Source organism: Thiocapsa rosea (assembly GCF_003634315.1).
GTDB classification, from domain to species: domain Bacteria; phylum Pseudomonadota; class Gammaproteobacteria; order Chromatiales; family Chromatiaceae; genus Thiocapsa; species Thiocapsa rosea.
The window spans coordinates 657,844-714,957 of record NZ_RBXL01000001.1 but is presented as its reverse complement, the minus strand read 5'-3'; the positions used below and the strand labels follow the sequence as shown (position 1 = coordinate 714,957).

53 protein-coding genes (2 of these 53 cut by a window edge) are annotated in these 57,114 nt (G+C 64.5%); 32 read left to right on the top strand and 21 right to left on the bottom strand.

Features of this window, described 5'->3' with window-relative positions:
* Positions 1-334: the 5' portion of a CBS domain-containing protein gene (locus tag BDD21_RS03135; RefSeq protein ID WP_120795907.1), read on the bottom strand. 98 nt of this gene lie to the left of the window's left edge; only the first 334 of its 432 coding nucleotides appear in the window; the start codon lies at positions 332-334; the stop codon falls past the left edge of the window.
* 249 nt (positions 335-583) lie between these two features.
* Here BDD21_RS03135 and BDD21_RS03130 point away from each other — a divergent pair, with 249 nt between their 5' ends.
* Positions 584-2,425, top strand: coding sequence for an ABC transporter transmembrane domain-containing protein (locus tag BDD21_RS03130; protein WP_120795906.1), 1,842 nt, complete (start codon positions 584-586; stop codon positions 2,423-2,425).
* Between the two features lie 176 nt (positions 2,426-2,601).
* Here the strand turns inward: BDD21_RS03130 and BDD21_RS03125 are convergent, their stop codons facing one another.
* Complete coding sequence (locus tag BDD21_RS03125) at positions 2,602-3,312, bottom strand: PhoU domain-containing protein (RefSeq protein WP_245969382.1); 711 nt, start codon at positions 3,310-3,312, stop codon at positions 2,602-2,604.
* On the opposite strand from BDD21_RS03125, the gene BDD21_RS03120 reads away from it, so the two are divergent.
* The gene (locus BDD21_RS03120) at positions 3,210-4,457 is read left to right on the top strand and encodes an ISAzo13 family transposase (protein WP_120795905.1); all 1,248 of its coding nucleotides are present in this window, start codon (positions 3,210-3,212) and stop codon (positions 4,455-4,457) included. The two genes, BDD21_RS03125 and BDD21_RS03120, sit on opposite strands and share 103 nt — an antisense overlap.
* On the opposite strand, the gene BDD21_RS03115 is transcribed toward BDD21_RS03120, so the two are convergent.
* Together BDD21_RS03115 and BDD21_RS03110 are read right to left on the bottom strand one after the other, a co-directional pair.
* Positions 4,428-5,630 carry a Na/Pi cotransporter family protein gene (locus BDD21_RS03115; RefSeq protein ID WP_245969381.1) on the bottom strand — a complete coding sequence of 401 codons (1,203 nt, stop codon included), beginning with the start codon at positions 5,628-5,630 and terminating at the stop codon, positions 4,428-4,430. The genes BDD21_RS03120 and BDD21_RS03115 overlap by 30 nt on opposite strands.
* Positions 5,627-7,183, bottom strand: coding sequence for a metallophosphoesterase family protein (locus BDD21_RS03110; protein WP_120795904.1), 1,557 nt, complete (start codon positions 7,181-7,183; stop codon positions 5,627-5,629). The genes BDD21_RS03115 and BDD21_RS03110 overlap by 4 nt, the downstream gene beginning before the upstream one ends.
* A 323-nt stretch (positions 7,184-7,506) precedes the next feature.
* Here BDD21_RS03110 and BDD21_RS03105 point away from each other — a divergent pair, with 323 nt between their 5' ends.
* On the top strand, positions 7,507-8,946 hold the full coding sequence (locus BDD21_RS03105; protein ID WP_170164675.1) for a hypothetical protein: 1,440 nt from the start codon (positions 7,507-7,509) through the stop codon (positions 8,944-8,946).
* 114 nt (positions 8,947-9,060) lie between these two features.
* Here BDD21_RS03105 and BDD21_RS03100 read toward each other — a convergent pair whose 3' ends face one another.
* Entirely contained in the window at positions 9,061-9,444 is a 384-nt protein-coding gene (locus BDD21_RS03100) for a hypothetical protein (RefSeq protein ID WP_245969380.1), read from the bottom strand.
* A gap of 119 nt (positions 9,445-9,563) precedes the next feature.
* Positions 9,564-10,277, bottom strand: a complete 714-nt coding sequence (locus BDD21_RS03095) for an SDR family oxidoreductase (protein WP_120795902.1) — start codon at positions 10,275-10,277, stop codon at positions 9,564-9,566.
* A gap of 266 nt (positions 10,278-10,543) precedes the next feature.
* Here BDD21_RS03095 and lapB point away from each other — a divergent pair, with 266 nt between their 5' ends.
* The 3 genes from lapB to galU all read left to right on the top strand — a co-directional run bounded on the left by lapB (position 10,544) and on the right by galU (position 13,642).
* The gene (gene lapB, locus BDD21_RS03090; RefSeq protein WP_120799712.1) at positions 10,544-11,746 is read left to right on the top strand and encodes a lipopolysaccharide assembly protein LapB; all 1,203 of its coding nucleotides are present in this window, start codon (positions 10,544-10,546) and stop codon (positions 11,744-11,746) included.
* A 145-nt stretch (positions 11,747-11,891) separates the two neighbouring features.
* A complete protein-coding gene (gene pyrF, locus BDD21_RS03085) occupies positions 11,892-12,590 on the top strand; it encodes an orotidine-5'-phosphate decarboxylase (protein WP_120795901.1) in 699 nt (232 codons plus the stop codon).
* A 176-nt stretch (positions 12,591-12,766) separates the two neighbouring features.
* The gene (gene galU, locus BDD21_RS03080; protein ID WP_120795900.1) at positions 12,767-13,642 is read left to right on the top strand and encodes a UTP--glucose-1-phosphate uridylyltransferase GalU; all 876 of its coding nucleotides are present in this window, start codon (positions 12,767-12,769) and stop codon (positions 13,640-13,642) included.
* A gap of 324 nt (positions 13,643-13,966) precedes the next feature.
* Here the strand turns inward: galU and BDD21_RS03075 are convergent, their stop codons facing one another.
* The 4 genes from BDD21_RS03075 to BDD21_RS03060 form a co-directional block, all read right to left on the bottom strand.
* A complete protein-coding gene (locus BDD21_RS03075) occupies positions 13,967-14,506 on the bottom strand; it encodes a YaeQ family protein (protein ID WP_120795899.1) in 540 nt (179 codons plus the stop codon).
* A 52-nt stretch (positions 14,507-14,558) separates the two neighbouring features.
* The gene (gene gluQRS / locus BDD21_RS03070; protein WP_120795898.1) at positions 14,559-15,494 is read right to left on the bottom strand and encodes a tRNA glutamyl-Q(34) synthetase GluQRS; all 936 of its coding nucleotides are present in this window, start codon (positions 15,492-15,494) and stop codon (positions 14,559-14,561) included.
* 36 nt (positions 15,495-15,530) lie between these two features.
* Positions 15,531-15,965 (bottom strand): RNA polymerase-binding protein DksA, encoded by a 435-nt coding sequence (dksA, locus tag BDD21_RS03065; protein ID WP_120795897.1) that lies wholly within the window; start codon positions 15,963-15,965, stop codon positions 15,531-15,533.
* A 151-nt stretch (positions 15,966-16,116) separates the two neighbouring features.
* A complete protein-coding gene (locus BDD21_RS03060; protein ID WP_120795896.1) occupies positions 16,117-16,815 on the bottom strand; it encodes a cytochrome b/b6 domain-containing protein in 699 nt (232 codons plus the stop codon).
* Between the two features lie 234 nt (positions 16,816-17,049).
* Here BDD21_RS03060 and BDD21_RS03055 point away from each other — a divergent pair, with 234 nt between their 5' ends.
* On the top strand, positions 17,050-17,229 hold the full coding sequence (locus tag BDD21_RS03055) for a PA3496 family putative envelope integrity protein (RefSeq protein WP_007192069.1): 180 nt from the start codon (positions 17,050-17,052) through the stop codon (positions 17,227-17,229).
* 100 nt (positions 17,230-17,329) lie between these two features.
* Here the strand turns inward: BDD21_RS03055 and BDD21_RS03050 are convergent, their stop codons facing one another.
* Positions 17,330-20,770 carry a mechanosensitive ion channel domain-containing protein gene (locus BDD21_RS03050; RefSeq protein WP_245969378.1) on the bottom strand — a complete coding sequence of 1,147 codons (3,441 nt, stop codon included), beginning with the start codon at positions 20,768-20,770 and terminating at the stop codon, positions 17,330-17,332.
* Position 20,771: 1 nt separating this feature from the next.
* Between BDD21_RS03050 and BDD21_RS28485 the strand changes: the two genes are divergently transcribed.
* Positions 20,772-20,930, top strand: coding sequence for a hypothetical protein (locus tag BDD21_RS28485; RefSeq protein ID WP_245969376.1), 159 nt, complete (start codon positions 20,772-20,774; stop codon positions 20,928-20,930).
* A gap of 94 nt (positions 20,931-21,024) precedes the next feature.
* Here the strand turns inward: BDD21_RS28485 and argA are convergent, their stop codons facing one another.
* From argA to BDD21_RS03035, 3 genes are all read right to left on the bottom strand, one after another.
* Positions 21,025-22,428 carry an amino-acid N-acetyltransferase gene (gene argA / locus BDD21_RS03045; protein WP_120795894.1) on the bottom strand — a complete coding sequence of 468 codons (1,404 nt, stop codon included), beginning with the start codon at positions 22,426-22,428 and terminating at the stop codon, positions 21,025-21,027.
* Between the two features lie 28 nt (positions 22,429-22,456).
* Positions 22,457-23,809, bottom strand: a complete 1,353-nt coding sequence (locus BDD21_RS03040) for a sigma-54-dependent transcriptional regulator (RefSeq protein ID WP_120795893.1) — start codon at positions 23,807-23,809, stop codon at positions 22,457-22,459.
* 385 nt (positions 23,810-24,194) lie between these two features.
* Positions 24,195-25,841, bottom strand: a complete 1,647-nt coding sequence (locus tag BDD21_RS03035) for a sensor histidine kinase (protein WP_120795892.1) — start codon at positions 25,839-25,841, stop codon at positions 24,195-24,197.
* Positions 25,842-25,999: 158 nt separating this feature from the next.
* On the opposite strand from BDD21_RS03035, the gene sucC reads away from it, so the two are divergent.
* From sucC to BDD21_RS03010, 4 genes are all read left to right on the top strand, one after another.
* Positions 26,000-27,187 carry an ADP-forming succinate--CoA ligase subunit beta gene (gene sucC / locus BDD21_RS03030; RefSeq protein ID WP_120795891.1) on the top strand — a complete coding sequence of 396 codons (1,188 nt, stop codon included), beginning with the start codon at positions 26,000-26,002 and terminating at the stop codon, positions 27,185-27,187.
* Between the two features lies 1 nt (position 27,188).
* A complete protein-coding gene (gene sucD, locus BDD21_RS03025; RefSeq protein WP_120795890.1) occupies positions 27,189-28,061 on the top strand; it encodes a succinate--CoA ligase subunit alpha in 873 nt (290 codons plus the stop codon).
* Between the two features lie 308 nt (positions 28,062-28,369).
* Entirely contained in the window at positions 28,370-29,995 is a 1,626-nt protein-coding gene (locus tag BDD21_RS03015; RefSeq protein ID WP_120795889.1) for an NAD+ synthase, read from the top strand.
* A 156-nt stretch (positions 29,996-30,151) separates the two neighbouring features.
* Entirely contained in the window at positions 30,152-30,490 is a 339-nt protein-coding gene (locus tag BDD21_RS03010; protein WP_093032757.1) for a P-II family nitrogen regulator, read from the top strand.
* Between the two features lie 195 nt (positions 30,491-30,685).
* Here BDD21_RS03010 and BDD21_RS03005 read toward each other — a convergent pair whose 3' ends face one another.
* Positions 30,686-31,513 carry an outer membrane protein assembly factor BamD gene (locus BDD21_RS03005; protein WP_120795888.1) on the bottom strand — a complete coding sequence of 276 codons (828 nt, stop codon included), beginning with the start codon at positions 31,511-31,513 and terminating at the stop codon, positions 30,686-30,688.
* A 144-nt stretch (positions 31,514-31,657) separates the two neighbouring features.
* Here BDD21_RS03005 and rluD point away from each other — a divergent pair, with 144 nt between their 5' ends.
* The 6 genes from rluD (at position 31,658) to gshA (ending at position 38,664) form a co-directional block, all read left to right on the top strand.
* Positions 31,658-32,605 (top strand): 23S rRNA pseudouridine(1911/1915/1917) synthase RluD, encoded by a 948-nt coding sequence (gene rluD / locus BDD21_RS03000; protein WP_211335178.1) that lies wholly within the window; start codon positions 31,658-31,660, stop codon positions 32,603-32,605.
* A 47-nt stretch (positions 32,606-32,652) separates the two neighbouring features.
* Positions 32,653-33,435 (top strand): peptidoglycan editing factor PgeF, encoded by a 783-nt coding sequence (gene pgeF / locus BDD21_RS02995; RefSeq protein WP_120795886.1) that lies wholly within the window; start codon positions 32,653-32,655, stop codon positions 33,433-33,435.
* Positions 33,428-33,949 (top strand): glycine cleavage system transcriptional repressor, encoded by a 522-nt coding sequence (locus tag BDD21_RS02990; RefSeq protein ID WP_120795885.1) that lies wholly within the window; start codon positions 33,428-33,430, stop codon positions 33,947-33,949. The genes pgeF and BDD21_RS02990 overlap by 8 nt, the downstream gene beginning before the upstream one ends.
* Before the next feature lie 3 nt (positions 33,950-33,952).
* Positions 33,953-34,456, top strand: coding sequence for a peptide deformylase (gene def / locus BDD21_RS02985; protein ID WP_120795884.1), 504 nt, complete (start codon positions 33,953-33,955; stop codon positions 34,454-34,456).
* A 266-nt stretch (positions 34,457-34,722) separates the two neighbouring features.
* Positions 34,723-36,825: a carboxy terminal-processing peptidase gene (locus BDD21_RS02980; RefSeq protein WP_120795883.1), complete on the top strand. Its 2,103-nt coding sequence runs from the start codon at positions 34,723-34,725 to the stop codon at positions 36,823-36,825.
* 216 nt (positions 36,826-37,041) lie between these two features.
* Positions 37,042-38,664: a glutamate--cysteine ligase gene (gshA, locus tag BDD21_RS02975; RefSeq protein ID WP_120795882.1), complete on the top strand. Its 1,623-nt coding sequence runs from the start codon at positions 37,042-37,044 to the stop codon at positions 38,662-38,664.
* An 82-nt stretch (positions 38,665-38,746) separates the two neighbouring features.
* On the opposite strand, the gene BDD21_RS02970 is transcribed toward gshA, so the two are convergent.
* From BDD21_RS02970 to BDD21_RS02950, 5 genes are all read right to left on the bottom strand, one after another.
* Positions 38,747-39,403 (bottom strand): hypothetical protein, encoded by a 657-nt coding sequence (locus BDD21_RS02970; protein WP_147430984.1) that lies wholly within the window; start codon positions 39,401-39,403, stop codon positions 38,747-38,749.
* Between the two features lie 452 nt (positions 39,404-39,855).
* On the bottom strand, positions 39,856-41,253 hold the full coding sequence (sthA, locus tag BDD21_RS02965) for a Si-specific NAD(P)(+) transhydrogenase (RefSeq protein ID WP_120795880.1): 1,398 nt from the start codon (positions 41,251-41,253) through the stop codon (positions 39,856-39,858).
* A 143-nt stretch (positions 41,254-41,396) separates the two neighbouring features.
* Positions 41,397-42,722: a paraquat-inducible protein A gene (locus BDD21_RS02960; protein WP_120795879.1), complete on the bottom strand. Its 1,326-nt coding sequence runs from the start codon at positions 42,720-42,722 to the stop codon at positions 41,397-41,399.
* Positions 42,722-46,297, bottom strand: a complete 3,576-nt coding sequence (dnaE, locus tag BDD21_RS02955) for a DNA polymerase III subunit alpha (RefSeq protein ID WP_120795878.1) — start codon at positions 46,295-46,297, stop codon at positions 42,722-42,724. The genes BDD21_RS02960 and dnaE overlap by 1 nt, the downstream gene beginning before the upstream one ends.
* Positions 46,298-46,970: 673 nt before the next feature.
* Complete coding sequence (locus BDD21_RS02950) at positions 46,971-47,360, bottom strand: hypothetical protein (RefSeq protein WP_120795877.1); 390 nt, start codon at positions 47,358-47,360, stop codon at positions 46,971-46,973.
* A 24-nt stretch (positions 47,361-47,384) separates the two neighbouring features.
* Between BDD21_RS02950 and BDD21_RS02945 the strand changes: the two genes are divergently transcribed.
* From BDD21_RS02945 to BDD21_RS02895, 12 genes are all read left to right on the top strand, one after another.
* Positions 47,385-47,702: a hypothetical protein gene (locus BDD21_RS02945; protein WP_120795876.1), complete on the top strand. Its 318-nt coding sequence runs from the start codon at positions 47,385-47,387 to the stop codon at positions 47,700-47,702.
* Positions 47,703-48,291: 589 nt separating this feature from the next.
* Positions 48,292-48,543 carry a type II toxin-antitoxin system Phd/YefM family antitoxin gene (locus BDD21_RS02935; RefSeq protein WP_120795874.1) on the top strand — a complete coding sequence of 84 codons (252 nt, stop codon included), beginning with the start codon at positions 48,292-48,294 and terminating at the stop codon, positions 48,541-48,543.
* A complete protein-coding gene (locus BDD21_RS02930; protein WP_120795873.1) occupies positions 48,527-48,904 on the top strand; it encodes a type II toxin-antitoxin system VapC family toxin in 378 nt (125 codons plus the stop codon). The genes BDD21_RS02935 and BDD21_RS02930 overlap by 17 nt, the downstream gene beginning before the upstream one ends.
* Before the next feature lie 68 nt (positions 48,905-48,972).
* Positions 48,973-49,239: a UPF0175 family protein gene (locus tag BDD21_RS02925; RefSeq protein WP_120795872.1), complete on the top strand. Its 267-nt coding sequence runs from the start codon at positions 48,973-48,975 to the stop codon at positions 49,237-49,239.
* Positions 49,236-49,565: a PIN domain-containing protein gene (locus tag BDD21_RS28195; protein WP_211334964.1), complete on the top strand. Its 330-nt coding sequence runs from the start codon at positions 49,236-49,238 to the stop codon at positions 49,563-49,565. The genes BDD21_RS02925 and BDD21_RS28195 overlap by 4 nt, the downstream gene beginning before the upstream one ends.
* A complete protein-coding gene (locus tag BDD21_RS29150; RefSeq protein ID WP_211334963.1) occupies positions 49,538-49,711 on the top strand; it encodes a PIN domain-containing protein in 174 nt (57 codons plus the stop codon). The genes BDD21_RS28195 and BDD21_RS29150 overlap by 28 nt, the downstream gene beginning before the upstream one ends.
* A 102-nt stretch (positions 49,712-49,813) precedes the next feature.
* Positions 49,814-50,335, top strand: a complete 522-nt coding sequence (locus BDD21_RS02915; protein WP_120795871.1) for a hypothetical protein — start codon at positions 49,814-49,816, stop codon at positions 50,333-50,335.
* Between the two features lie 212 nt (positions 50,336-50,547).
* The gene (locus BDD21_RS02910; RefSeq protein ID WP_120795870.1) at positions 50,548-50,793 is read left to right on the top strand and encodes a type II toxin-antitoxin system Phd/YefM family antitoxin; all 246 of its coding nucleotides are present in this window, start codon (positions 50,548-50,550) and stop codon (positions 50,791-50,793) included.
* Positions 50,783-51,073, top strand: a complete 291-nt coding sequence (locus BDD21_RS02905) for a type II toxin-antitoxin system RelE family toxin (protein WP_120795869.1) — start codon at positions 50,783-50,785, stop codon at positions 51,071-51,073. The genes BDD21_RS02910 and BDD21_RS02905 overlap by 11 nt, the downstream gene beginning before the upstream one ends.
* A 22-nt stretch (positions 51,074-51,095) precedes the next feature.
* Positions 51,096-52,073: a DEAD/DEAH box helicase gene (locus BDD21_RS02900; RefSeq protein WP_211334962.1), complete on the top strand. Its 978-nt coding sequence runs from the start codon at positions 51,096-51,098 to the stop codon at positions 52,071-52,073.
* Complete coding sequence (locus BDD21_RS28990; protein ID WP_281269122.1) at positions 52,073-52,201, top strand: hypothetical protein; 129 nt, start codon at positions 52,073-52,075, stop codon at positions 52,199-52,201. The genes BDD21_RS02900 and BDD21_RS28990 overlap by 1 nt, the downstream gene beginning before the upstream one ends.
* On the top strand, positions 52,198-52,953 hold the full coding sequence (locus BDD21_RS02895; RefSeq protein ID WP_120795868.1) for a hypothetical protein: 756 nt from the start codon (positions 52,198-52,200) through the stop codon (positions 52,951-52,953). The genes BDD21_RS28990 and BDD21_RS02895 overlap by 4 nt, the downstream gene beginning before the upstream one ends.
* Positions 52,954-53,183: 230 nt before the next feature.
* Here the strand turns inward: BDD21_RS02895 and BDD21_RS02890 are convergent, their stop codons facing one another.
* Complete coding sequence (locus BDD21_RS02890) at positions 53,184-53,705, bottom strand: TlpA family protein disulfide reductase (protein WP_120795867.1); 522 nt, start codon at positions 53,703-53,705, stop codon at positions 53,184-53,186.
* 237 nt (positions 53,706-53,942) lie between these two features.
* On the opposite strand from BDD21_RS02890, the gene BDD21_RS02885 reads away from it, so the two are divergent.
* Positions 53,943-55,310 carry a YhjD/YihY/BrkB family envelope integrity protein gene (locus BDD21_RS02885; protein ID WP_120795866.1) on the top strand — a complete coding sequence of 456 codons (1,368 nt, stop codon included), beginning with the start codon at positions 53,943-53,945 and terminating at the stop codon, positions 55,308-55,310.
* 6 nt (positions 55,311-55,316) lie between these two features.
* Positions 55,317-57,114, top strand: partial view of an ATP-binding protein gene (locus tag BDD21_RS02880; RefSeq protein ID WP_120795865.1) — the 5' portion only. 77 nt of this gene lie beyond the right edge of the window; 1,798 of the gene's 1,875 nt are visible here — the first part of the coding sequence; the start codon lies at positions 55,317-55,319; its stop codon lies off the right edge, out of view.

Sequence of the window (57,114 nt, the reverse complement as noted above, 5' to 3'; positions counted from 1 at the left end):
CCTTGCCGTCGTCGATGACCGGGAGATGGCGAACGCGCTTGTCCGTCATCAGGGCCATGGCCTCTTCCAGTGTCTGATCCGGCTTTGTGCAGACCACGCGCTCGGTCATGACATCGCGCACCAGCGTCTCCTTGGATGTGCGCCCCCTCAAAATGACGCTGCGGGCATAGTCGCGCTCCGAGATCAGACCGATCATTCCGGTGTCGTCCATGACCAAGAGTGCGCCGATCTGTTTCTCGGCCATCAGCACGAGTGCGTCAAAAACGCTTGCATCGGGGCCGATCGACCAAACCTGCACCCCTTTGTCGCCGAGCAGTTGTTGAATCGTCTTCATCGTCTCTTCGAGCTCCCTCGGTGGTGGAGAATCGACTCCTGCTGTTTTGTCGCCGTTCCTTGCACTGACCCGGACACGCTTGCCGACCGCGCCTCGGGTCTTCCGAGGTTAGCAGAGGGCCGGCCGACGGGCCTAGTCGGAATCGGTCACGCCACGGCGAAAAGAAACTCCGGTCCGGCCATCTTCGGGTGCCGATCCTTTTGAAAGCGAGCGGGACCTCTTCGCTTCCGTCCCTACGAGATCACGCCTATGCGCGAACAATCTGCAGTCCCCGGCGACCGACCGGGGACCCGTAACCTTGGAGCGCTGCGGCGCCTGCTTGGTTTCACCCGGCCCTACGGCTGGCAGCTCGCGGGGGCGCTGGTGGCACTCTTCGTCGGGGCCGGCTCGGTGCTCGCCTTCGGTCAGGTGATTCGCACCCTGGTGGATTCGGGTCTGACCAGCGGCTCGACGCAGGCGTTGGATCAGGCATTGATCCTGTTTTTGACCGTCGTCCTGGCAACCGGCATTGCCGTGGGGGTCCGCAGCTACTTACTCAACTGGATCGGCGAGCGGGTGGTGGCGGATATCCGCAAGAGCGTCTTCGACCGGGTGTTGTCGCTCGATGTCGGCTTCTTCGAGACGACTCGCGTCGGTGAGGTCATTTCGCGCCTGACCAGCGACACGGCGTTGCTGCAGGTCGTGGTCGGCTCGACCCTGGCGATGGTGCTGCGCACCGGTCTACTGATGATCGGCGGCATCGTCATGCTTGCGATCACCAGCCCCGCCCTGACCGGCCTGGTGCTGCTCGGGGTACCTTTCGTGATCCTCCCGGCCTGGCTCTTGGGGCATCGGGTGAGACGTCTCTCGCGCGACAGCCAGGACCGGATCGCCGATGTCGGCGCCTATGTCGACGAGGTGATCCACGGGATCCGCACGGTGCAGGCCTGCTGTCACGAGCCGATCGACCGCGAGCGCTACGGCACGCAGGTGGAGTCCGCCTTCGAGGTCGCGGCGCGGCGTTCGCAAACCAGCGCCCTGCTGGCGGCCGTTTCGACCCTCCTGACCTTCGGCGCGATCGGGGTCGTGCTCTGGGTCGGCGGCCGGCAGGTGCTGGCCGGCACGATCAGCGGGGGCGAGCTCTCGGCCTTTCTCTTCTACGCCGTCGTGGTTGCCGGATCGGTCGGCTCTCTGAGCGAGCTGATGGGTCAGTTGTTGCGTGGTGCGGGTGCGAGCGAGCGCCTCATGGAGCTGTTGGAGTCCGAGTCGAGTATTCGCACACCGCCCGAGCCGAAGGCGTTGCCGGATCCGGCGCGCGGGCGCGTCGAATTCGATGCGGTGCGCTTCCTCTATCCGGCGCGCCCGGATACCGCCGCACTGGATCGCCTCGACCTGGTCATCGAGCCCGGCGAGCGGGTGGCGCTGGTCGGACCCTCCGGCGCCGGCAAATCGACCCTTTTTCAACTGCTGTTGCGCTTCTACGATCCGGTCGCCGGCGCGGTGCGCTTCGACGGCGTGGATCTGCGCGATCTGGCGCCCGCCGAGCTGCGCCGGCATATGTCGCTGGTCCCGCAGGATCCGGTCATCTTCGGCGCGAACGCCTGGGAGAACATCCGTTACGGTCTGGCCGACGCGAGCGATGCGGATGTCCGCCGCGCAGCCGAGGCCGCCCACGCGGCCGAGTTTCTCGACCGCCTACCGCAGGGCTTCGATACTTTCCTGGGCGAGCGCGGGGTGAGGCTCTCGGGCGGCGAGCGTCAGCGCATCGCCATCGCACGCACGGTGCTGCGCAATCCGGTCCTGCTGTTGCTCGACGAGGCGACCAGCGCCCTTGATGCCGAGAGCGAGCGCCTGGTGCAGGAGGCGTTGGAGCATCTGATGCAGGGTCGCACCAGCATCGTCATCGCCCATCGTCTGGCGACCGTGCGTACGGCAGACCGCATCCTGGTCCTTGATCAGGGTCGGATCGTCGCGAGCGGGCGCCATGAAGCGCTGATGGCCGAGGACGGGCTCTATGCGCGGCTGGCGTCTCTGCAGTTCCAGGATGCTGCGGCGGCTCCGGTTTTAGCTCCGGCTCAGACCCCGCCAGCCTTGCGCCTTGCGCTGCCTTGAGGTTGATGTCGCGTCTCGGTCGATTCCGGCGGGGCGGGTGCGCACCAACGGCAACGTGCCCGGGCGATGGTCAACCGCCGGGCACGGGAGGACGGGATCGATGCGCCCGGCATCTGCAATCACACCTTCCGGCAGCGCGTTTCGGATCCGGAATCAGGCGCCAAGATCCTGTTCCATCACGACGCGCCATCCTCCTCCTCGTCCGTCTCGACCGTCTTGGCCATCCGTTTGGCAAAATAATAGATCCGCTTGAGCTTCTCGATGATGTCGATCTCGATCGTGTAGGCGGGGATCCGATTCGGTTCTTCCGCGACGAGGCGTTGTGCTTGGTGAATGGCCGCGGAGTCGGCGATATGTTGGATCTCCTGCTTCATGGAGGTCACGGATCGCGCGGCCAACTCGTTGTTCTGCGCAACGGCCTGGACTGCGGCGGCGACCGAGCGTGTCACGACCTGGTGGAAACCCATGAGGACCTGGCGGGTCGGCCCGCTGATGGAGACGCCCGCGTCGATGCGCTCGCGGCCGAGCACGATCAGGTTGGTTTCGACGACGTCGCCGATGTTCTCCAAATCGTTCACCGCCGCCATCAGGCGCATCAGCGTCGCGGTCTGCTTCTCGGTGAGCGATAGACGGCTGATCTTGCCCAGATAGGTGATGATCTGGGCGTGCAGCGTGTCCACATCGTTGTCCATCAGCTCGATCTCGCGCAGCGTGCGGCGATTGCCGCTGAGACGTCGTAAATAAATAACTGGCCGATTTGGTGATGTTGTGCCATGTTTTCTGCATGGTCGAACCGGCACTGATTGAGCGCGTAAGGCGGAAGTTCCAGCGCTTGCAAAGCGTGCTGGACGAGCGGGGGCGTCGGCACTGGGCGGCGTGTGAAGCACTGGAGCTCGGTCACGGCGGCATCCGCGCCGTCGCTCAAGCCACCGGTTTAGGCGAGCGCACGATTCAGCGTGGTTGCGAGGAAATGCGCGGTGAAGAGGCATCGGATCCATCGCCTGCGGGTCGGATACGGCGCTCCGGAGGAGGCCGGCATGCGGTGACGGCACAGGATCCGAAACTACTCGAGGCACTGGAAGCCTTGGTGGAGCCGAGTGCGCGGGGCGATCCCATGTCCCCCTTGCGCTGGACCTGCAAGAGCACACGCAAGCTCGCTGAAGCGTTGGCGCGACAAGGTCATGGGGTCAGTCACAGCAAAGTAGCGCAGTTGCTCAAGCAACTGGACTATCGCCTGCAAGGGACGCGCAAATGTCTCGAGGGGAACTCGCATCCTGATCGGGACGCGCAGTTTCGCTATATCAATCGGTGTGTGAGAGTGTTTCAACGGGCCGGTCAGCCGGTGATCTCCGTGGACGCCAAGAAAAAGGAACTGGTTGGTCCCTTTGCCAATCGGGGCCGGGAATATCGCCCGAAGGGACAGCCGGAACCCGTCCGGACGCACGATTTCGCCGACAAAGCGCTGGGCAAGGTGTGCCCCTATGGAATCTATGATCTCACCGACAATCGCGGCTGGGTCAGCGTCGGCGTGGATCATGATACCGCCCAATTCGCCGTGGCCTCGATTCGTCGCTGGTGGGCTCGGATGGGACACCAGTGCTACCCGCATGCGCAGTCGCTGCTGATCACCGCCGATGGGGGCGGCAGCAATGCCAGCCGCAACCGGCTCTGGAAGGTGGAGTTGCAGAAACTGGCCGACGAGCTCGGACTCGCCATCTACGTGCGCCACTTTCCGCCCGGCACCAGCAAGTGGAACAAAATCGAGCATCGCATGTTCTGTCACATCACCGAGAACTGGCGGGGCCGACCGCTCATCAATCACGAAGTCATCGTCAACCTCATCGCAAACACCACGACGACGAAAGGATTGGAGATCCGAGCCGAGCTCGACGAGGCAGGCTATCCGACCGGCATTTCCGTGAGCGACGACGAGTTTCGCGCCGTGAATCTTGTTCCTGCCAGATTTCATGGCATGGATTGGAACTACCTCATCAAGCCTCGCTCAGATCACCGGAAATCGGCCACTTATTAATTTACACCTCCTGAGGATCGCCGGCATAATGCGCGACATCATCTTGTCCACGAGCTCGCCCATGTGCAGGACCTCCAGGCGCACGCGGTCAAGCGCCAGCGACGGCGTGGAGAGCAGCTCCTCATCCAGATACTTTGCGCGCACGACGAGGGCCTCCGGGCCCGCGGGCTTGTCTGGAACCAGCCATTGCACGAGCCGCGCGAACTGCGTGGTCAGCCCGATAAAAAGGAGCGTATTGGCGATATTGAATAGGGTATGTGCGTTGGCGATCTGCCGGGGGACCTCGGCGGCGAGTCGCGCGGTTCCCGACAGGTCAGGGTGGGCCGGCGAGATCAGCTGAGTGAAGGCCGAAAGCTGTGTGATGAAGCCGACCCAGATCAGGACGCCGCAGACGTTGAAGATGACGTGTACCAAGGCGGCGCGCAACGCATCGCGCGGTTTGCCGATCGCCGCCAGCAGGGCGGTCACGCAGGTCCCGATATTGGCCCCGAGGGCGAGCGCGATCCCGGTGGGAAGATTGATGAGGCCCTGGCTCGCCATGACGATCGCAATGCCCATGGTGGCGGCGGAGGACTGGATCACACCGGTGAAGACGGCGGCGACGAGGATGCCGATCGCCGGATGTTCGAGCCTCCGGACAAACTCCAGGAAGGGCTCGTAGGTCCGCAACGGCCCCATGGCGTCACTCATGATGCTCATGCCGAAGAACACCAGACCCAGACCCATGAGGATCCCGCCGTACTGGCGAATCGCCTCCTGCGTGGATGCGAACTGCATCGTGAAGCCGATGCCGATCATCAACAGGGCTGCCTCGGTGATCTGAAAGGCGATCAGCTGCGCGGTCACGGTGGAGCCGATGTTGGCGCCCATGATGACGCCCACGGATTGACTCAAGGTCATGAGTCCGGCGCTGATGAAGCCCACCACCAGAACCGTTGTCACGGAAGAAGAGTTGATGACGGCCGTGACGAAGGCGCCGGTGATGGCCCCCATGAAGCGGTTGGCGGTCAGCTTGGCCAGGATGTCTTTCATCCGCTCGCCGGCGACCGCCTTGAGCGCCTCGGCCATCTGGTCGATGCCGTAGAGAAAGAGGGCGAGGCCGCCGAAGAGGCTCATCGCCATCGTCCACCAGTGGATCGCCGGCGTCATCGCTTGGGTGACCTCGGGGGTCATCGCGGCGCCTCGTCGGGAGCGTCTTTCGGTTTAGACGGGATTGGTTGAACGAGGCTCGTGAGCTGTCGATTCGGGGTGCTTCCGGGACCTGCGGAGCGCACGAGCCGATTGTAGACCTCCAGCAGGGGCTCGGCCGGATAGCGCAGCGGCAACAACCGCTTGTGGGTGCGCGTGAGGGTGCCGACCCAGTGCGGATCGGCACTGGAGACACGCTGATGCTGGACAATGCCCTCGGTGTCTCGCGCGCGACGCTCGGCCGAGGGCGCCGGGCGAGCCCCGAGCACGCAGACGGCGTTCTCCGCCAATCCGAGGCGACGGAACATGCGGCTCAGATCGCGCCGTCCGTAGGCGCTGCTCGGGGCAGGCTCCGAGGGATGTCGGACCCGAGCGAGGCGGTCGGCCAGCTCCGGATGCCGGTCGATGTCCACGAGCGTCTGCCATCCATCGGCCTCGATCGGCGGTGCGGCGTGGGCGGCGAGGTAGCGCGAGGTGACGGCCACCAAGGGTAGGCGGGCATAGAATCGCCGCATGGCGTCCCGGTAGTCCGGTCCTCGTGCTTGATGCAGGGCGTCCTCCCAGAGGGATCCTTGCGGCAACCCGGCGTGGCTGATCGCCTCGGAAAAGCTGTCGTGATGGCCCCGCAGATAAAAGACCCGTTCGGGAAACCGCAGCTTGAGTCGAAAGATCAGATCCATCATCAGGATGGAGCTGTCCATCTCGGCGGCTTGCTCGGGTCGATCCGGATGTACGGCACTGCCCAGGATGATCAGGATGGCGCTGCCCTCCTCAAGGGCCTGAAGAAAGGCGCTCTGCGTCAGGATGACGAGCAGGTTGTCGATCCGGGCGCGCAGATCCCCGACGAAGACGGGGGTCGCGCGATCGGGCAGTATCAGGAGACCGCCGGGTTGACCGAGACGATTGAGCGCGCGATAGGGCTCCTGATCCATCAGCGCGATCACCTGCTCGATGAGGTCGAGGGCGGGGGCGCGCGCCAGAGGCTCGATCGGTCCGCCCAGCACCCGTGCCAGACGCGCGAGCGCAAGGCGGCGCCAACGCGACATGCGCTCCATGAGATCGGTCGAGGCCAAGGGGGCGATGCAGACGCCCGCCGCCCCGGACTTGTTCTTGATGGACAGCCCGTCGGCCGAGAGTTTGAGCCGAAGATGCCGAGGCTCGACGGCGCGCGGGTAGCGCAGCAGCAGGCGCTGCGTCGGGTCGTCGCGTCCCAGGGTCAGGGTATCGCCTTCGCTCAGTCGGATGAATCCGCTGACGTCGGAGAAATAGGTCATGGGGTCGACCAGGAGATAGCTGCCACGGTGCTCGAAGCGGCCTTCGGCATCGAGTACCGGCTCCGGATAGAGGTGGAGCCGATACCCCTGCTCGCCGCCGAGCAGGATCTGCAGGGGCAGCGCGGGAGGCGGGAGCTTCACCGTGGACTTGCCCAGTCGCAGCGATCCGCGAAGGTCGATGTCCGCGCACGGGTCGGCCTCGCGGATCAGACCGCGAAAGTGTCTCAGAAAGCCTTTGCGCTTGGCGTGGCTCGGGTCCGACATGGGCTGTTTGAAAGACCCTCCGGGTCTGAGTCGTGATGCAGTATCCGCGCGATGGCTCAAGCGTCGCATTCCTGCCGATGGGCATCAACCGCGCGGTGGTTGCGCAACGCTCGCGAGCTGTCCCTGTCGCCACACGTCTTGAAAAAACGGTCGCAGAATTTTTCGTCGTCGTCGTCATCGGATCCCGGACGAACACGACAACCACAACGAGCAGAGCTTTCGACGAGGTTTCTTGGTTCCGGCTCTGCCGGGTTAGGGTAAGCTGGCGTCCGATCAGTTGAGCGATGGGGGATCGACCGGCCGTGTCAGGCCCGGGAGGCAGGGTGAGCAGACTCGCGAGCAGATTGCGTATCGGTGAGAAGATCGGGCTGGGTTTCGGTCTGGTGATCCTGATCTTTCTCGGGGTGATCGTTCACGACCAGGTGGCCCTGGCGCGCCTGAGCGCGGACTACGAGCGTCTCCACGCGCTCTACGGTGCACGCCAGTCCTATGCCTTCGGCATCGAGCGGCGGCTCGGCGCCATCCGCGCGGCTCAGTCCGCGTTTCTCACGACGCGAGATCTCGATGCGGTTGCGCAGGTGACACGCGAAGCGGCTGCCTTGGATGCCGAGGCCGTCGGACTCGCGCGTCTCGACGAGACCTCGCAGCAGGCAGCGACGGAGATTCGAACGCTGGTCGCCGATTATCGATCGAGCTTCGAGGCGGTCGTCGAGGCATGGCGGGTCAATGGGCTCGACGAGAACAGCGGTCTGCAGGGCGCGTTTCGTCGGACCGCGCATGAGCTGGAGGCGCTGGCTGGATCCTTGGTCGGATCCTTGGCCGGCTCGCTTGAGCAGGCGACGGGTCTCGAGGTCGCGATTCTCCAGCTGCGTCGCCGCGAGAAGGATTATCTCCTGCGCGGCGACGCAACCTATGTCGCGATGGTGGACGCGATCCTGACAAACACCGCCGAGCGCGTGATGCAGGTCCCGATCGCCGATCCGCAGCGCGAAGCGTTGACCGAGGGCCTCGCGGCCTACGGGCGTGATTTTCATGCGCTGGTCGAGCAGGACCGCCGGATCGAGGGGCTCGTGGACGCCATGGACGTTGCAGTCGGACGCATCACGCCGCTGGTCGAGGGCAACCTTATCGAAGCCCGTCGGCTGATGATCTCGATGACCGATGCGATCGCGGAGAACGCGGCCGCGCGGGCGCGGATCAACCTGTTGATCGCGCTCGGGGCGACCCTGCTCGGGGCGCTCTTCGCGGTGATGATCACCTCGAGGATCGTCCGTCCGGTGCGCGACATCGCAGGGCTGCTCGATCGCATGACCACCGAGACGCCGCGCGAGCGCATCCCGACGGTGCCCGGCGCGCGCGACGAGATCGACGCCATGGCCGCCTCGCTCAACTTGCTGGCCGATCATAAATCGACTTTCGTCAACTGGTGGCGCAGCGCGATGCGCGAGGCGGTGGCGCTGCGCGATCTTCATGCCGCGGCCGAGACGAGCGAGTGCGCACGCGCGGCAACCGAGCTGCGTTTGGCCGTCGACGCCCGACTTGCGCGCATCCTGGCCGTTCGCGACGGGATCGAGCGCAACAGCGCAATCATCCAGGAGCTGGTCGCACGACTTCCGCAATCCGGAGCAAGCCTGTCCTCGGCCGATGTGAAGAGACTCAAGGAGGCCGCGGTGGGCGTGTCGGCGTTGTCGCAAATCCTCCAAGCGGAGTCGTGGGATCCAGCGAATCGCTACGAAGGCACCACGCCCGACCCGGCGCGCTGAGGTTGGCCGCGACGGTTGTCGAGGCTGCCGACTTAAACCGCGTCCCTTCTAAGGGCTTTGGATGCGCTAAACGTCGAACTCACTCGAAAATGACCATCTCGCTCTGGACGCGGTTTAGGGAAGCGCTTCGATTGCACGCATCTTTTCGTCGTAACGTGCTCGAAACTCTACGGGGAGTTCCGAGTCCTTCACCCCGGCGCACCCGCCGTTCTCGGCCAGCATGTCGAGGAACTCGCGCTGAAGGCGCTCCTGGACCTTGCGATAATTGCGCTCGGGAAAGACGTCGTCCTGGACCCGCAGCACGGTCATGCGCATGCGGCTGGCGAGCAGCTTGTTGAGGTTCTCGGTGCGACGGTTGGAGCCGTCGCTGCGGCAGCGCGAGTGGTAGAGATCCACCACGTAGGCGGCCTCGACCGCTTCGATCAAAAGCTGTTTGGTCGCCTCGTCCAGAGGCGCTGCAGCGGCACTTTCGAGGCCGAGGCCCGCGATGAGGAGCACTGCTGCTGCCCAGCGACGAAGCGGGCCTTTCCTGTTGTTGTGCGCTCGATCCGATCGGTCTTCCGATCGGGTGTCGCGGTTTTTGCTCTGTCCTTGCCGGCGAAAGTACAGGGCGCGCATCAGCTGCGTCCGTAGACCGGCACGGCGGCGCCGGTCACGCAGCGCGCGGCATCCGAGGCCAGAAAGAGGATGACATCGGCGAGTGCATCCAGAGGAACCCAGGTGTCGTGGTCCGCGTCCGGCATGGCGGCGCGATTTTGCGGGGTGTCGAGGGTTCCGGGCAGGACACAGTTGACGGTGATCCCGCGCTGCTTCAGCTCCTCGGCGAGGCTCTCCGTCAGTGTGATGACGGCGGCCTTCGAGACGCAGTAGGGCCCCATGTGTCCGGCCCCCCGAACGGCGGCTCGGGCGGAGATGTTGACGATGCGCCCGTCGCTCCCGTCCGGGATCCGGGGTATCGCCGCCCGGCAGCAGTTGAAGACGCTACGCAGGTTCAAATCCATCAAGGAGTCCCACTGTGCATCGGTCGTCTCCTCGATGGTCGGCCCCATCGCAAAGCCGCCGGCGATGTTCGCGAGGACATGAACGGCGCCGAAGCGGTCTGTCACGCCGGCGATCATGGCAGCCACCGCGGGGCCATCCAACACATCGGTCGCAAAGATGGCCGATTCGCATCCCGCGGGCAGGTCGTTCTGGGCCGACTGCAAGGCATCGGCATTCAGGTCGATCAGGGCCAGTCGGGCGCCTCGGCGGGCGAAGGCAAGTGCCGTGGCACGGCCAAGATTTCCCGCGGCGCCGGTGACGACAACGGTTTTCCCGGAGAATTCCTGCACGCTCGTGACTCCTGATTGCTGTGCCGACTATTCAGGGCGCCCGTCGGCTCGACGCTCCTCATCGAAAGTTGGGGGCTCGAGCGAGATGCCCAACCCGGGCGCGCTCCGTCGGTCGCCGATCCGCTCGGCTTCCTCATGCGGGCAGGGCGGGTTGCCTGTATCATTCCCAGCGTGATCAGTTTACCCGAAACAGCATATCAAAGCGGTCGCGGCTCCGTCCTTGGCGGGGGCGTCCCACGCGTTCTCCTGCGCCGTCGGTGGCGCCCGTGATCGAGCTCCTCTTTCTGCTTCTGCCCGTTGCCGCGGCGTCCGGGTGGTGGGCCGCGCGTCGCAGCACCCCGGTCAGACGCAGCCGCGGATCGCTACCTCATCCCGCATTCCTGCGGGGGCTGAATTATCTTGTCGAGGAGCAGCCGGATAAGGCCATCGACATGTTCCTGGAGCTTGTCGAGGTCGACGGGGAGACCGTCGAGACCCACCTCGCGCTCGGCAGTCTGTTTCGACGTCGCGGCGAGGTCGACCGGGCGATTCGCATTCACCAGAACCTGATCGCCCGGAAGAATCTGGCCGCGGAGCAGCGCGGTGATGCACTCTTCGAACTCGGCCAGGACTACATGCGTGCAGGCTTGTTGGATCGTGCCGAATGCCTGTTTCAGGAGCTGGTCGGTCTCGGGTTGCACCGCCAGCGTGCGCTCCAGAGTCTGCGCGAACTCTACGAACAGGAGCGCGACTGGGCACACTGCCTGGAGGTCGCCGAGCTGCTTGAGCCTGCGAGCGATCCGTCCATCAAGGTCGCGATCGGCCACTACCATTGCGAGCTGGCCGAGGATGCTCGGCGCTGCGGCGACGCGGCGCATGCGATGACCCACCTGAGCCTGGCTCGTGAGGTCGATCCGGAGTGCGTCCGCGCCACCATGCTCGAGGGTCGTTCCGCGCTGGAAGACGGTGATCCGCAGCGAGCGCTGGCGCTGTTTACGCACGTCGCGGAGCAGCGCGCATCTTACGTCCCGGAGATCCTGCCCGAGCTGATCGATACCTTGCGGCACCTCGGACGCGACGATGTGCCCGCGGTTCTGGAAGACTTGGCGCAGCGGCATTCAAGTCCGGCATTGACGCTCGGTCTCAGCGATGTCGTCGCCCAGAGCCGCGGCAAGGAGGCGGCCATGGATCTGCTGACGCGCTATCTGACCCGGCATGCGGATCTTGCCGCACTCGAGCGTCTCTTCGAGCTGCAGGTCGAGGGGCCGTCGCAGGGGCAGGGTTTTACGGCCGAACGTCTTCGCGTCGCCTTGGAGGTGACGCGGCATTTGCTCGCCCGGCAGGCGGTTTATCGCTGCGAGCACTGCGGATTCGAGGCGCGCTCGCTGCATTGGCAGTGTCCCAGCTGTCGCTCCTGGGGCAGCGTTGTGCCTGTGCAGCCGGAGCCGATCATCGGAGACGAGGTGCTGCATGAGCGACGCCTCGCCTGACCCCGCAAATGGCTCGAACGGGATTTACTTTGCCCGGGCCCGCACGCTCGGTGGCGCTGATCGGCCGAAGGTTGTGGGACCATGCGCTGCCGTGCGGTCCGAGACACCGGGCGCGCACCCCTTACCAAGCAGACGAGGACCGGTCGTGACGCAATCCAAACGCATTATCGTCGCGCTCGATTTCGCGAGCGAGGCCCAAGCCCTTGCCCTGGTCGAGCGTCTCGATCCGACGCGCTGCCGGCTCAAGGTCGGCAAGGAGCTGTTCACGCGATGCGGGCCGGCGTTCATCGAGGTGTTGCAGGTGCGCGGGTTCGAGGTCTTTCTCGATCTGAAGTTTCACGATATCCCCAACACGGTCGCGGGTGCCTGCGCTGCTGCGGCGGATCTCGGGGTCTGGATGGTGAACCTGCATATCTCGGGCGGGACCCGGATGATCGAGGCTGCGCGCGCGCGACTCGATGCCATGTCGAGCCGGCCGTTGCTGATCGGCGTGACCCTGCTCACCAGCCTGAGTCGGGAGGATCTGAGCGCCGTCGGCTGCCCCGGCGAGCCCGGCGAGCGGGTCCTTGCGCTCGCAGCCCTCGGGCATGCCGCGGGTCTCGACGGCGTGGTCTGCTCGCCGTTGGAGGCGGCCGCGGTCCGCGCGGCGCAGGGCCCGGATTTTCGGCTGGTCACACCGGGCGTGAGGCCGGCCGGTGCGTCGCTCGGGGATCAGGTGCGCGTCATGACGCCGCGCGATGCGCTTGCCGCCGGAGCGGACGACCTGGTGATCGGCCGCCCGATCACGGAGGCCGAGGACCCGCTTGCCGCGCTTCGGGCGATCGAGGATTCGCTCGTAGCCTAAACCGCGCCCAGCGCGGTATGCGATGTTTTTGGATAGGATCGGCCCCGGCAGACTTGACGCGCGCTGGAGCCGTCGCGGCTTAAGTCGCGCTAAACCGCAGCCCGTCTCAACCGCGCATCTCGTCGAATCGTTCGAGGTGCCTGTTTACTCTGATCGATCATTAAGGAGTCACGTCGATGGCGAAGATTCGAAAGGCAGTGTTCCCCGTTGCAGGGCTGGGGACGCGATTCCTGCCCGCGACCAAGGCCAGCCCCAAGGAGATGATGTCGGTCGTCGACAAACCCTTGATCCAGTATGCCGCCGAGGAGGCGGAGGACGCCGGTGCCACTCAGCTGGTCTTCATCACCGGACGCAACAAACGCTCGATCGAAGATCATTTCGATAAGGCCTACGAGCTCGAGGCGGAGCTCAAGAGCTCCGGCAAGCTGCAACTTCTCGACATCGTTCAGAACGTGATACCGCCGAGCGTGACCTGCATCTACGTGCGCCAAGCCGAGGCGTTGGGTCTGGGGCACGCGGTACTCTGCGCCAAGGCGGTCGTCGGCGACGAGCCTTTCGCGGTGATCCTCGCCGACGACCTGATCCGCTGCCAAGGCAAAGGCGTGGTCGAGCAGATGTCCGACGTTTACGAGCGCTATGGTTGCAGCGTGCTCAGCGTTCAGGAGGTCCCGCGCGAGGAGACCAACAAGTACGGCATCGTGAAGGTCGAGCCCGGTCCGGACGGGGAGCTCCGGGTCGTCTCGATCGTCGAGAAGCCGGCGCCGGCCGATGCGCCCTCGAATCTGGCGGTCGTCGGGCGTTATCTGCTGACGCCCAAGATCTTCGAGAAGCTCGAGCAGACCCGGGAAGGTGCGGGCGGGGAGATCCAGTTGACCGACGCCATCGCCGCGCTCCTCGAGGACGAGCCTGTGATCGCCTATCCCTTCCAAGGCAAGCGCTACGACTGCGGGAGCAAGCTCGGCTATCTCCAGGCGAACGTCGAGTACGGCCTGGCGCACCCGGAGGTCGGGGAGCGCTTCTCGGCCTATCTGCGGGCCTTCGGGCAACAATAACGGCGCGACGGGGCGGGGCCGGCAGCCGGGCTGTCGGCTCCGGCTCTGCCGGGTGAGGGTTCCGGCCGTCTAGGCGATTCCGGAAAATCCCATACCCGTAGGTTGTGCTGACGATAGGAAGCACAACTCGCGGCAACGGTTGGTTGTGCCTCGCACGGCTCGGCACAACCTCAGCCCTGTCCAAGACATTTCGTTGTCGTTGTCGTTGTCGCGGGAAGACTCGATTACGACAACGACAACGAGCAAAGTCATCGACTGCGCTCCTGGTTCCGGCTCTGCCGGGTGAGGGGAACGCCCGTTTAACGCTGCACACCCTCGGTGCGCTCAGACCCGGCGCAGACGTGGCGTCAGGGCGACCGTCTCCCGAGCGTTGCCGATCCAAACCTCGCCGCCCTCGACGGTGCACTGCAGATCCATCGAGCGCTCGACCAGCCTGCTCAGGGCCTGAATCTCGCTGCTGTTCAGATCGAGCACCCGAAGGTTGCGAAGGCGCGCGAGACCGGCGCTGTTCTGCTCCCACCAAAGATCCGCCGCGCGCCCGGCGTAGGTGATCACCACCACCTCGCGCGCGCGACCGCTCGCCTTGCGCAGACGCCGCTCGTCGGGTTGGCCGACCTCGATCCAGCGCTCGATCTCGCCGCTCAAGCTGTGTTGCCAAAGGTCGGGCTCGTCGTCGGCGCTCAAGCCCTTGGTGAAGGCGAGCTGCGGGTCGGCATAGAGGCAGAAGGCGAGGAGCCTGACCATCATCCGCTCATCGGTCTCGGAGGGGTGCCGGGCCAGGGTCAGGGTGTGGCTCTCGTAGTAGTGACGGTCCATGTCGCTGATCTGGACTTGCGCTTTGAAGACGGTTGCTTTGAGGGCCATCAGGGAGTCTCGGGGTCGAGGGGCGCGCGCCGAAGTGGGGCGCCCGCGATGATCAGGCGGTCGGGCATGCGACCGAGGCTCTAGCCGGGATGCGCCCGATGTGCCACTGCGGGATCGCCCAATCCCAGAAGGCATCCGGGTGGAGATCCTCGGGCGGTGGTGTTTGTCCCAACAAGGTCCAAGCCGCACGCAATGCAGGTCGCGGATCGCGCGCGTCGACCGGTGGGGCAGACAGTGATTTGCCGAGCTTTCGGCCCTCGGTATCCAGGATCAATGGGATATGCGCATAGCCGGGTTGGCCGAACCTCAGGGCCTGTTGCAGCAGGATCTGGCGGGGCGTGGAGAGCAGCAGGTCCGCGCCGCGCACCACCTGCGTGATCCCTTGCCGGGCGTCGTCGACGACGACGGCGAGCTGATAGGCGTGGAGCCCGTCGGCACGCCGCAGCACGAAGTCGCCGACCGCTTCGTCGACGATCTGCTCCTGTGGCCCCTGGATTCGGTCCTCGAAGGCAACCGCGCCCGGCGGGGTGCGAAAGCGCACGGTGCGTGCGCGCCGTCCGAGCGGGAGTCCGGGGCGGCAGGTGCCCGGGTAGACGGGTCCTTCAGGTCCGGCGCGCCCGGCGCGGGCTACCTCGGCGCGGGTGCAGCCGCAGGGGTAGGTGAGGCCCCGAGCCGCGAGTGTGTCGAGCGCGTCACGGTAGGCGTCGGTTCGGCGGCTTTGATAGAGCACGTCCTCGTCCCATTCGAACCCGAACGCGCTCAGGGTGCGGAGGATCAGGTCGGCCGCCCCGGGAACCTCGCGCGGTCGGTCGATGTCCTCGATCCGCACCAGCCAGATGCCCCGGTTGGCGCGGGCGTCCGCGTAGCTGGCGACGGCGGCGAGCAGCGAGCCGAGATGGAGCGGACCGGTCGGGGACGGAGCGAAGCGGCCGCGATAGGCGCCCCGCCCGGTGTCGCTGCTCGGAGCGGGATCGGCAGGACCGAGCATCGGCTCACACCCTGGACCGGGATCCCGTCCGATTGTTCATCCGCGCTGCCGTTCGCGGATCTCGTCGAGTGTCTTGCAGTCGATGCAGAGTGTGGCGGTCGGCCGCGCCTCGAGACGACGGATGCCGATCTCGACCCCGCAGGCCTCGCAGTAGCCGTAGTCATGGTCGTCGATCCGACCGAGCGCCTCGTCGATTTTCTTGATCAGCTTGCGCTCGCGATCGCGGGTGCGCAGTTCCAGGCTGAACTCGGACTCCTGCGTGGCGCGATCGTTGGGGTCCGGGAAGTTGGTGGCCTCGTCCTGCATGTGGTGTACGGTACGATCGACCTCCTCCATGAGCGATTTCTTCCAGGCCAAGAGGATCTCGCGAAAATGCTCCTCCTGCTCGGGACTCATGTAGTCCTCGTTCGCACCTTGTCGATAGGGCTCGAACTCGGCTGTGCTGGCTTGAGTGGCGTTCGCTTCGGCCATGGATGTACTCCCGAAGGCTCTTGTCGTGGATGGCATGCGCCCGATACGGATTGACCGGACCTGCCGCGAAAAACACGCTTAAGTACCAGAACATCGGCCGCCGGGCAACTCAATCGCCGGTGACGGCCGCGTCTGTGTGTGTCGACCTCCGTTACCACGTCGGGATGCTGCCGGGTGGCGGTGGCGGCGGGGGTGGCGGAAGAAGCCCGCCGTCGGCGATCCACACGGCGGCGAAGGCAATGGCCAAGGCCGCGAGGAAGGCGAGCAGGCCGCCGCCGGTTGCCGGTTTCGCCGCCGTGCCCGAGACCCGCTTTCGCCCGTGGATCATGGGCATGACCAGATCGTCCTTGTGCACGAAGCGGTAGAAGAGGATCGCGCAGACGTGCAGTGCGATGAGCCCGCCGATCAACCAGATGTTCTGGCGATGCAACCCGGTGAGCCTGTTGCTGGTCGCTTTGGAAACCAGGTCATAGAGGGGGCCTCTGAAGGCGATATCGTCGTTGGTCATGAGGCCGCTGATCGACTGAAACAGCAGCAGGCCGAGCAAGGCGAGTACGGATAGGGCCGCCAAGGGGCTGTGTCCGAGCCCTTGCCAACGACCGCGCAGATAGTCGATGACCGCGCCCGGTCCGCGCACGAAGTGCCCGAATCGCGCGTAGGTCGACCCCAGGACACCCCAGGCGAGGCGGAAGACGAGCAGGCCCAGGATCGCAATCCCGATGCGTCCGTGCCAAACCATCAGATTTCCGCCTTGCAGGCCGGTCACGAACGCCGCTGCGACGAGCAACGCAAGTAGCCAATGAAAGAGGCGGGTCGGTAGGTCCCAGATCAGGATCGCACGCTCGTTCAAGGCAGGGGCTCCTTTTGCTTCGAATCGATTCGATGTCAGCCCGTTATCTTGAGGCCCGCGATGGCGCGGAGCAACTCGATCGGCGCCGACTCCCCGGTCGAATTGCCGAGCATGACGCGACTCGGGTCGAGGCAGGAGCACATCACGGAGCAAATAATCGCTTGACACCGATCCTTCTTTCGTTTAAAGAGCGGCGAATATTCTAATGCGATTGTGTGACCCGAGGTAGCGGAGATGATGGACAACGAGAGCAGTTACGGCGAGGAAGCCAACGAGCGTGTGCCGTCGATGACCGGCCCGGATTCGCGCGCCCCCGCGGCGAATCTGGCGGTGCGTCGTCGGATCGAGCATATGCGTGAAATCAAACGGCTTCGCGAGCTTCTCGACGACCCCGAGTTCGACGAGCTGGGTTGAGGCCGACGGCCCGCCGGTGGGGCGGGCCTTTCATGTCAGCGAGCCGCCCGGCGCGGCTCCATCCGCCGATCGGATCCGTTCGGCAAATAGGCCCGAATTCTCACGTGCCTTGCGAGACCGACTCCGTCGGCCGAAAGACGTCCCGAGCGGCGGGATCCAAACGAATATCCAGGGGCTCACGCAGCGATAGATGGATATCGCGTTGCGGGAACGCCATCCCGATTCCCTCCTCTTTGAAGCGATCGTAAATCGCCTGATGCAGCTCGGTGGCGACGCCCATCCGGCCGTCGAGCGAGCTGAGATAACACCGCAGGACGATGGTCAAGGCGTTGTCGCCGAACCCCTCGAAGCTGATCAAGGGGGCGGGATCATCGAGCACCCGCTCGTGCTGCTCGGCAACTTGAGCGAGGATGCTCAGTGCCTTGCGCGTGTCGCTTCCGTATTCGATCCCGATCGGGATCGTGATGCGGTTTTGTTGATCGGTCAGACTCCAGTTCAACAAACGCCCCGTGATGAACTCCTTGTTCGGTACCAGGAGCTCTTGCCTGTCCCAGTTGCGGATGGTGGTTGCGCGGATCTGGATGTTGGTCACCACGCCGGTCGTATCGCCGATGGTGACGATGTCGCCGACCCGCACCGGGCGCTCGAACAGGATGATGATGCCGCTGATGAAGTTCGCCACGATCTCCTGAAGGCCGAAGCCGATACCCACACCCAGCGCCGCCACGAGCCACTGTACCTGCCCCCAGTTCAGCCCGAGTGTGCTGAAGGCGACCAGGAAGGCGGCGACCGTGATGGCGTAGCTCACCAGGGTCTTGATCGCATAACGCCCGCCCGCCGAGACGGATTCGGTTTGCAGCAGCAGGATCTCAAGCAGGGCAGGGAGGTTCTTGGCCGCAGCGGTTGCCACGAAGAGGATCACCAGCACCAGGCCCAGGTTGGCCGCCGTCACCGGGACCGGCTGGGCAACGCCGTCGATCATCCCGTCGTAGTACCACAGCGGGATGCGCTCGAGCATGGACAGGGCCGGCAAGACATCCGACCAGGTCAGCCACACCCCCAGCAATGCGGTGAAGAACACCGAGGCATTGATCAGGCGTCGGGTCTGCTCGTCGAGTGCGGCGAGATCCGGCTCGGGCTCGTCCACCTGCAACTCCGAGGCGACCGGGGCAGCGGTCTCATTGCGTTCGGCCTCGGTTTGCGCGCGGCGCGCACTCGCGCGCTCGACCGCCGCCGTCAGTGCCAAGCGCCTCCGCGTCACGATCAGCCAACGTACGATCACCTGATGCAGCACGATCAAGGCAAGCGCGAGCCAGGTCTGTTGCACCAGCGACTCGAACAGGACCCCGGCCGTGTAGACGTAGCCCAGCAAGGCGAGCACCGCCAGCCCTAAGGGCGCGCCGACGATCACCGGAAACCAGAGGTGACGCAGGCGGTTGAACCAGCCCTTCGGGTTGGCCGCGAGCGCGTCCTTCAGAACACCTTTCGTGGGGCTCAAGAGGCGCGCGAAGAAGACGGAGAAACCCACCATGGTCGCGATCGTCGCCAGGCGTCCCAGGCTCCCGCTGAAGGCCGGGTCGCTGTCGTTGTAGAGCACCATGGCCGTCAATGCGACCGGGACGATGTAGATGCTGAACCAATCAAACTCGCGTCTGAGACGTCGTAGGGTTTCTTGGCTCCAGCGAAAGTGTCGGTCGGCGACCCCGCCGGTGATGCAGAGTGTTCGGAACGCACGCAGATAGTAGAGGCCGACGGAGGCGGCGATGAGGGCCGATCCCAGCGCGCGCGTGAAGCCGGTGGTCTCGACGGCTGTCGACAGCTGGAGTCCGATCAGCCACAACAGGAGCGGGATGGGGAGTGCGGCCAAGAGGGTCAGGCCGATGGCCTTGCCGGTATGGCTCAGGCGATCGGTGCGGATCCTGCGCAGCGGCTCGGCCGTGGCGCGGATTGCGCGTCGCAGCGCCGAGAGCTTCCAGAAGAGGGCGGCGATGACGAGCGATACGCCCCAGACCAGGGGCGAGTGCGCTCCGGCGTGCGCCAGCACCCGTGCGACCTCGATCCAATGCTCATGCGCGATGAGCCAGCCGATGGCCGAGGGAAGCGTGGCGAGGGTTTCGAGGCCGACCGGGAGCGTGCTGCGCACCCAAAGCAGCCGTTCGGCGAGATAGCCGTCGTAGCCCTGGGCCGCACGAATCAGCTGGTCTGCGGCGTAGTTGAGCTCGCCGAGCTGGCGGATGTAGTCGTCCTCGACGATCAGCGCTTGGGCGATCAGTCGCAGTCGTTGCTCGAGTGTCGTCTTGAGTTGCTCGCGGACCTCCGGGGCCTGCGCGGTCGGATCCCGGGCGGTGAGCTCGTCGATGTAGGCGTCGAGATTGCGCAGGTGGCGCTGCTCTTCGCGATAGCGGATCTGTCTGAGCGTGGCATCGGCGATCTCGTCTTCGCGATCCTGGATCGCTCGGCGGTATTGGCGCAGATCCGGGATCTGATCGCGCCGCTCCACCAGGATTTGACCGAGCGCCTTGCTGAGTCCGGCGGCTTCGATGCGTTGCTGTGCCGCCTTGAAATCCTGCTCCACGCGCGTGCGCTCGGCCTCGATGCGCTCGATCGCCAGGTCCAAACCCTCGAGGCGGCGTGCCAGATCGCCGGTGGATGTGGTGATCTCTGCGTTCTCCCGGGTCGCCTCCTGAACCAAGGCATGCTTGTCGGCGGCCTCGATCCGCGCGCGTTCCGATTCACGCTGCGCCGCCTCCGCCTCGTCGCGACGCCGCTGGTTTTGCAGCTCCTCGAGCTGGCGCTGCCGGGCTCGGAGGCTCTCCCACTCCAAGGTGGCCTCATCGCGTTGCGCACGATGCAGTGCTTCGCGCGCCGACACACTCAACAGCTCCTGCTCCAACGTCCGAGCCTCGGCCCACAGCGATGCCCGACGGGTCTCCAGCGCCCATCGGCGTGCTTCGCTCGCTGCGGTTTCCGCGCTTTCGCCCCTGGGTTGGCTCAGATCGGCTTCGATCTCGCCGAGCGCGGTCCGGACCTCGGACAAGCGTGCGCGAATGGCGGCGGGTCGGCCCGTACTGCGCTCGATGGACGTGCCCAGCTCGCCGATACGTGTTTCCTGCGCGGTTGCTTCGGCGAGGACGATGCTTAGACGCTGCGCGATCTCATCGGTCGGCAAATCCGTCGGGATCTCGACGGCGTCTTCCTCGGCCGGACCGCGTTGCTCCAGGCGTTGCCGGATTTCCGCGGTCTTTGCGGGCGCCGCCTTCAGCGCTTCGGCGAGCTCGTTGGCCTGTACTTCGAAGGTCCGAGCCGCCTCGAGGTTCGCCAGAGACCGCCGATACTGCTCGGTCAAGGCCGCCTTGCCGGCCTCGTCGAGTGCCGTATCGGCCGCAACCTCGGCGATCTTGGCCTCGATCTGGCTGACCGACGGAAGGCCGTCGTTGGTACTCGCGGGTACGGCCGTGGTCGAGGCGGTAGCGGGGGGCTCGGCCGCGAGCGCGCTGCTCGCAAGCATCATCGAGAAGACAAGAAGGAGGAACGCAAGCAACGTGAATGGCTTCCAAAACCGCCGTTGCTCCGACTGGCCGGACGTTCCTGTTGGTGTAGTCATCATCGGGATCGACATCATCATGATCGGGTCGCAAAAGAACGGCGCCATTGCCTGGTCAGGCGACGGCTCTGCCGTTGGAGTCAGAAAAAGTGGATGATCTTCAGAATCTTAAATCGTGTCCGCTCAAGCGCTTCTAGGCGCGCTCGACGCCGAGCGGACACAATGCCCGCGCAGATCGCACGGGACGCGATTTAAAGGACCTTGATGTAGACCTGCGAGTTGCGCTGGAAGTTGTACAGGGCTTGCCGCTCCATCGGCAGGGCACCGAGCGATGCCGGCTCGAAACCGCGCTCTCGAAACCAATGCGCGGCTTGGGTGGTGAGGACGAACAAGCGTGCGATGCCGCCGGCGCGGGCCATGTCTTCCGTATGAGCAAGCAGCCGATCTCCGCGCCCGGTCGCGCGATACTCATGGTGCACGGCGACGCAGGCCAACTCCGCCATCCCCGCACTCGGGTAAGGATAGAGTGCCGCGCAGGCCGTGATCAGGCCGTCGCGCTCGGTCAGGAAGAAGCGGTCGATCTCGGTCTCCAAGCGCTCGCGCGAGCGCCGCACCAGAACACCGCGTTCCTCCAGCGGGCGCAGCAGCTCGAGGATCCCCGTGACGTCGTCGATACGTGCCGGACGTAGCTCCTCGTAAGGCTCGGCTGAGATCAGGGTGCCGCTCCCGTCGGGTGTGAGGAGCTCGCGCAGCAGCGCACCCCCGCGCCGGCGCCGCACCAGGTGCACGCGTCGGATCCCGTTGCGGCAGGCCTCGGCACCGGCGCGCAGGCATTGGGCGACATCCTCGGGGATCCCGCTCGAGGCGGCGAGCAGGGCGTCGATGTCGCGGGCCAAGAGGTTGGGTCCCAGCAGATCCTGGGGCAATTCACGAGGGTCGCCGTCCGGGGACGCATCCCCGCCGGAATCCTTGACGACGGAATCCTTGGCGACGGGATCCTCGGTGAGAAAGATCAGCTTGTCGGCACCGAGCGCGACAGCCGCGCCGCGCGCCACGTCGGCCGCGCTGAGATTGAAGACCTCGCCGGTCGGCGAATACCCCAGCGGCGGCATCAAGGCGACCGCGCCCTGATCGAGGACCGCCCGCAGCGTTTGACGGTCGATCCGCCGCACCGCCCCGGTGTGGGCGTAGTCGACCCCGTCGATGACGCCCAGGGGGCGCGCCGTGACGAAGTTGCCCGAGACGACCGGGATGCGCACTCCGGCCATCGGCGAGTTGGCGAGCCCGAGCGAGAGCAGTGCCTCGATCTCGACCCGGACCACCCCGGCGGCCTCCTTCACACAGGCGAGTGCGGTCTGATCCGTGATCCGCAACCCGTTGACATAGCGCAGCTGCGCACCGCGGCCGGCGAGTCGGGCCTCGATCTGGGGACGGGCACCGTGCACTAGCACGAGCCGGATACCGAGCCCGTGCAGCAGGGCGATATCGTGGACCAGGTCCGGGAAGCGCGGATCCGCGACCGCCTCGCCGCCGAAGACGATCACGAAGGTGCGTCCGCGGTGCGCGTGGATGTAGGGTGTGGCCTGGCGCACCCAGTCGACGAAGGGATCCCGGGTTGGGGCAGGGGCGTTCGGTTCGGAATTCGAGGGTGTCATGTTCAGTCCGCTCGCGGCATGCGATCGGCTATTCGATGCCGAGCTTGGCGAGACGATAACGCAGCGATCTTAGGGTCATCCCCAGTTTCTTTGCCGCGGCCGTGCGGTTCCAGCGCGTCTCGTCGAGGGCATCGAGGATCGCCTTCTTCTCGATCTCGCCGAGATAGTCCTCGAGCGGAACACTGTCGTCGATCGGTCCCGGGGCCGCGAGCGTCGGAGCGTCGGCCTGCGGTAGATAGAGATCCCCGACCTCGATGACCGGTCCTTCGCTGAGTGCGGTCGCGCGTTCGAGGATGTTTTCGAGCTCGCGGACGTTGCCCGGAAAGCCGTAGTCCATCAATGCCTCGAGGGCGTCCGCCGAGAGGGTCATGGCGGGCTGGCCCTTATGATGCCGGGCGATGCGCAGCAGCATCCGTTCCGCCAGGGCGGGGATGTCGCGGGGGCGCTCGCGCAGCGCGGGCATGCGCAGCTCGATGACGTTGATGCGATAAAAGAGGTCCTGCCTGAAGTGGCCCTTGTCGACCTCCAGGTTGAGATCGCGATGACTGGCGCTGATGATCCGCGCATCCACGGCGACCTCTTGTTGGGCACCGACCGGGCGCACGCTCTTCTCCTGCACGGCCCGCAGGAGCTTCACCTGCGCGGGCAGCGGAAGATCGGCGACCTCGTCGAGAAACAGGGTTCCGCCCGAGGCGGCTTGGAAGAGCCCTTCCTTGTCGCTCACCGCGCCCGTGAAGCTGCCCTTCTTGTGACCGAACAGCTCGCTTTCGACCAGGTCTTGCGGAATGGCCCCGCAGTTGACGGCGACGAAGGGTCCCGCGCCGCGTGGACCTTGCCCGTGGATGAGTCGGGCGGCCAGCTCCTTGCCTGTTCCGCTCTCGCCTGTAATGAAGACCGGCGCCTGGTTGCGCGCGAGCTTACCGATCATCTGCCGGATCTGCTCCATCGCGCGCGAATCCCCGATCAGGCTTGCCCCCGCGGCGCTGCGGCCCTCTTCTCCGGCCGCCGCGGTCTCGCGCAAGCGCAGCGCCGAGCCGACGAGCTGGCGCAGAAGCTGCAAATCCACCGGTTTGGGGACAAAGTCGAAGGCCCCGGCCTTCATGGCGGCGACTGCCGATTCCATGTTGCCGTGGGCGGTGATCATGGCGACGGGCAGATCGGGATAATGCTCGGAGATATGACGGATCAGGTCGATGCCGTTCCCGTCCGGGAGGCTCATGTCGGTCAAGCAGATGTCGAAGCGGTTGCGTTCGAGCTGATGCTTGGCGTCGATGACCGTCATGGCGGTGAGTGCCCGAATATCCATTCGGCCGAGGGTGATCTTCAAGAGGTCGAGGATATCGGACTCGTCGTCGACGACCAGCGCTTGAGCCTTCGTCATTAGGCCAGCTCCCTCGGTGTGGTCAAGGTGGGTGGGTTCGGGGCCTGTTGCCCGGACGCGCGCCAGACGCATTCAGGACATCGTTATCTTCTTCTCTACTGCCCCGTGTCTGCCCTTCAAGCATAACGCGTGGTCGGGTCCGACAGAAGCCGTGCGACCCGCTCGACGCGGTCGCGGGTGCCCGTTAAACCGCGTCCAAACCGCCTCCAGAGCGAGATTCTCACCTTCGAGTGGGCTCGACATTTGGTGCATCCACGCCCCTTAGCGGGGACGCGGTTTAAAATAATATATTTTTAATATCTTAAGTCGCGCCATCTCCCGTAGTCGTCGGAGCCGGCGTGGCCAAGCCATTCCAGCAAATGACGCATACCGGACCGGGCGCGGTTTAACGGGTGAAGTGGAGTCTGAATCGGCTGCCGTGGGGATCGGCGCGCTCGTAGGTGAGATGGATGCCGTTGGTCTCGGCCAATTCTCGGGCGATATACAGACCGAGGCCCGTGCCGCTGGTCTTCGTGGTGAAGAATGGATTGAAGATGTCGCGCGCGGTCTTGGCGTCGATTCCGGGTCCCTCGTCGGCGATCTCGATCAGTGGCTGATCTGCGGTCTCGCCGATCGGCAGGAGGCGGATCTTGATCCGCGGCGGCTCATTGCCGTATCCGCCGTGAATCAGCGCGTTCTCGCAGAGGTTGGAAACGATCTGGTGCAGGTGGCGCGGATCCACCTCGACCGGGTCGGGCGAGAAGGTGATCTCGAGCGTGAGACGGTCCGGTGCGAGTCGGTGGGTCTCGCGAAACTCCTCGGCAAACTCCTCGATCCAGAGTGCCGCATCGATCGACACCGGATCCATGCGGTCGCGGCGCGAAAGCTGGAGAACACTGCGCACCGTCTCGTCGATGCGCGCACTGTTGCGCCGGATGATGTCGAGCAGGTGGCGGTCGTCTTCGGGCAGATCCTTGCCGTCGGCGAAGAGCTGGCTCGCATGGGTGATGGCGCTCAACGGGTTGCGGATGTTGTGGGCAATGCTGGCGGTGAGTGTGCCGAGTGCCGCGAGCTTGATCTGTTGGGCCTCGCGGGTAAGCTCCTGGTTGTCGCGCAGATAGATCAAGGCGCCGGAGGCGCGATAATCGCCGAGAAGCTTAAGGGTCGCACGCAGCTCGCGCTCGCCGACCCGCATGACCGTGCCCTCCGGCGCCGGGTTTTGGACCTGGGTCTCGAGCCACTCGACGACCTCCGGGGAGAAGTCCACCAGTGAGCTGCCGGGCTTAATCGCATCGACGTCGAGGAGCTCCAGGGCGGCCTTGTTCTTCAGGCGCAGGTGACGCTCGCCGTCGACGACGAGGATGCCCGTGTCGAGGTTGGCGATGATGAAGGCGTTGAGCTTGGTCAGATTGGCGATATCGACCGTGCGTCGCGCCGCCATGGCCTCGGCCTCGCGCACCCTGCGGTAGAGCACATGCGCCAGCAGCGCCACGGCGAAGAAGATGGCGCCGAGGAGGCCGGCCTGGGTATAGCTTGCGGTCGCCACGTGCCCGTAAAGGTCCGAATAGATCTGCTCGGTGAGCACGGCAAGGGCGGCGAAGGACGCGAACAGAAGCGCCAGGCGCCCTTCCATCAGGAGCGCCCCGGCAGCGACGGTGACGCCGATCAGGATCCCGATACCGCTTGCGGCGCCGCCCGCGGCATACATCAAGAAGGTGAAGGCGATGATATCGATGTAGATGGCGAGGTGGACCTGGCTCCCGCGGCTCGGCCACCGCGCGTAGAGGTTCAGCCCGCTCAGCAGCACCACAATGGCGTAAAAGATGAGGACGTTCCAGGCCAGCGCGGCGTTGGCGGGCGTGATGAGCGGGTCCAGCGCCGAGGGTGAGAAGAGCAGGATGAGTCCGATCAGCACCACGAGCCGAAACAGAAACAGCCAACGCAGCGCGATCCAGGTCGGATGCGGGTGGCCGGGCTGCCCGGGTTGTCGAGTGCTGTCGGGGCGCGCTGCCGAAATCGGGTGGCCCGCCGTGGATTCGGGGTGATTCGTCATTGGTCGTCTCATGCTCGGACACGCCCTCGGGCGGCGCATTGCGTGCGGAGGATAAATGCGCCTTTGCCAACCTGCCGCGGATTAGACCAGAATGGCGGGGGCCCGGCCATGCGGTCGCGGCGCTTCGGGGTTCGGCACACCGCGACGACGAGCACACCATGAATCTACACGAATACCAGGCGAAACGGCTGTTCAACGAGCACCGGATCCGAATCCCGGACGGCGTGACGGCGAGCACGGTCGAGGAGGCCGTGGCAGCCTGCGGGGCGCTCGGCGGGGAGCGCTGGGTCGTGAAGGCGCAGGTCCATGCGGGCGGGCGCGGCAAGGCCGGGGGCGTGGTCATGGCCGAGAGTCCGTCCGCGGTCGAGAGTGCCGCACGGCGTTTGCTCGGCACGCGACTGGTCACGGGTCAGAGCGCGCCGGACGGCTTGCCGGTCGAAACGCTCCTGATCGAGCGGCCGATGGCGATCGCGCGCGAGCTCTATCTCGGGCTGCTCCTGGAGCGCGAGACCGAGCGTGTCCTCTTCGTCGCCTCGGAGGCCGGCGGGATGGATATCGAGCGCGTTGCGGCCGAGACGCCGGAGCGTTTGCTGCGGGTGCGCGTGCACCCGGCGGTCGGTCTGCAGCCCTATCAGGTGCGCCGCTTGGGTTTCGGGCTTGGCCTGGACCCGAATCAGATCAAGTCACTCGGGCTGCTGATGGAGGGGCTGTATCGCCTCTTCGTCGAGAAGGATGCGAGTCTGGTGGAGGTCAATCCGCTGGTGGTCGACGATCGCGGCGAACTCATCGCATTGGACGCCAAGATCAACCTGGACGACAACGCGCTCTATCGCCACCCGGATCTGGAGGCGCTGCGCGACCCGGGTCAAGAGGATCCGCGCGAGCTGGCCGCGCAGCGACATGAGCTGAGTTACATTAGCCTCAGCGGCAACATCGGGTGCATGGTCAACGGGGCCGGGCTCGCCATGGCGACCATGGATCTGGTGCAACTGCACGGCGGCGAGCCGGCCAATTTCCTGGATGTCGGCGGCGGGGCCACGGCAGCGCGCGTGGCCGAAGCCTTCAAGCTGATCCTCTCCGACACCAATGTCCGCGCCGTGCTGGTGAACATCTTCGGCGGCATCGTGCGCTGCGACCTGATCGCGGAGGGCATCATCGAGGCGGTGCGGGAGGTTCAGGTCTCGGTCCCGGTGGTGGTGCGCCTGGAAGGTACCAATGCCGCGCAGGGCCTGGAGATGCTCGCGCGCAGCGGGTTGGCTGTCGAGACGATGGCGGGTCTCGGCGAGGCGGCCCGGCGGGTCGTGGACGCGGCTGCCGGTCGAGCTGCCGGCTCCGGAGGGGTTTGAGATGAGCGTTCTGGTCGACAGCAACACACGGGTCATCTGTCAGGGCTTCACGGGCAAGCAGGGCACCTTTCACAGCGAGCAGGCGATCGCCTACGGAACCAACCTGGTCGGCGGCGTGACCCCCGGCAAGGGCGGGCAGCGCCATCTCGATCGGCCGGTCTTCGACACCGTGCATCAAGCAGTTCGCGACACGGGCGCGGATGCGACCATGATCTACGTGCCTGCCGCTTATGCCGGCGATGCGATTCTGGAGGCGGCGGACGCCGGGATTCGGGTTATCGTCTGCATCACCGAGGGGATCCCGGTCCTGGATATGGTGCGGGTGAAGGCCGCGCTCGCGGGCAGCCCGGCGGTCCTGATCGGTCCCAACTGTCCCGGCATCATCACGCCGGGTGCCTGCAAGATCGGCATCATGCCGGGGAACATCCATGCGCCCGGCCGGGTCGGCATCGTCTCGCGCTCCGGGACCCTGACCTACGAAGCGGTCTGGCAGACGACCCAAGCCGGTCTGGGCCAGAGCACCTGCATCGGAATCGGCGGGGACCCGATCCAGGGTCTCGATTTCATCGCCTGTCTGGATCTCTTCGAGCAGGATCCGCAGACCGAGGCGATCATCATGGTCGGCGAGATCGGCGGCAGCGGCGAGGAAGAGGCCGCGGAGGTCATCCGCGAGCGGATCTCCAAGCCGCTGGTCGCCTACATCGCCGGGGTGACGGCGCCCGCGGGTAAACGCATGGGACATGCGGGTGCGATCGTCACCGGCGGACGCGGGACGGCCGAGGGCAAGTACGCCGCCCTCGAGCAGGCGGGTGCCGTGACCGTGCGCTCGCCTGCGCAGATGGGGAGTCGACTGGCGGAGCTGCTCGGCGGGTGATGATGGCCGCCAGCCGCCAGCCGCCAGCCGCCAGCCGCCAGCCGCCAGCCGCCAGCTATCAGCCGTCAGCCGTCAGCTATCAGCCGTCAGCTATCAGCTCTCAGCTATCAGCTATCAGCCGTCAGCCAAACCGGGTCGCTCCCTCATACGCCTTTTGCGGAGGCTGGCAGCTCTGAGAGCTGAGAGCAGAGAGCAGAGGGCTAATAGCTAATAGCTGATAGCTGAGAGCTGAGAGCTGAGAGCTAATAGCCGGGGGCCGGCCGTTGGCGGCCACACCAAGCTTCTTGTTGCAACTAGAGGATCCCGCCGTGGGATGTCGTATCCGGGTCGCGCAGTTGAATCTCGTTGTCGGGGATGTCGTGGGCAACGCCGGTCGGGTGATCGCCGAGGCGGCCTCGGCGCGCGCGGACGGCGTCGATCTGTTGGTCTTTCCCGAGCTGACCCTCACGGGTTATCCGCCGGAGGATCTCTTGCTGCGTCCCGAGCTGCTGCAGCGCGTCGAGTCGGCATTGGAGCGGATCCGCGCGGAGTGTCGAGGGGTCACCCTGGTGCTGGGCTATCCGCTTCGGGCCGTCGGCGGGCTGTTCAACGTCGCGGCTGTGGTGCGCGACGGCGAGCTGATCGGTGAGTATGCGAAGCAGCATTTGCCCAACTACAGCGTTTTCGACGAGAAGCGATACTTTCAGGCCGGCGCGACCCCTTTGGTGCTCGATCACCTGGGTTTGAAGATCGGTTTGAGCGTTTGCGAGGACATCTGGCAGGAAGATCCGACACGGCAGGCGGTCGAGGCCGGAGCGCAGATCCTGGTCAACATCAATGCCTCGCCCTTTCATGTCGGCAAGCGTGCCGAGCGCGAGGCGCTGGTCGCGCGTCGGGCGAGCGAGCACGGCATCCCGATCGTCTATGCAAACCTCGTCGGGGGGCAGGATGAATTGGTCTTCGACGGTGCCTCGTTTGTCGCGGATGGCGCGGGTCGGATCCTGCATCGCGCGGCGGTCTTCGAGGAGGATCTGCTCACGTTCGACCTCGATGACGAGGGGCGCCCGGTCGGCGCGTCGCCCGAGTACATCGCGCCGGCGTTCGACGACGAGGCGATGGACGAGGAGGCGAGTGTCTACGGCGCCTTGGTGCTCGGTGTGCGCGACTATGTCCGTAAGAACGGTTTCAGCGGGGCGGTGCTCGGTCTCTCGGGCGGTGTCGACTCCGCACTGACGCTCGCCATCGCCGTGGACGCGCTGGGTGCCGACGCGGTCGAGGGCGTCTTGATGCCCTCGCGCTATACCTCGCAGATGAGCAACGCGGATGCCTTCGAGGAGGCCGAGTCACTCGGCGTGAAGGCCCAGCTGATCTCGATCGAGCCGGCCTTCCGGTCGTTCCTGTCGATGCTCGAGCCGGCCTTCGAGGGTCTGGCCGCGGACGTTACCGAGGAGAACATCCAGGCGCGCTGCCGCGGTATCATCCTGATGGCGATCAGCAACAAGACCGGACGCATCTTGCTGACCACCGGAAACAAGAGCGAGATGGCAGTCGGCTACGCCACACTCTACGGCGATATGGCCGGCGGTTTCGCGCCCATCAAGGACGTGCCGAAGCTCTTGGTGTATCGACTTGCGCGCTATCGCAACCGGTGCTCCCCGGTCATCCCCGAGCGTGTGCTCACGCGTGCGCCCTCCGCGGAGCTGCGGCCCGATCAGACCGATCAGGATAGCCTTCCTCCCTACGAGGTTTTGGATCCGATCCTGCGGCTCTATATCGAGGAAGACGAAGGTGTCGATGCAATCGTCGCGCGCGGTTATCCGGCCGAGATCGTGCGTCGGATCACCCGGTTGGTCGATCGCAACGAATACAAGCGCCGGCAAGCCCCGCCCGGCGTGCGGATCTCCACCCGGGCGTTCGGTCGGGACCGCCGCTATCCGATCACGAGCGGATTTTAGGCTTGGTCTCGAGCGGCATGACTCGCCGCTCGGCGGGTATCGCGTCGACCGCTCGAGAGGTGTCGCCGTCGCGGTTTAACCCGGTCGCTGTTCAAGGCCATGTATGGAACTTATACTCAACGGCTTCGGTAGCCGGATCCCACAATGGAGAGCGTCATGAAGAAGGTTGAAGCCATCATTAAGCCATTTAAGCTGGACGACGTCCGCGAGGCGCTCTCCGCCGCGGGCATCACCGGCATGACAGCGATCGAGGTCAAGGGCTTCGGGCGCCAGAAAGGGCACACCGAGCTGTATCGGGGCGCCGAGTACGTCGTGGATTTTCTGCCCAAGGTCAAGATCGAGCTGGTGCTCACCGATGATCTGGTGGAGACCTGTATCAGCGCCATCACAACGGCCGCTCGGACCGGCAAGATCGGCGACGGCAAGATCTTCGTGTCGGATGTGACGCATGTGGTGCGTATCCGCACCGGGGAAGAGAACGAGGCCGCGGTCTAAACCGCATCCAGAGCGAGATGCTCACTTTCGAGTGAGTTCGACGTTTGGTGCATGCACGGCCCTTGGCGGGGACGCGGTTTAAAATAATATATTTTTGAATATCTTAAACCGCGCCAGCTCCAGCGCTCGTCAAAACGGCCGGGGTCGAACCCATCCAAAAACATCGCATACCGCGCAGGGCGCGGTTTAATGCGGTCAATTCTGATCGAGGCTTAGGTATTCCCAGAGTTTCCGTGCGAGACTGACGTCGCCCGGATCGCGCTCTTCGGCGGCGAATCGGCCTGCCTCTCGGTTCAAGTCGAGAACGCGCTTTGCGTCTGCCGCCAGTTCGCGCTTGCCCAGCGCCGTGTAGGCGTCGATCAACACCTCGAGCGCACTTTCGACGGCACTTGTGCGCTGAAAGCGTTCGATCACGTAGTTTGCGCGGTTCGCTGCAGCAAGGTAGGCGCCGCGGCGCATGTAGTAGCGCGCCACGTTGATCTCGTGCTTGGCGAGATTGTTGCGCAGATAGAGCATGCGCTGCCGCGCATCCTCGGCATAGCGGCTGTCGGGAAAACGCTCGACCAAGACCGAGAAATCCACGAAGGCATCGAGAGCCGAACCCGGATCGCGTTGCGAGGCATCGGTCGGGACATACCGATCCAAAAACCCGACGCTGCGGTTGTAGTTGACCAGCCCTTTGAGGTAGTAGGCATAGTCGACGTACGGGTTTTGGGGGTAAAGCTTGATGAAGCGGTCCGCCGCGGCGATCGCGGCCTCCGGCTCGTCGGCGCGATAATGCGCGTAGGCCACGTCGAGCTGCGACTGCATCGCATAACGCCCGAACGGATAACGCGCCTCCAGTTTCTCGTAATACTCGATCGCCCTGGCATAGTTGCCCGAGTCCAGCTCGGAGGATGCCTCGGCGTACAGTCTGGCTGCGCTCCAGTTCTCGGTAAGATCGATCTCTTTGCCGAAGACGCCGCAGCCGGCGAGCGCGACGGCGAGCACGAGCGCCGGCAGTCGTGTTAACGTTCTTCGCATGAATCAGAGATACCTGTTGATTTCCTCACGCAGTATACCCGAAGCCAATCGTCCTCGCGCGCGAGGATACACCCGCGGCGGATCGGTGAATCGGTCATGACGCACGCCGACACGGACATCCCGCCGCCCGTCGCTTCCGGCCCGATGCGCATGCGACGCGCGATTCGGGTCGAGCCGCAACTCGCGGCCCGCCGACTCGATCAGGTGTTGGCGGCCCTCATCCCCGAGCTCTCGCGCAGTCGGCTGCAGCTTTGGATCGAGTCCGGACAGGTGCGCGTGGACGGGGTGGCCCGGCGCTCGCGCGACAAGGTCTGGGGCGGTGAGCTGATCGAGCTGGACGCGCCGATCGAGCCGCTCGGCGATTGTCTCGCGCAAGCGATTCCGCTGAATCCAGTCTTCGAAGACGAGCAGATCCTCGTGCTCGACAAACCGGCCGGTCTGGTGGTGCATCCGGCGGCCGGGCATCGCGACGGGACCTTGCAGAACGCCCTGCTCAACCACGATCCGGCGCTGGCGAGCGTGCCGCGAGCCGGCATCGTGCATCGCCTGGACAAGGACACGACCGGGCTGCTCGTGGTGGCCAAGACGCTCGAGGCGCACCGCTCTTTGGTCGAGCAGCTGCAGGCTCGGCAGGTCCACCGCGAGTATCGTGCCCTGGTCATCGGCGAGGTGGTCGCCGGCGGCCGCATCGAGGCACCGGTCGGACGTCATCCGACACAGCGAACCCGCATGGCCGTGGTCGCCAGCGGGCGGCCTGCGATCACCCGGTTTCGGGTTTTGGAGCGATTTGCCGGTCACAGCCTGCTCGCCGTCGAGCTCGAAACCGGCCGGACGCACCAGATTCGCGTGCACATGGCCCATACACAGCATCCTCTGGTTGGTGACCGCGCCTACGGTGGTCGGCCGCGACCGCCGAAGGGGGCATCCGCGGGTCTCATCGAGGCGCTTCAGAGCTTCCCGCGTCAGGCGTTGCATGCCTTGCGTCTGGGTTTGGAGCATCCGACGCTCGGGACGGCGATGAGCTGGGAGAGTCCGTTGCCGGCGGATCTCGCGGGGTTGCTCGAGCAGTTTCGCAGCGAGGCTTCCGGGTGAGGCCCATCCATCCCCATCCGCCCGAGCCGAGGAGGATTAAACCCGAGATGATCGAGCCCGATTGGCCCGCACCGGCGCGCGTGCGGGCCTATTCCACCACCCGCGACGGCGGCGTCGGCACCGGCGTCTATGCGAGCCTCAACCTGGGTGATCATGTCGGCGACGCGCCCGAGCGGGTTGCCCGCAATCGCGCGATTCTGCGCGAGCACCTGCAGCTGCCGAGCGAGCCGCTTTGGCTCCGACAGGTGCATGGCTGCCGGCTCGCGGGCGAGGGTTCGGCGATCCCGGGCGATGCACGCCCGCTCGGCGGCTGTGAGGCCGACGGGGCCGTGACCGGCGAGGGCGATGTGGTCTGTGTCGTCATGACGGCTGATTGTCTGCCGGTGCTCATGTGCGACGACCGGGGAACCCGTGTGGCGGCCGTGCATGCCGGCTGGCGCGGTCTGGCCTCCGGTATCCTGGAGCGTGCGATCGAGGTCATGGGTGGGGCATCCGAGCGGATCTTGGTCTGGCTCGGCCCGGCGATCGGTCCGGATGCCTTCGAGGTCGGTCCCGAGGTGCGCGAGCGATTCCTCGAGGCGGATCCGGAGTCGATCGATGCATTCCGTGCCTCGCGCGACGGGCGCTTTCTGGCCGACCTCGCCGGTCTGGCACGTCGCCGGCTTGCCAGGCTCGGGGTGACAGGCGTCTATGGAGGCGGTTACTGTACCCATTCGGATCCAAGACGTTTTTTTTCGTATCGGCGCGACGGCGTCACCGGGCGGATGGCGAGCCTGATCTGGCTCGACGGCGACGGCGACGCTGCAGCGGGAGACGCACTTCATGCCTGATTGGAACATGCTGACCCTGGTCGGTGCCGACCGCCCGGGCATCGTCTCGCGCGTGACGCGAGCGCTTTACACCTGCGGATGCAACCTCGGCGAGGCGTCCATGATCCGCCTCGGCGGCAATTTCACCATCATGCTGATGGTGAGCGGCGAGCGCCCCCGCGAGGAGCTGATGGCCGCCATGCGCCCGGTCGCCGAGGAACTCGGTCTGCGGATCCATCTGGATCCGGTGCCGGGCGGCCTGCACCGGCACCTGCTCCCGAATCTCCAAGTTCGGGTCTTCGGGGCCGATCGTGCAGGCATCGTCGCCGACGTGACGGAGATCCTTGCCGAGCACGGGTTCAATATCCTCGAGCTCGAGTCCGATGTCGCGGGCGATGCGCAACATCCAGTTTACATTATGAACATTCAGGGTTATTGCGAGCGGACCATCGAAGAGGTTCAAACGGCGCTGTCGGCGCTGAGCACCCAAGGCGTCTCCGTGGATGTCGCCCCCGTCGATATCCTGATCGGCTGAGTCATGGCAATCCTCGATATCCTCAAGCTTCCGGACCCGCGTCTGAAGCAGGTCTCCGAGCCGGTCGAGTGTTTCGACGAGGACTTGCGCGGTTTCGTGGCTGATCTGGAAGAGACCCGCTTGGCCGGTCCGGCCGCCGTCGGCATTGCTGCCCCCCAGGTCGGACGCTTTCAGCGCATCGTGATCGTGGATGTTTCGGGTCGTCCGAAGACACCCAATCACGGTTACCTGATCCTGGTGAATCCCGAGATCGTCCATTGGGAAGGTTATGCGATCGGCCGCGAGGGCTGTCTCTCGGTGCCGGACTACACCGGTAATGTCATCCGTGCAACCGGTATCCGCTTGAAGGCGCAGGACCTCGACGGCCGCGAGACCGAGTACGTGATGGAGGGATACGAGGCGCGCGCCGTCCAGCATGAGATGGACCATCTCGACGGTCTGCTGTTCGTCGATCGGGTCGTGAGTCGTCGCACCGATCTGTACCGACGCAAGGTCTACCAGACCTAAACCGCGCCGGGTGCAGTATGCGTCATGTGATGGAGTGGATTGACCGCGCCGGCTCCGAGGACCGTCGGAGCCGGCGCGGTTTAATTGCGGATGACGCTGTGCCCATGAAGAGCTGCCGCGGCGGCCCCATCTTTACCGAACGCTCGGTGTATTTTCTGCGGGCAATGCTCCGCTCGGCGTTGGATCGAGGTCTTTGCGGTTTGGGCCAGAAACCCCGTCCAACCAACGTTGTCTCTCTGCAAAGAGATTGATTACGAGAACCGCTTATGAGATCGCGCCTGTCTCGCCTTGCCTTCGCCGTCGCAGCCTTCCTGGCGGCGACACTTGTCCTTGCATCCCCTCGTCAGATACCCCTTTCGGAGCTGTTCCCGAACCCTGCCCAAACCAAATCGGCGGTCGTGATCAACAAGGTTCTGGAGCGCTTTCACTATAGAAAGGTCAAGCTCGACCACGACTTTGCGCAAGAGGTCCTCGACAGCTATCTGAAGGCACTGGATCCGAGCCGATCCTTCTTTCTGGCCCGCGATGTCGAGCGCTTCAAGGGCGGCGCGAAACGCTTGGACGAAGGGCTGCGTCGCGGCGAGCTCGATCTGGCGTTCGACGTCTTTCGGGTCTATCGGATGCGGGTCGACGAGCGCGTCATCTATGCCGAAGGTCTTTTGAAGGGCTCCTTCGACTTCGATCGCGAAGAGACCTACAGGCTCGACTCTCCGGACGCGCCCTGGGCCAAGGACAGCGCCGAGCTGGACGAGATCTGGCGCAAGCGGGTGAAGAACGATTTCCTGACCCTGCGTATGGCCGACAAGACCGACGAGGAGATTCGCGAACGGCTGAGCGAGCGGTATCAAGGGTTGGTTCGTCGCACCCATCAGTTCGACGGCAACGACGTCTTCCAGACGTTCATGAATGCCTATACCCAGACGCTTGAGCCGCATACGAGCTACATGTCGCCCAGCACCTCCGAGAACTTCGACATCAGCATGAAGCTGTCGCTGGAGGGTATCGGCGCCGTCCTGCGCGCGGACAACGAATACACGGTGATTCAGAGCACGGTCCCGGGCGGTCCGGCCCGTGAGTCCGGCCAGGTCCAGACGGGCGACCGGATCGTCGGGGTTGCGCAGGGTCTCGACGGGGCGATCGAGGATGTCGTGGGATGGCGCCTCCAGGACGTCGTCGACAAGATTCGCGGACCTAAGGGCTCGGTCGTGAGACTGCAGCTTCTGCCCAAATCCGCTGCGACCAACGGCGGCGTGCGCGAGGTTGCGATCGTACGCAACGAGATCAAGCTCGAAGATCAGGCCGCGAAAGGGTCGGTCCTGGACAGTCTGGAGAACGCGCCTGGAATGCGGATCGGCGTGATCGAGATCCCGGCCTTTTATCGAGATTTCCAAGCCGAGGGCTCGGGTGACCGAAACTTCCGCAGCACGACCCGGGATGTGCGCCAGCTGATCGACGACTTGGTCCTGAAGGGCGTCGACGGCATCGTGATCGACCTGCGCGGCAACGGCGGCGGCTCGTTGGCCGAGGCGACCTCGCTTACCGGTCTCTTCATCGATACCGGTCCGGTCGTGCAGGTGAAGGACGCCTTCGGCAAGATCGAGGTCGAGACGGATCCGGAGCCCGGCCTTGCCTACCGGGGCCCCTTGGCCGTGCTGGTGGATCGCGACAGTGCCTCCGCCTCCGAGATCTTTGCCGGCGCTATCCAGGATTACGGGCGCGGATTGGTGATCGGCGAGCCCACCTTCGGGAAGGGGACCGTGCAGACCCTGATCGATCTGAATCGCTATGTCCCCGGGGAGCAAAACAATCTCGGTCGCCTCCGTCTGACGATGGCCGAATTCTTCCGTATCAGCGGCGGGAGCACGCAGTTGCGTGGCGTCGAGCCCGATATTCGTTTCCCGACTGCCGATTTTATGGTCGACCACGGCGAGAGATCCCTCGACAATGCCCTGCCTTGGACTCGGATCCGACCGGCCGAATACAAGAAAGTCGGCTCCGTCAGCGTCGAGCTCCTCGCGCTGCAGTCAGCGGAGCGCGTGTCAAGAGATCCCGGCTTCACGATGCTGGTGGAGCGAAGCAAGCTGATGCGCGATGTCGAGGCCCAAACCCACGTCTCGCTCCAGGAGCGCGCTCGGCGCAAGGACGACGAGCTGCGCGGAAGCGTCTTCAAGGAACAGCAGAACAGCTACCTCCGTGCTCGCGGAATTGCTCCGGTGGACGAGGACTCCGAGGAGCAGGTCGACGAGGACCTGCTCGATGCCCAACGCGAGGCTATCGCGCGCATTCAGGTGGAAGAGGCGGCCCGAATCCTCGCCGATGCCGTCTTGCTCGATCGCACCGAACGGCCGCGTGCGGTGATGCGTGACTGAATCGCGTTCCTCAATGACATGCGCCGTCTTCACGTTGACTCGACGCCGCATGGATTCACGGGCATCGGAGTCGACGCGATTCAGGTTTTCGAATCTTGCCTCTTGTCGTCCGGACGGTGCGCGGGAGCGCTGCCGCATCCTGTCGTCGTGGATCAACCGGTCGTCGGCCACCGCCCGGGCTAGGCGCAGCACACTGCCGATCTCAAGGATCAGTCATTGAATCAGTCTCGGAAGGATCTTGAAGCGCGGATCGAGCGTCTGCGTGCGGGCGGCGCGTCCGAGCGGCTCAGGGACAATCGCATCGGCCTGGAAAAGGAGGGTTTGCGTGCGTCGGCGGCCGGCCATCTCGCCATGTCGCCGCATCCACGAGCGCTCGGCTCCGCCTTGACGCATCCCTATATCACGACGGATTTCTCCGAGGCGCTGCTCGAGCTCATCACGCCCCCGACCTCCAGCGTCGACGAGGTCCTGGGATTCCTCACCGACCTGCATGCGTACGTCTATCGTCATCTCGGCGACGAGCTGATCTGGGCGACCAGCATGCCCTGCGTGCTCGAGGGCGGTGCGGGTATCCCGCTGGCGCAATACGGAACGTCGAACGCCGCGACCATGAAGACGGTCTATCGGCGTGGGTTGGGGAACCGATACGGTCGCACCATGCAGGTGATCGCGGGTCTGCATTTCAACTTCTCGTTTGCCGACGCGTTTTTGGACCTGTACCAGGCGACTCAGGGCGTCGAGGGCGATGGCGTGGCCTATCGCTCCGAGGTGCAGATGGGGATGGTCCGCAACCTACAGCGTGTCGGCTGGATCGTGCCCTATCTCTTCGGTGCATCGCCCGCGGTCTGTGCCAGCTTCGTGCAGGGCCGCGACACCGATCTGCAGATCTTCGATCCTCACACGCTCTATTACCCTGATGCGACCTCGCTGCGCATGGGCGACATCGGGTATCAAAACCAACAGGAACAAGGCACCGGGATGAAGGCGAGCTACGACAGCCTCGATTCCTACGTGCGCAGCCTGACCTGGGCGATCGAGACCCCCTGTCCGCAGTACGAGAAGATCGGCGTGAAGGTCGGCGATCGTTACGAGCAGCTCAATGCCAACGTTCTTCAGATCGAGAACGAGTACTACAGCACGGTGCGTCCCAAGCAGATCACGGAGTGGATGGAGCGTCCGACGCTTGCGCTGCGTCGCCGCGGTGTTCGGTACGTCGAGCTGCGCTCGCCCGACATCAATATCTTCGAGCCGGTCGGGATTACGGCCGAGCAGATTCGATTCCTCGAAACCCTGATGCTCTATTGCCTGATCCTGGACAGTCCCCGTATCGGCGCGCGGGAGCGGCGCGAGATCGACGAGAATCAGGTGCTGACCGCCCATCGTGGACGCGAGTCCGGACTCGTGTTGTCCCGCCTCCGCGAGGGCGTACCCTTGCGTGTCTGGGCGAGCCAGATCCTCGATGACATGATCGCGGTTGCCGAGCTCCTCGACGGGGTGTCGGATGGTCCGTATGTGCAGAGTGTCGAGCGACAACGCGAGAAGGTCGCGGATCCGGATGCGACCCCCTCTGCCCGCATCCTTGCGATGATGCGTGAGCGCCGGGAGGGCTTTTTCAGCTTCGCTCGGCGTCTGACCGAGACCCACCGCGAGACCCTCAGGCACCACCGCATCGATCCCGAGCGCGAAGCAGCGCTCGAGCGGCTCGTCCGCGAGTCGGTCGCGCAGCAAGAGGCGATCGAGGCGACCGACGATCGTTGTTTCGATGATTTTCTCGCGGACTATTTCAACCAGGGCCGAGCAACCGATATCGGCAGGGATCCGACAGTTGAACCTAGTTGAAACCGCGAAGACCCCGTTGCCGGGGTCTTCGTGTCATGCGCGAGGCGCCTCTTCGAGGTGATCGCCTCGGCGTGCCGGGTGCTTACTGCGCAGTCGCGGCGGCCTGCTGCTCGGCGCCTTGGGTCTTCGGCGCACAGTCCTTGTTCGACATCATCGCCGGGTGCATGTGGGGTGCAAAACCGGCCATGTGGGTACGCTCCGTGGCGCGCGGATGTTGCGCACGACGCTGCTCGCTCTCTGCCTTGAAAGCGGCGCGACGCTCCTGAATGCCCTGCTGAACCTTGGCGCGATGGGCATCCATCTCATCCGTGCGCGTCTTCACGAATTCCGGAATCGCCGGCATTTCCGGGATCTGACCGAATTCGGGCATGGCCGGCATCTCCGGCATGGCCGGGATCTGGCCGAATTCAGGCATGGCCGGCATCTCGGGCATTGCGGGGTACTGAGCGAATTCCGGGATGGGCGGCATCTCGGGGAAGCCCGCGTCGATGCCGGACGGCATCCGAGCGAAATCGGCGGCGCGCTGCTCCATCATCTTCCGATGCGCCTCCATCGCCTGCTCGATGGCCTTGTGCTGCTGCTCGGCCATCGCCTCGTGATGTGCGGAGATGGCCTGCATCTGCTGCTCGGCCATCTCGGAGGTCATGACCGGTGCGACGGGGGCGTTATACCAGGCACCGGCGGAGGACGCGGCGGCGGCAAGGGCAATGAGCGAGGCTGCTTGGACGAGCTTGGACATGGAACACACCTTTAAGACTTGAACAAGAATTGAAAATGATGGGTCTTGGTCGTTCTGCGAGCCCTCCCCGTCGATCGGGGAGCCGCTGCCGCTCGACGCATCGGTCGATCGGGACTCGCGGATTTTCATCAGGGACGGATGCAGGCAACATCGTCGGGGTCGCGCCGTCCATGGGCGTCATGGCTTCCGGGTATCCGCGCCATGAAACCGGCGTCGGCAGCAAGCTGATTATTGTCGTTGCCCTTCGACTGCGTCCTGATTAGGGTATCAGTATATAAGGATTTTCTAACATATCAACCCAAAGTTGATCCTGCGACGCAACAGACCCGTCATCGCAACTTAAATCAATGATTCTCTTATCGTCCTGAACCGCGTCGACTGCGAGGTCTCTTGATCGCCAAGAGGCCGAATCCACAGGCGACCTTGGCTGTTGTTCCGGGCGCGGTTCAGCTTTAGAAGAGCCGATTCAAGCCATTGAGCGCCGCCACCCGATAGGCCTCCGCCATCGTCGGGTAGTTGAAGGTGGTCTCGGTGAAGTACCGGATGCTGTTCGCCTCGCCGCGCTGTGACATGATCGCCTGACCGATATGCACGATCTCGGCGGCTTGTTCGCCGAAGCAGTGGATCCCCAAGATCTCCAAGGTCTCGCGGTGGAACAGGAGCTTGAGCATGCCGACCGTGTGCCCGGTGATCTGGGCGCGGGCGATGCTCTTGAAGTCCGCCTGGGCCACCTCGTAGGGGATCTGCAGTGCGGTGAGTTCGCGCTCGGTCCGCCCCACGGAGCTGATCTCCGGGACCGTATAGATCCCGGTCGGGAATTCCTCGATCAGAGACCAGTCGCAGGCGCCGTCGGCGATGTGTGCGCCGACGAATCGCCCCTGATCGTAGCTGGCACTGGCCAGTGCGGGCTGCCCGACCACGTCGCCGACGGCGTAGATGTGCGGCAAGGCGGTCTGATAGCTCTTGTTGACCTCGAGCTGGCCGCGCTGGTTGGGTATCAGTCCGATCGTCTCGAGCCCCAGGTCGTGGGTGTTGCCGGTGCGCCCGTTGGCCCAGAGCAGGATGTCCGTCTTGAACTTCTTACCCGACTTGCAGTGCAGCACCACCCCGTCGTCGCTGGCCTCGACACGCTCGTAGGTCTCGTTGTGTCTGATCACCACGCCCTGCTGGCGCAGGTGATAGCCGAGCGCGTCCGTGATCTCGTCGTCGAGGAAGGACAGGAGTCGGTCGCGTGTATCCACCAGATTCACCTTTACATCGAGTGCGCCCATGATCGATGCGTACTCGCAGCCGATGACCCCTGCACCATAGATGGTCATGGAGCGCGGGGTGTGCTTCAGTCCGAGCACCGAGTCGCTGTCGCGGATACGCGGGTGGGTGAAATCCACGTCCGGCGGATGGTAGGGGCGCGAGCCCGTGGCAATGACGATGTGCTGTGCGCGCAGCTCTTCGGTGACGCTGCCCGGGCGCTGGACCTCGATCCGATCCTCGCCCAGAAAGCGCGCGCGCCCGAAGACGACCTCGACCCGATTGCGCTGGTAGTAGCGATAGCGGGTGCGGACCTGATCGTTGATGACGCCGTCGGCGGCACGCAGCAGATCCGGAAACGCCGCCTCGATCTGATGCTGGGTGTGCTGGAACAGCGGGTTGCGTCGATAGTCCGCAAGCATCTGGATGGAGTGGCGCAGCGCCTTGCTGGGGATGGTGCCCCAATGGGTGCAGCCTCCGCCGACCGCATTGTGGGCCTCGATCACGGCGATCCGATGCCCGGCCTTGGCGAGCTTCATCGCCGCGCCTTCACCGGCGGGTCCGGTCCCGATGACGATGCTGTCGAATTCTCTGGTGGTCATCGCGACGGACTCCGGTTGAGGTTCAAAGGGGCATCCAGCAAAATCATGCACGGAACGGGCCATCTCGATGAGGGATGGCCGCGTCTTGGCCTATCGCCGCTGCCGGCTGGACAAACGCGTAGGGTGGACAAGCGCAGCGCAGTCTATCGATCCCGGTCGAGTCGGTTTTCGAGTGCAGTGGACAGGACGAGTCCGGCAAGAACGAATCCGAGGAAGAGATAAAAGCCGGGCTCCAAGGAGGTGCCGTTGGTGGTCAGAACGGTGACTGCATCGCTCGCGCCCCGGAGACCGCCGAGCTGGTTGGCGACCAAGGCATCGAAGCCGATGTAGGCCATGAAGATGGCGACGACCATGACGTCGGCCATCGACCACTTGCCGGATTTGAGTGCGAAGAACCCGACCGTCGCCGATCCGCGCGAGCCGCTCCAATCGAAGTAAAACGCATAGGTCGCCAACAGCTTGAGCGCGGGAAAGACGACGCTGAAGAGGGTCAGGAGGACGGCGACCAGGAGCATATCGGCTTGGCCGGACTCGAACAGGATCCGCATCACGTCCACGATGCTCTTGGTCTGGAAGTAGAGCACCTGGTCGGCAAAGACGACCGGCTCGCCGAGCAACTGGAAGGTGAGGGCGGTGATGCGTGCATCGACCTCGATCATGGGCGTGGCGAGTCCGCCGACGAGCAGGAGGAAGGTCGCGCCGACGAGTGCGAAGAGCAGGGCCGGGGCGAGCCGATCGGTCGTCCCGTCAGAGGCTTTCCCACGGGGGGCACCCCCAATGAGCGAGACCATGAACACCAAGGCCGTCAGCCCGATCACCGCCCCGAGCTGTTGTTGGATCCGGGGCTGAAGCTCACCGATCTCGGTTACGATCAGGCGTGAGCAGGCATCGACATCCGCACAGCCATAACCCACCAAGACGGCCTCCAACGGTCGTCGATCGGTTCCGGCACCGCTCGAGGCCACGGCATCGCGAAGCAGCACCTGCAACCGCGCCTTGATCTGCTCCTTCACACCGGGCACGGAGAGTTGTTCGACGAAGGCATCGGCGTACTCGGGCACACGATCGCGCAGGCGCGCGACATCCAGCAGCAGATCCTGCAAACCCTGCTGCAGGACGCCTTGGAGCTGGTTCAGCCAGCTTCCGCCGGGGTCCGGACGGCGCTGCGCGAGATTGCGCTCGATCTCGCGGATCAGGGTGTCCAGCAATTGGGTCACGGCCTGCGTCACCTGTGCCCGACTGTCCTCGGTGAGATCCAGCTCGTCGACCCGCTTCTCCAGGATCTCCCCGATCCGCGCGACCCAGACGTCGGCATCCAACAGCCCGTAGCGGACATGGTGGATCTCGGCAAGATCCGTCTTCAGGACCTTCACGCGATTCAAATCGCCGATCAGGCCGACCATCAACCAGCCGGCGCCGATCAGCAGCGCGACGGCGAGGATCTGTCGAACGCGGTGCCCGGTCTGCATCAGCCCACCGCCGCCAGACGCGGACGTTGCGTCTCGGTTTGCGCGACCGGCAGGGGCGAGCGTTCGTAGACAACCTTCACCGCATCGCCCCCGAGGAGCTGTCGCAGACGTTTCAGCAGGGCATCGGCCGGCTCGACACGCCAAGCGTCGCCGAGCACCAGCTCGCCTGCGGCCCCCGGGCGACGATAGCGCAGACGGACCGGAAGATCCCCGTCGCGAAAGGCCGCGAGTGCGGCGCGCAAGGCATCGAGCCGGGCGAGTCCCTCGGCATGGGCGGCGGGGTCCGAGAGATCCAGGATCAGCCCCAGATGATCGGCCATGCTCGCCCGCGCCTGCTCGAAGGTCCGCACGTCGTCGGCACGCAAGGACCAGCTGTCGCGGTATTCGTCGAAATTGAGTACCCCGGAGATCTGCAGGATCTGATCCGGCACCAGCAGATGACGCAACTGCTCGTAGAGCTCGGAGAAGACCGTGATCTCGATGCGCCCCGTGCGATCGTCGAGCACCACCGAGCCCATGCGCCCGCGCGGTGTCTTGCCGTGACGCACCGAGACCACGAGACCGGCGACGCTGCGCTTCTCGCGATCGCGCCGGTCGCGCCGACCCAGCTCGCGATCCGTCTCCAAGAGCTTGGCGATCCGGCTGACCGCCATCGCCTGGAGCTCCGACTCGTAGCGATCGATCGGATGGCCTGTCAGATAGAGCCCGAGTGTCTCCTTCTCGCCCGCCAGACGTTGTTCGTCTTCCCAGTCGACACGGACCTCGGTCGCGAGCTGGGGATCGGGCTCGGGCGAGGCGACCGGCTCCAGCGCACCGAAGAGATCGGCTTGGCCGGCCGCCCGGGTCGCATGATGCTGCTCGGCGAGCTTCAGCGCCAAGGGCAGCTCGGCCATCAGGGTTGCGCGGTTCGGCCCCAGCTCGTCGAGTGCACCGGCGCGGACCAGGGCCTCGAGGACGCGTCGGTTGGCCTTGTGCAGATCGATCCGCCGACAGAAATCCCACAGATCGCGGAAGGGGCCCTCGGCCGTGCGTGTCGCGATGATCGCCTCGATCGCACCCTCTCCGACCCCCTTGATGGCGCCCATGCCGTAGATCACGGTGCGCGGATCGGCGACGGTGAAGCGGTAGGCGGAGCGATTCACCGCCGGCGGCTCGACCCGCAGACGCAGCGCGCGACACTCCTCGATCAGGGTCACCACCTTGTCGGTGTTGTCCATATCCGCACTCAGCACCGCCGCCATGAAGGCCGCCGTGTAGTGCGTCTTCAGCCAGAGGGTCTGATAGCTGACCAGTGCATAGGCGGCCGAATGTGACTTGTTGAAGCCGTAACCTGCAAATTTATCCATTAAGTCAAAGATATAGGTCGCAACGTTGCCGTCGACCCCACGCGCGACCGCCCCTTCCTCGAAGATGGCGCGCTGCTTGTCCATCTCGGACTGCTTCTTTTTGCCCATCGCCCGGCGCAGCAGGTCGGCGCCGCCGAGCGAATAGCCGGCGAGCACCTGGGCGATCTGCATCACCTGCTCTTGATAGAGGATGATGCCGTAGGTCGGCTTGAGGATAGGCTCCAGATCCGGGTGCGGATAGGCGACCTCCGCGCGGCCGTGCTTGCGATTGATGAAGTCGTCGACCATGCCCGACTGCAGTGGGCCGGGGCGAAAGAGCGCCACCAGCGCGGTGATATCGCCGAAGCTGTCGGGCTGGAGCTTCTTGATCAGCTCCTTCATGCCGCGCGACTCCAGCTGGAAAACAGCGGTGGTCTCGCAGCGTTTGAGCAGCGCGAAGGCCTCGGTATCCTGCGGCTCGATCCGCTCGATATCGATCGGCGCCTCGCCGGCCTCGCGACGCAGCGCGTTCACCGTCTTGAGCGCCCAATCGATGATGGTCAGGGTGCGCAGACCCAGGAAGTCGAACTTGACCAGTCCGACCTGCTCCACGTCGTCCTTGTCGAACTGGGTGACCAGGTTTTCCCCGCCCTGCTCGCAGTAGAGCGGTGCGAAGTCGGTCAGCTTGGTCGGTGCGATCACCACGCCGCCGGCATGCTTGCCGGCATTGCGGGTCAGACCTTCGAGCTTGCGGGCCATGTCGATCAGGGTCCGGATCTCTTCGTCGTCCTCGTAGGCGGCCTTCAGATCGTCGCTCTCGGCGAGCGCCTTCTCCAGGGTCATGCCCAGCTCGAAGGGCACCATCTTGGCGACCCGGTCGACGAATCCGTAGGGATGGCCCATCACGCGCCCGACATCGCGCACCACCGCCTTGGCCGCCATGGTGCCGAAGGTGATGATCTGGGACACGGCCTCGCGACCGTACTTCCCGGCGACATAGTCGATGACCCGGTCGCGGCCTTCCATGCAGAAGTCGACGTCGAAGTCGGGCATGGAGACGCGCTCGGGATTCAGGAACCGCTCGAACAGCAGATCGTGCTCGATCGGGTCCAGATCCGTGATCTTCAGAGCATAGGCGACCAGCGAGCCCGCGCCCGAGCCGCGTCCCGGTCCGACCGGAATGCCTTGCGCCTTGGCCCATTGAATAAAGTCCGCGACGATCAGGAAGTAGCCGGTGAAGCCCATCTGGATGATGACGGACAGCTCGAGGTCGAGCCGTTCGATGTAGGGTCGGCGCTGCTCGGCGAGGTCCGGCGACTCCGGGTCCAGGATCCGCTGCAGGCGTTCGTCGAGCCCGACCCGGGATGCCTCGGCAAAATAGCTGTCCATCGTCATCCCGTCCGGGACCGGGAAATCCGGCAGGAAGTTCTTCCCGAGTGTGAGCTCCAGGTTGCAGCGCTTGGCGATCTCGACCGAGTTCTCCAGCGCCTCGGGCAGATCGGCGAAGAGCTCGGCCATCTCCGCGGGGCTGCGCAGCGACTGCTCGGCACTGTAGCGGCGCGGACGGCGCGGGTCGTCCAGCGTGCGCCCTTCGTGGATACAGACCCGGACCTCGTGGGCCTCGAAGTCCTCGGGATGGAGGAAGCGTACGTCGTTGGTCGCCACCACCGGCACGCCCAATCGGATGGCGAGATCCACGCTGGCCTCCACCAGCGCCTCCTCTTGCTCGCGCCCGGTCCGCACCAGCTCCAGGTAAAAGCGGTCGCCGAAGACCGCGAGCCACTCCGCAAGCCGTCGCTCGGCGGCATCGCGATGCCCGTTCAGCAGCAGTTGGGCGACATCGCCCTGCGGCCCGCCCGAAAGCGCGATCAGCCCCTCCGCAGCGGACGCGATCCAGTCGCGCTCCACGTGCGGCACCCCGAGATGCTGTCCCTCCACATAGGCGCGCGAGATGAGCCGCGTGAGATTGCGATAGCCGATCGCATCCTGAACGAGCAGCACCAGACGGTGGGGCTTGTTCGCGTCCTCCGGGTTGCGCACCAGGAGGTCGGCCCCCGCGATCGGCTTGAGTCCGGCCGCGACCGCGGCCTTGTAGAAGCGCACCAAGGCGAAGAAGTTGCATTGATCCGTGATGGCGACCGCTGGCATCCCCAGCTCGGCGACGCGCTTGACCAACGGCTTGACCCGCACCAGTCCGTCGACCAGGGAATACTCGGAATGCAGATGCAGATGGACGAAGCTGGGATCCACGGGTGTCCTGATTCGGGAGTCGAAGATGGCGGCGGGGGATGCCGGGCGCCTAGTCTACCCGCCTACCCCTGTCGCGCCGATTCGGAAAAACAGATCGGATCCGGGATCCGGGTCGGGATCCTCGACAGGGGCGAGCGTCGCCGCGGTCTGTCGTTCCCGCCCCGTTCGGGAGCGACCGCAACGCCGCGCTTACAGCAGCTCTGATTTTGCGGACTTTTTACGGGAGGCCAGGCAGAGGAAACGGACAGTGTCCATCGATCAATCGTCGGTTCGGATGTCCTCGTGTATGCAGGTCGCGTCGGTCGCTCGAAAGTGAGGCCGACGGTCGTCGCGAAGCGTCGACTCCCCCGGGAGAGACGACTTGCAGTCGTCCTCTTCCTACTTGCCCCGCCGGCCAAGATCGCGCAAGCTCGTTGTGCTCCTTACGCAGCATCAACTGATTGGATGCGCGGAGCATCGCCCGGCCAATGGGCCCGGCGCGGATTGAAACCTCGTACTGCATCTGGTTGACCTGGCATTTGTAAAGCATCGCCGGGCCAATAGGCCTGGCGCGGATTGAAACATTTCAGGCCGTGTAAAACAGGCGAAATCGCCCGTGTCGCCCGGCCATTTGGCCGGGCGCGGGAGCGCGATCAAACTCGGCGACGGCGGCACAGAAAGCGGGAACCAGGCATCAGTAAGGCCGAAGGCCGTAGGTCGGTGAAGGGGACGAACGGATAATTGTTGGAGGACGCATGCTTGGCCTGACCTTACGCGATGAGTTCAAGGGCCGCCGCCTGAAAGGCACCGCCATATCCAAGAGGACGGCAACCGCTTCATCTTCCGCGAGGATGAGAATCCCCGCGCCAAGCTGATCGCCAGTGCCCGCAACGACAAGCTCTTTCAACAGGGCGAGGACAGCACGCATCTCTCCAAGGAAATCCGCTATGTCCTGGAAGGCGGGGGCGGGCTCGACCTGCCATACCTCGAACACGCCTGGACCCTCTGCTCGGCGCCGATCAATCCTGCCAAAGCCGCATCCGAGGTCCACGCGCGCGATCGAGCGCTCGGCGAGATCGACCACTGGCTGGCGACCGCCGGTTGGGACTTGTGGTCGGGTTACGAAGCCTCGGTCCCGCGGACGGCGCAGGCGCTCGGCGACTGGTGGGTCAGCCGATCGCCCGGACGGGCGGTGCTCATCCTCGATGCACTGTCGCTGCGCGAGGCGCCCTGGATCCTCCACCAGGCCGAGTTGCGGGGTTGCAGCATCCAGCAGGCACGCCCGACCGGTGCCGAGCTGCCGCCGAACACCACCCCCTTCGCCAAGGCACTCGGCTTTGCCCAACGGTCCGCGCTCGGCAACAACGGCGCGGGCAATGCGCACAAGCTCCCCGGCGCGCGCACCAAATCCGTCGACATCGCCTGAGCCGACTGCGCCAAGCTGATCGGCGCAGAGCCTGACTGGGTCTTCTGGCACCAATGGCCCGATCACCGATTCCACGACCACGACGACCCCGGCCAGGGCCTCGCGACGCTCACGCAGGAGGTTGAAGCCCAGCTCACCGGCGATGCCTTCTGGTCCCTGGTCGAACGGCTTGCCACCGGCCGCCGGCTGATCCTGACCGCCGATCACGGCTATGCGCCAGCGGCCAGTTCCCCGACAGCGGCAAGGACGAGGCCGACGCTCTCAAGGGGCGTTACAAGAGCGGGCGCGGGGTCGAATCCGCCGAAGCGCCCGGCACCTGCTCGCCGCCGCTCGATCTGGCCATCGACAGCGCCCACGGCCGTCACCTCTATGTCAACGGCCGGCGCAAATGGAAAAGCCAGGGTGGTTATCCGACGCTCACGGACGGCGGCTTGAGTATCCTGGAGGTGGCCGTGCCCTTCATCGAGCTGATGCGATAAGCAGGGATGAAAGGGCTCCGCATCAGTTGGCAAGATCCAGAAGCCAACACCATTTGCGCCTCTGAATCGACTTGGCTAAGATTAGCCAAACATGATTTCGGAGATCGCCAATGCAGGTCAACATGTTGGAAGCCAAGAGCCAACTCTCCAGCCTGATTGTCGCGGCGGAACGCGGTGAGGAGGTGCTGATCGCCCGTAACGGCGTACCGGTTGCCCGGATCGTTCCCTATTCGCGCTCCCGCGTGAAGCCTCCCGGCGCATGGAAAGGACAAGTGCCCTATTCGACCGAGTGGCGTTCAGCCGAGACCGACCAAGCGGTCCAGCGACTCTTTGCCGACGACGACGATGCGCCTGCTGCTTGATACCTGCATCCTGTACGACTGGATGATGGATGCACTGGCCGATCCCGAGACGGTCGCGCTGATCCAGCAGACGGGGGCCTTCGTCAGCGCCGTTGCGGTCTGGGAGATGTCGATCAAGCACGCCTTGGGCAAGATGACGCTCCCCTCGCGCAAGACCGTGGAGGATGTCGGGGCTCAGGGATTCGGCTGGCTCAATATCACGCCGAGCCATGCCCAGGCCGTACTTGACCTCCCCGCGCATCACAAAGACCCCTTCGATCGTCTGCTGATCGCGCAGGCCCAATGCGAGGGGATGCAAATCCTCACCTATGATCGGCTGTTCCGCGACTACCTGCCGGAGACGCGGCTCGTGCGTCAGTAGGTTGGGCGAAGCGCAGCGTGCCCAACGGCTCCTTGAGATACCGGCGCGGCTTCTTTTTGGAGAATTCAATGAATCAGACCGTCGCCATTGAATGCCCAGCGGAGATCCTGGTCAGTCTGCACATGAATGCCGAGGGGCTCGCCGGGTTCATGAAGGAGCAGGCGGCTTTCGCGCTATTTCGTGAGGGGCGTTTGTCGTCCGGCACCGCCGCGGCATGGCTCGGCATTCCGCGCGTCACCTTTTTGTTGCGGGCGATGGACGCCGGTGCAGTGCTGTTGGAAGACAGCTCGGATGATCTGGCGCGGGAGACGTCGTTGCTGGGTGAATCGGTGTGATCTTCTGCAACACCACGCCATTGATCGCGCTCTCGGGGATTGGGCAACTCGATTTGCTGTCGCGTCTCTTCGGCGTCATCCATGTCGTAGAGGCGGTTGCGGAAGAATGTGCTGCTGGCGGACCGGTCGCGGTTCCGGATTTATCTTCATTGCCATGGATTCGGCTGATCCCCTCCGAAGAGTTGGACCTTCCCGGTCTGTTGCTTAATCTGGATCGGGGCGAACGCGACACCCTGGCCATGGCTCGAAAATTGGGAGCAAAACGGGTGATCATCGACGAGCGTATCGGTCGCAATATATGGCCGAGCTGCTTGGCTTGCAGGTGACCGGAACGCTTGGGGTCTTGCTCAAGGCCAAGGAACAGGGGTGGATCCCCTCATTTCACGAAGCAGTCACGCAAATGCAGCGTAATGGCATTTTTTATCAACCGGACTTGTTGCGGAAACTACGACGTATCGCTGGTGAGTCGTGAACACCTTGACATTGAATCCAGCGCTGGCTGGATTGTCCTCACCAGGCCGTGGGTTGGACACATCCCAGCGAACCCAACGGAGAAGAGGCAGGAGGTGATTGAATGGTACGTGTGCGCTACAACCAGGGCTGGTCCCGACGCGGCTTTGCGCTGCTCTGGGACGCCGACGTCCTTGCCCGGCTCGCGCCCCCACGCGCGGTGCTGTCGCTGCGCCGATTCTTCGACCTGGTGGATGACTGGCCTGACGAGCTGCCCGCCGCCGAGGGCGACGCACTGATCGTGGCCGGGCTCGAAGGGTGTCTCGACGTCCTCTCCGGCGAAGACGCCGCCCAGTGGCTCGAGACCGATCTGCGCGAGGCCGTCTTTTCCTTTCAGGACTTCTACGAGGGCCAGGCCGGTCTGATCCTTTGGGTGCCGAGCGGCCGCAACCGGATCAGCATGAATGGCGCGAGCGAGACCTACCACTGGAAGCATCGCGACGCCGGCCCCGACGGCCTGCCGATCGGTCGTCTGCTCTTCTCCGGTGCCGAGAACGAGGTCGAGCGCCTGCTGAGTACCGACGATTCCGGCGCCGACTACGACGGCAAGCATTGGGCCGGGCTGCATCATCCACGGATCAGTTGACGGGCACAGGCCGATGCGTGTCGCTTTCTGCTTGGGTGATTTCCGGGATAAGATCGACTGGTGTGTCGGGGCGAATGAATTCGCCCCGACAGGTCTTTCCAACTTGCGCAGTCGGCATGCCTATTCACGGAAATCGCCTGCTCTGTTCATTCGTGTCTCTCTATTTGGATCTTTGGGGCGCGGCGCTTGGTAGCCATCAGGGGTAAGGCACAATGAAGACGATCCTCGCCGAGGTCGCAGTGAGCGTCAGCGAACTCAAACGTAACTATGCCAACGTCATCCGGGAAGCCGAAGACCACCCGGTCGCTGTGTTCAACCGCAATCAACCGGAGGCTTATCTCTTGTCGGCGGATTTCTACGAACGGCTAATGGCTCAGCTAGAGGACCTCGAAGATGCCGCGCTTGTTCGTGAGCGCGCCGATGGTCCCTTTGTCGATGTCACGCTCGATGAACTATAGGTTGCGCTTCCATGAGCTCGCCCTGGCCGAATGGCGCAAGTTGGACCCGAGTGTTCGCGAACCGTTGAAGAAAAAACTGGCGCAGCGGATGACGAATCCGCGCGTGCCTTCCGCCGCACTCTCGGGGATGGCTGATTGTTACAAGATCAAATTGCGTGGCGTGGGCTATCGGCTCGTCTATCGGGTCGATGACGAGGTGGTCTACGTGACTGTCATTGCGCTCGGGCGGAGGGATCGGAGCCAGGTCTATTCAGCCGCCAAGAAGCGCCTTCAGGATTGATCCCGTTGGATCGAGCCTTGCGATGATGCAGACCAAGCTCCAAACCGGGCAGCGCGTCCGCCATCCCGAGTTCGGCGAAGGGGTCGTAGTGGCCGTTGCGGCAGACGGGACCGTGCGCGCCTTTTTCGTCAGCGGCGAGCGCCAGGTCTTCCCGACTTCGCTTGTGCCGGCACTCACGCGTGCCGAGCAGATCATCGCCAATGTTCAGGGCGGGGCGGAGCGCTTGCGCCATGCCTGGCTGCATCTGGAGGCCTACGCGCTGCCCTTGATGGACAACGCGGCTGCACTGACCTCGGCGCCGATCGATCTGCTGCCGCATCAGGTGGTGCTGACCCATCAGGTCGCGACCGCCGCGCCGCGCCGCTTTCTGGTGGCGGACGAAGTCGGGCTCGGCAAGACGATCGAGACGGCGCTGATCCTGCGTGAGCTGGCCAGCCGCGGCGAGCTGACCCGTGCCCTGATGGTCGTTCCCGCCGGCCTGGTCAACAACTGGCACCGCGAGCTGAACGAGGTGTTCAACCTGGATTTCGAGGTGTTCGGGACCGAGGGAGACGTCACCGATCGCAAGAGCAACGCCTTCGCCAAGCACGACCGCCTCATCGCCAGCGTCGACACCCTGAAGCGACCGGCGCGCATCAAACGGCTGAAGGATGCGCCGACCTGGGATCTGGTGGTGTTCGACGAGGCGCATCATCTGTCCGCCTATCGCAATGTCCGCAAGGTCCGCAAGACCGAGAACTACAAACTCGCCGAGGCATTGCGCGACCACGCGCGCGATCTGCTGCTGTTGTCCGCCACCCCCCACCAAGGCGATCACTTTCGCTTTTGGATGCTGATCCAGTTGCTCGATCCGACCTTGTTCAAAAGCCCCGAGGAGATGGTCGAGGAACGCCATCGGCTCAACGCGGTGGTCTACCGCCGGACCAAGGCGGATGCCTGCACGCCGGACGGGGCGCCGCTCTTTACGCGCAGATGGGTGCATACCTCAAGCTCCGCCTGATGCGCAGGCTGGACGAAGAGCAATTGGCCGTGGTCGCGTCGTCGGAATCGGCGGAGACATTCACCGCCGAGGGCGAGGAGTTGGCTGCGACGGCGGTCGCGCTGGCGCTTCCCGAATCGGTCAGTTGAACGACCGGCTGAGCTACGACCAGCTCTATCGCGAGGCACTCTCCGACCCGGAGCTCAAACGCACCCGCGAAGAGCTGGAGGCGGCCATGAGCAACGCCCGTGAGGCGCGTCGGGTGGTGTTCGAGCTGTTTCAGGATCTGGATCGGTTCAGCCTGGACGACTACCAGCCTCTCGCCGATATCGACGAAGGCAAGGCGCGGCTGGTCGCCTTCCTGCGTGCGGCCGTCGAAGATCAGGGCGGTCGCTACCGCAAGATCGACGCGTGCCGTTTTGAGCTGACGCTCGACGCTCGATCGGCGCCGATCCTCTGCACGCTGGACCGGGATCTCGCGCAAACCGACGATGAGCTGGTGCTGATGGGGCTCGATCATCCGGTCCTGAGCCGGCTGTCGGAGCAGTGGCGAGCCGCGTCGCCAGCCGGGATCGGCGCGGTCACGAAGGGCGACCTGGAACAACCGGCCGTCCTGAGTATGTGGTGGGTGCAGTCCTTCGGCGGTGGCTCGGGCTCGGGTGCCTACATCATCCCCATCGCCGTCGACCTGGAGGGCAGACGCGTTCCGGCGATCGAAAAGCGCTATCGCGATGTCTTTCGAACGTCTGCGGCACATCCGGTCTTGAAGCCGTCGGAGCGTGCCGAATTGATGCACGGTCACATCGAGCCGACCTTGCAGCGTGAGCTGAGCTATCGCGGCATCGCGAGCCCCGAGAAGGGATACGCGTCGGAATTGGTTGCCTGGGTCGAGGTTCGCTAGGAGTACGGCGATCGCGACCGACGCGACGATGAATCCGGCGGCCATGCGCTAGGCGCTTGCGGCTCAACCTAAATCCGGCATTTGAAAACGCAAAGGCGCAAAGACCCAAAGGAAAACAAGAAACTGCAATGCGAACGACGTTCACCCTTTGGGTGAAGGGCGTCATTGAACCAAGGCACTGAACACCTTTGCGCCTTTGCGCCTTTGCGTTTTAACTGCTCTTTTTAGGCTCAAGGATGTCCCTTGAGCGCCCTCACCTGATCGAGCAGCGCGGGATCGTCCCATTCACGCTCGCCCGTGGCGCTGAAGGTGAAGCGGCCTTCAGGGTCGATGACGAAGGTGGTGGGCAGGCCCTTGACGGGGTAGCTCTGTACGACCTCCGAGTCGATATCCATCGGGATCGGGAAATCGACATCGGTCTCGCTCAGGAATCGCGCGATGGTCTCGGCGTCTTCGCCGACGTTGACGGCGATCACCGAGATGCCCTCCTCGGCGAGTGTTTCGTGGGCGCGTTGCATCGAGGGCATCTCGGCGCGACAAGGTGGGCACCAGGTCGCCCAGAAGTTGAGGATGATCGGCTTGCCGCGATGATCGAGGAGCCGTTGTGGCTCGCCGGCCGGACCTTGGAGGTCGAACTCTGGCGCCTGGATGTCCTTGGACATCGGCGTCAGGGTTTGCGGCTCGTCCGTCGCAAAGGCAACGGACGAGGAAAGGACGGCTAAAGCCGCGAGAAGGGTACAGGGGGGACGCATGAGGGGTTGCTCGTCGATGGATGGAAGACAGTCGCTGACCGGCGAAACAGATCGATCATGAGGGGTGTTCAGAGCGGGGTATTGTTGCGCCTTCGGGGATATGGAGCGGACGTGAACAGGCTTCAAGTCGTCGTAAATCCGTGGCCATGTCGCAGCGACAAGGTGCGGCGACCCGATATAATGAAGCGACGGCAAGCGGCCGGAAGTGCCGTCCGACTCCTCTCCGAGAGAGCGCACATGAACCACGCCATGCCCGTGTCCGAGCGCCTCGACGCGCTGCTCTGGAGTCGTCGGCTCGATGAGATGCCGCCCTGGAAGGCCCTTCCGATCTGGTTCGGACGTTTGATTTACGCGCTGACCCGCGATCTGACACAAGGCTATCTTTCCCTTCAGGCCATGAGTCTGGTCTACACGACCATCTTGGCCTTGGTGCCCCTGCTGGCGGTGACCTTCTCGGTCTTGAAGGGGTTCGGCGTCCATAATCAATTGGAGCCTCTGCTCCTGAATGTGCTCGCCCCGCTCGGGGAGGGCGGTGTGGAGATCACGATCCAGATCATCGGCTTCGTCGACAACATGCGGGTGGGCGTCTTGGGCTCGGTCGGGCTCGCATTGCTGATCTACACCGTCATCTCGCTGGTCCAGAAGATCGAGCAGGTCTTCAACTTCACCTGGCGCGTTTCCACGCAACGCTCTTTTGCGCAGCGTTTCAGCAAATATTTGAGCGTCATCCTCGTCGGCCCCGTGCTCTTCTTCTCTGCAGTCGGGCTCTCGGCCTCGCTCGGCGGGAACGCCTTCGTTCAAGCGATCATCGAGGCAAAGCCGTTCGGGCATGTCTGGCATACGTTGGGGCAGCTCGGACCCTACATGATGATTTCGCTCACCTTTGCCTTCTTCTACGTCTTCGTTCCCAACACGCGGGTTCACATCATTTCGGCTGTTGTCGGGGCGCTCATCGCCGGGCTGCTTTGGGAGTTCATCGGCGGGATGTTTTCCTATGTCATGGCCAGCTCGACGCGCCTGATGGCGGTCTATTCGAGTCTGGCGATCCTGATCCTCTTCATGATCTGGATCTACATCGCCTGGTTGATCCTGCTGATCGGCGCAAGCATCGCCTTCTATCACCAACACCCCGAGTATCTGAGGATCCGCTCGCGCGATCTGCAGTTGAGCAATCGACAGCGCGAACGTCTTGCCTTGATCCTTGCCGGGCAAGTGGCCCTGCGCTATGAGTCGGGCGGGCGGCCCTGGAGCAGCGACGAGCTTGCGCGGACCCTCGAGGTTCCCAAGACCAATGCCGAGCGGATGTTGGGCGTGCTCGAGGAGTCGGGGTTTCTGATTCGTACCGCCGGCGATTCGCCCACCTTCGTCCCGGCGCGCGCAACCGACAGTATCTCGGTCAAAGCGATACTCGATGCGGTGCGCTGTTTCGAAGAGCGCGAGAGCGGCTGCCGAGGAACCCTTCCGGACGGGGAGATCGCACGGATCGAGACGGAACTCGATCGGGCGATCGATGCGGCGCTCGCCGGCATGACGTGGCGTGACCTCGCGCACGCACTCGACACCTCCGCGTCTGCGGGTCCGTTCGTCGAGTCCGGGCAGGGTTGATCGATCATGCCCCAGCGTGGCGACGCACTGCCGCACACCCCCGCGACGGGTGCACGGATCGAGGCGGATCTGACGCGTCTGCTGTTCGAGCAGCTTCCCGCCAGTCTCGTCATCACTGCGGCGAATGCCGTGCTGGTGGCGGCCGCGATGAGCCTGGTGTCCTCCCCGGCCGGGGCTTGGATCTGGTTTGCCGCGCTGGTCGTGATCCTGGTCGCCCGCGGGCTCCTGATGATGCGCTACAGGCGCGCCGGCAAGGCCCGCTCGTCGACCGATTGGACGCGTCGATTCGCGCTGGGTGCCGCCGCGACGGGCCTCGCCTGGGGCCTCTCGGTCTTCCTGCTCCCCAGCCACGTGTTGACCTATCAGGTCTTTCTCGGTTTCGTGATCTCCGGGATGGTCGCCGGAGCGATTCCGAGCTTGAGCCCCTGCCTGGTGGCCTACCTCTCGTACATGCTCGGTGCGCTTGTGCCCTTCGCGCTGCGGATGATCGTGATCGGCGACGAGCTTGCCTATACCTTTCTTGCGCTGATCCTGCTGTTTGCCGTCTTTATGTGGCTGAACGCGCGTCGCTACCATCGCACCCTTCGCCATTCGCTCGAGCTGGGACACGTCAACCTCGATCTGATCGACAGTTTGACGCAGGAAAAGGAGCGGATCGCCGCATTGAACCGGGATCTGGAGCGCGAGATCCAGGAGCGGCGCGCGACCGAGGCGGCCCTGGTGATCGCCAAGGAGCAGGCCGAATCGGCGAGCATCGCCAAGGGTCAGTTCGTTGCCAACATGAGCCACGAGATCCGCACGCCCATGAACGGCGTGCTCGGCTTGCTGGAGATGCTCGCGCACGAGCCCCTGAGTGCGGAGCAGAAGGGGTTGGTCGAGGTGGCGCACACCTCCGCCGAGAGTCTGCTCACTGTCATCAACGACATCCTGGATTTCTCCAAGATGGAGGCCGGGCGACTCGATCTCGAGCGCATCCCCTTTGATCTGCGCCGCCTTGTCGAGGATGTCGCCGGTCTCTTCACGGCGAGCGCGCGCAGCAAGCAGATCGGGCTGCTGTGCTTCGTCCCGCCGGGGTTGCCCGCGCGCGTGCTGGGTGATCCTCATCGTCTGAGACAGATCCTGACCAACGTCTTGGGCAATGCGGTGAAGTTCTCGCTCTCGGGCGAGGTCCAGGTGCGTGTCGATATTTGCGGGGAGGAGGACGAGCGTAGCCGATTCTGCTTCGAGATCTCCGACACCGGGATCGGTATGACGCCCGAGCAGCTCGAACGCCTCTTCAAACCCTTCGTTCAGGCTGACGGCTCCACGACGCGGCGTTTCGGCGGTTCCGGTCTCGGTCTTGCGATCAGCAAGGATCTGGTCGAGCTGATGGGCGGCGACATCCAGGTCGAGAGCACCTTCGGCCGGGGCTCTCGGTTCCGTATCCGACTGCCGTTCGAGCCTCTTCCCGATATGGCCGAGCCGACCGAAGGCGCGGCGCCGATGCGGCATCGGCCCTTGAAGGGGCGGGTGTTGTTGGCCGAAGACAATCCGGTGAACCAACAGGTGGCGATCGGGATGCTGATGCGGCTCGGCATCGAGCCGATTCTGGTTCAGAACGGTGCCGAGGCGATCGAGCAACTCGCGAGCGAGCACTACGACGCCGTGCTGATGGACATGCAGATGCCGGTGCTCGACGGTCTCGGGGCAACGCGGCAATGGCGGGAGCGCGAGCATCGCGAAGGCCGTTTGCACACCCCCATCATCGCCATGACCGCCAACGCGATGGCCAGGGATCGGGAGGCATGTCTGGAGGCCGGGATGG

Coding starts and splice junctions, on each gene's coding strand:
- BDD21_RS02905 (WP_120795869.1), top strand. CDS start 50,783: ATGAACTATAGGTTGCGCTTCCATGAGCTCGCCCTGGCCGAATGGCGC.
- pgeF (WP_120795886.1), top strand. CDS start 32,653: ATGATCGAGCCCGATTGGCCCGCACCGGCGCGCGTGCGGGCCTATTCC.
- galU (WP_120795900.1), top strand. CDS start 12,767: ATGGCGAAGATTCGAAAGGCAGTGTTCCCCGTTGCAGGGCTGGGGACG.
- rluD (WP_211335178.1), top strand. CDS start 31,658: ATGCGCATGCGACGCGCGATTCGGGTCGAGCCGCAACTCGCGGCCCGC.
- BDD21_RS02930 (WP_120795873.1), top strand. CDS start 48,527: ATGCGCCTGCTGCTTGATACCTGCATCCTGTACGACTGGATGATGGAT.
- BDD21_RS03075 (WP_120795899.1), bottom strand. CDS start 14,506: ATGGCCCTCAAAGCAACCGTCTTCAAAGCGCAAGTCCAGATCAGCGAC.
- BDD21_RS02915 (WP_120795871.1), top strand. CDS start 49,814: ATGGTACGTGTGCGCTACAACCAGGGCTGGTCCCGACGCGGCTTTGCG.
- BDD21_RS02990 (WP_120795885.1), top strand. CDS start 33,428: ATGCCTGATTGGAACATGCTGACCCTGGTCGGTGCCGACCGCCCGGGC.
- BDD21_RS02970 (WP_147430984.1), bottom strand. CDS start 39,403: ATGTCCAAGCTCGTCCAAGCAGCCTCGCTCATTGCCCTTGCCGCCGCC.
- BDD21_RS02960 (WP_120795879.1), bottom strand. CDS start 42,722: ATGCAGACCGGGCACCGCGTTCGACAGATCCTCGCCGTCGCGCTGCTG.
- BDD21_RS03110 (WP_120795904.1), bottom strand. CDS start 7,183: ATGTCGGACCCGAGCCACGCCAAGCGCAAAGGCTTTCTGAGACACTTT.
- gluQRS (WP_120795898.1), bottom strand. CDS start 15,494: ATGCTCGGTCCTGCCGATCCCGCTCCGAGCAGCGACACCGGGCGGGGC.
- BDD21_RS29150 (WP_211334963.1), top strand. CDS start 49,538: ATGGCCGAGCTGCTTGGCTTGCAGGTGACCGGAACGCTTGGGGTCTTG.
- argA (WP_120795894.1), bottom strand. CDS start 22,428: ATGACACCCTCGAATTCCGAACCGAACGCCCCTGCCCCAACCCGGGAT.
- BDD21_RS02910 (WP_120795870.1), top strand. CDS start 50,548: ATGAAGACGATCCTCGCCGAGGTCGCAGTGAGCGTCAGCGAACTCAAA.
- sucD (WP_120795890.1), top strand. CDS start 27,189: ATGAGCGTTCTGGTCGACAGCAACACACGGGTCATCTGTCAGGGCTTC.
- def (WP_120795884.1), top strand. CDS start 33,953: ATGGCAATCCTCGATATCCTCAAGCTTCCGGACCCGCGTCTGAAGCAG.
- BDD21_RS02935 (WP_120795874.1), top strand. CDS start 48,292: ATGCAGGTCAACATGTTGGAAGCCAAGAGCCAACTCTCCAGCCTGATT.
- BDD21_RS03115 (WP_245969381.1), bottom strand. CDS start 5,630: ATGACCCCCGAGGTCACCCAAGCGATGACGCCGGCGATCCACTGGTGG.
- BDD21_RS03040 (WP_120795893.1), bottom strand. CDS start 23,809: ATGACGAAGGCTCAAGCGCTGGTCGTCGACGACGAGTCCGATATCCTC.
- BDD21_RS03055 (WP_007192069.1), top strand. CDS start 17,050: ATGATGGACAACGAGAGCAGTTACGGCGAGGAAGCCAACGAGCGTGTG.
- sthA (WP_120795880.1), bottom strand. CDS start 41,253: ATGACCACCAGAGAATTCGACAGCATCGTCATCGGGACCGGACCCGCC.
- BDD21_RS03035 (WP_120795892.1), bottom strand. CDS start 25,841: ATGACGAATCACCCCGAATCCACGGCGGGCCACCCGATTTCGGCAGCG.
- BDD21_RS03120 (WP_120795905.1), top strand. CDS start 3,210: ATGGTCGAACCGGCACTGATTGAGCGCGTAAGGCGGAAGTTCCAGCGC.
- BDD21_RS02900 (WP_211334962.1), top strand. CDS start 51,096: ATGATGCAGACCAAGCTCCAAACCGGGCAGCGCGTCCGCCATCCCGAG.
- BDD21_RS02885 (WP_120795866.1), top strand. CDS start 53,943: ATGAACCACGCCATGCCCGTGTCCGAGCGCCTCGACGCGCTGCTCTGG.
- sucC (WP_120795891.1), top strand. CDS start 26,000: ATGAATCTACACGAATACCAGGCGAAACGGCTGTTCAACGAGCACCGG.
- BDD21_RS02890 (WP_120795867.1), bottom strand. CDS start 53,705: ATGCGTCCCCCCTGTACCCTTCTCGCGGCTTTAGCCGTCCTTTCCTCG.
- BDD21_RS28990 (WP_281269122.1), top strand. CDS start 52,073: ATGCGCAGGCTGGACGAAGAGCAATTGGCCGTGGTCGCGTCGTCGGAA.
- dksA (WP_120795897.1), bottom strand. CDS start 15,965: ATGGCCGAAGCGAACGCCACTCAAGCCAGCACAGCCGAGTTCGAGCCC.
- BDD21_RS03005 (WP_120795888.1), bottom strand. CDS start 31,513: ATGCGAAGAACGTTAACACGACTGCCGGCGCTCGTGCTCGCCGTCGCG.
- BDD21_RS02925 (WP_120795872.1), top strand. CDS start 48,973: ATGAATCAGACCGTCGCCATTGAATGCCCAGCGGAGATCCTGGTCAGT.
- BDD21_RS03130 (WP_120795906.1), top strand. CDS start 584: ATGCGCGAACAATCTGCAGTCCCCGGCGACCGACCGGGGACCCGTAAC.
- BDD21_RS03010 (WP_093032757.1), top strand. CDS start 30,152: ATGAAGAAGGTTGAAGCCATCATTAAGCCATTTAAGCTGGACGACGTC.
- BDD21_RS02980 (WP_120795883.1), top strand. CDS start 34,723: ATGAGATCGCGCCTGTCTCGCCTTGCCTTCGCCGTCGCAGCCTTCCTG.